Origin of the sequence: Kluyvera genomosp. 2 (assembly GCF_036759865.1) — a bacterium.
Classification (GTDB): domain Bacteria; phylum Pseudomonadota; class Gammaproteobacteria; order Enterobacterales; family Enterobacteriaceae; genus Kluyvera; species Kluyvera ascorbata_B.
This window is the reverse complement of record NZ_JAPKIA010000012.1, coordinates 1-57,671: the sequence shown is the minus strand read 5'-3', so window position 1 is coordinate 57,671 and position 57,671 is coordinate 1. Positions and strand designations below refer to the sequence as shown.

Here is a 57,671-nt window from a genome sequence, read left to right as displayed (position 1 = left end):
CTCGACGAACCGACTTCGGCGCTGGATATTGCCCATCAGGTAGATGTGCTGGCGCTGGTGCATCGCCTGAGCCAGCAGCGCGGTCTGACGGTCGTTGCTGTTCTGCACGATATTAATATGGCGGCGCGCTACTGTGATTATCTGGTGGCGCTTCGCGGCGGTGAAATGATTGCTCAGGGCACGCCGGATGAACTGATGCGCAGCGACACGCTGGAGCAGATTTACGGCATTCCAATGGGCATTCTGCCGCATCCAGCCGGTGCTGCACCGGTAAGTTTTGTCTATTGATGGCTGATTCGAATGTGATAAACCGCCGCCGTTTTCTGGCGGCGATGGCGCTCTCGCCGCTGCTCTGGCAGATGCAAAAAGCGCAGGCTGCGCCGGTGAATGCCGAACGTATCGTGGCGCTGGAGTGGCTGCCCGTCGAGCTGATGCTGGCGCTGGGCGTAACGCCCTACGGCGTGGCGGATATCCCCAACTACCGCATGTGGGTCAACGAACCGGTGCTGCCGGACTCGGTGATTGACGTCGGGCTGCGTACCGAACCTAATCTTGAACTGCTGACCCAGATGAAGCCCTCTATGCTGGTCTGGTCCGCAGGTTATGGCCCTTCACCGAAGATCCTCGCGCGAATTGCACCGGGCCGAAGCTTTGCCTTCAGCGACGGCAAACAGCCGCTGGAGCAGGCGCGCCGCTCGCTGCTGGAAATGGCAGAGCTGCTCAACAAGCAGGAGGTGGCCCATCGTCATCTGGCGGCGTTTGATGCCTATATCGATAGCCTGAAACCACGTTTTGCACAGCGCGGCGAACGCCCTCTGCTGATGATGTCGCTGCTCGATTCTCGCCATATGCTGGTGTTTGGCCCGAACTGCCTGTTCCAGGAGATTCTTGACCGTTTGGGTGTCAAAAACGCCTGGCAGGGCGAAACTAATTTCTGGGGCAGCACGGTAGTCGGTATCGACAGGCTGGCGGCCTACAAAGACGTGGACGTTCTCTGCTTTGATCACGGCAATGAGGCCGATATGCGCCGCCTGGCCGCCACGCCGTTATGGCAGGCGATGCCGTTTGTGCGCGCCAACCGCGTGCAGAACGTCCCGGCGGTGTGGTTCTACGGTGCGACGCTGTCGGCGATGAACTTCGCTCGTATCCTCGACAATGCATTAGGGGGCCAAGCGTGAAAACGACCCGCTCTCCTTTTGCCTCCATGTTGCTGCTGGCGCTATTTATCCTCGCGCTGGCGCTGACCTGGTTTAACTTCAACCTGGCACTGCCCAACGCGCTTTGGTTCCAGGCGATGCGCCAGCCGGATATCAACGCCATTGACCAGATGCTGTTCCACTACAGCCTATTGCCTCGTCTGGCCATCTCCCTGTTGGTGGGGGCGGGTCTGGGGCTGGTGGGCGTTCTGTTCCAGCAGGTGCTGCGTAATCCGTTGGCTGAGCCAACGACGCTTGGCGTGGCAACCGGTGCCCAACTGGGGATGACGATAACCACGCTGTGGGCGATACCGGGCGTGCTGACTTCGCAGTTTGCCGCCCTGGCGGGCGCCTGTATTGTGGGGGCGCTGGTGTTTGGCGTGGCGTGGGGTAAACGTCTCTCGCCGGTGACGCTGATTCTGGCCGGGCTGGTGGTGAGCCTGTACTGCGGCGCAATCAACCAACTGATGGTGATTTTCCACCACGACCAGCTGCAAAGCATGTTCCTGTGGAGCACCGGGACGCTGACGCAGACCGACTGGAGCGTGGTACAGCGTCTGTGGCCGCAGCTGCTGGGCGGCGTGATGCTGACGCTGCTGTTGCTGCGCCCGTTAACGTTGATGGGCCTTGATGACGGCGTGGCGCGCAACCTAGGGCTGGCGCTGTCGCTGGCTCGTCTGGGCGCGCTGACGCTGGCTATCGTTATCAGTGCGTTCCTCGTCAATGCGGTGGGGATTATTGGCTTTATCGGCCTGTTTGCGCCGCTGCTGGCGAAGATGCTCGGCGCACGTCGTTTGCTTTCCCGACTGATGCTGGCACCGCTGATTGGCGCGCTGATTCTGTGGCTTTCTGACCAACTTATTCTCTGGCTCACCCGCGTGTGGATGGAAGTCTCTACCGGCTCCGTGACCGCACTGATTGGTGCACCGCTGTTGCTTTGGCTGTTACCGCGACTGCGTAGCATGAGCGCGCCGTCGATGAACGCCAGCGATAGCGTGGCAAATGAACGTCAGAACGTGCAGTGGTTTGCGCTGGGCGGTCTGGTGATTCTGCTGGCGGCGATGTTCGTTGCCCTGTCGCTGGGGCGCGATGCGCACAGTTGGCACTGGGCGAGCGGTACGCTGCTTGACGAACTGGCGCAGTGGCGCTGGCCGCGTATTGCGTCGGCGCTGATTGCGGGCGTGATGCTGGCGGTGGCGGGCTGTATTATTCAGCGTTTAACGGGTAACCCGATGGCGAGCCCGGAAGTGCTGGGGATAAGCTCCGGTGCGGCGTTCGGCGTGGTCTTGATGCTGTTTGTGGTGCCGGGCAACGCGTTTGGTTGGTTGCTACCCGCGGGGAGTCTGGGGGCGGCGGTGACGCTGCTGATTATCCTGATTGCCGCCGGGCGCGGTGGATTTTCGCCGCACCGCATGCTGCTGGCGGGGATGGCGCTCAGTACCGCATTCACCATGCTGCTGATGATGCTGCAAGCGAGCGGTGACCCACGTATGGCGCAGATCCTGACGTGGATCTCCGGTTCAACCTATAACGCGACCGGTGAGCAGGTGGTGCAGTCGGCTATCGCGATGGTGATTTTACTGCTGCTGGTGCCGCTGTGCCGTCGCTGGTTAACCATTCTGCCGCTGGGCGGTGAGACGGCGCGGTCTATCGGGATGGCGCTCTCTCCGGCACGTATTGGTCTGCTACTACTGGCGGCGTGCCTGACGGCGGCGGCTACGCTGACCATCGGGCCGCTAAGCTTTGTCGGGCTGATGGCACCGCATATTGCGCGCATGATGGGCTTCCGTCGAACGATGCCGCATATTGTGATTTCCGCGCTAATCGGGGGGCTGATGCTGGTGTTTGCCGACTGGTGTGGACGCATGCTGATGTTCCCGTATCAGGTGCCAGCGGGGCTGCTGTCGACCTTTATCGGTGCGCCGTACTTTATCTATCTGTTGAGAAAGCAGAGCCGTTAAAAAGCCGGATGACGCATGCGCTTATCCGGCCTACAGATTGTGCGATTCACGTAGGCCGGGTAAGGCGAAGCCGCCACCCGGCATGTGTCGCTAAATTACAGCTTCGCAAACACCCGACGCGCCGCGTCAATGGTGTTATCAATATCTTCTTCGCTGTGGGCGATGGACATAAAGCCTGCCTCAAACGCCGACGGCGCCAGATACACGCCTTCGTCCAGCATCAGATGGAAGAAACGCTTAAAGCGCTCAACGTCGCATTTCAGTACGTCCTGATAGCAGGTCACTTCTTTGGCATCGGTGAAGAAAATGCCGAACATGCCGCCGACGTTATTCACCACCAGCGGAATACCAGTATCCTGTGCGGCATCCAGCAGGCCCTGTGCCAGTTGGTTGGTCAGCTCGGTCAGCGTCTCGTGTACGCCCGGCAGCGCCACTTCGGTCAGACAGGCAAAGCCTGCCGCCATCGCGATTGGGTTACCGGAAAGCGTACCCGCTTGATACACCGGGCCGGTTGGCGCCAGGGCGTCCATTACGTCGCGACGGCCACCAAACGCCCCGACCGGCATCCCGCCGCCGATGATTTTGCCCAGGCAGGTCAGGTCCGGCACGACGTCGTAGTAGGACTGCGCGCCAGCCAGCGCTACGCGGAAACCGGTCATCACTTCGTCAATAATCAGCAGTGCGCCAAATTCATCGCACAGCGCGCGCAGGCCCGGCAGGAATTCCGGCTGCGGTGGAATGCAGTTCATGTTGCCGGCAACCGGTTCAACGATGATGCAGGCAATTTCCTGCGGGAACTGCTCGAACGCGGCGCGCACGGAAGCGAGGTCGTTGTAGGTGCAGGTCAGCGTATGTTTGGCGAAATCAGCCGGTACGCCAGGTGAGTTTGGCTGGCCGAGGGTCAGCGCGCCGGAGCCCGCTTTCACCAGCAGGCAATCGGCGTGACCGTGGTAGCAGCCTTCGAATTTGATGATTTTGTCACGGCCGGTAAAACCGCGCGCCAGACGAATGGCGCTCATGGTGGCTTCGGTACCGGAGTTCACCATACGTACCATGTCCATGGTGGGCACCAGTTCAGTCACCAGCTTCGCCATGGTCACTTCCATTTCGGTCGGCGCGCCGAAGCTCAGCCCGCGCGAGGCGGCTTCAATAACCGCATTACGGATAGCCGGGTGATTATGACCCAGCACCATCGGCCCCCAGGAACCGACGTAATCGATATAGGCTTTGCCGTCGACGTCATACAGATAGGCGCCGTCCGCACGTTCGATAAACAGCGGTGTACCGCCGACGCCGGTGAAGGCGCGGACCGGTGAGTTGACGCCGCCGGGGATAAGTTCACGCGCTGCGCTATAGAGATGTTCAGATTTGCTCATGGCCAGGATCCTGGTTCGTGAAAAATGTTTTGTTGGCTATTCTAAATTATTCCGTAGAGGTTATGAAATTTTTGCCCATTGTGGCGTGAATGTTGAGCAAGAGAAATGATATAGGCTGTTTTTTTATCAGCCGTGATGAGGGTGAGGTAGAGCTGAAAATGACCCGCCTTATGAGCGGGTTGAGTTTTGTCTCAGTGGAAAAATACGCGTGTTGATGATGGCAATATTGACTTCGCAAGGGGTGCCGTCATCCAGGTAAACGGTCTCATCAAGCTCCAGAACGGAGTCATTCTCTTTGAGATTCAATAAATTAAGGATGTCTTCGTCAACCAGGTTGATAGCCGTTAAATTTTGATCGCGGCGCTGGACCTTTTTACCTGTGATGCTTTCGATATAACTATATTTTGATATTTCGAGCTGGCTTAATTCCATGCTGGTAAACATATTAACCGGCAGATGGATATGCTCAAGGGCGACGGGAATATCGTCAAAACACATCAGGCGTAAAATTTTATAGATCTGATCGCTATTTTTTATCCGTAATGATTGGGCGATTTCCGGTGAAGGTACTTTCATTATGCTGAATTTAATGACTTTTCTGACGCCTTTATGGCCGCTCTTCTGCGCCTGAAAATCAAAAGGCGACAGGGCGTGGAATCTGCCGGAATGGTTGCTTTTACCAATGGCGCCAACGAATAAACCGGAGCCTTTCACGCGATAAATCCGCTGCTGCTCGATCAACAGGCGCGTGGCCTCGCGCACCGTGGCGCGCGTGATGCCGATATTTTTAGCAATAGCAATCTCTGTGTCCAGTTTATCCCCTGGCAAAAGGCCATCGGTCTTTATCTTTCTGAGAATGTAATCGACTACCTCTTTTTGCTTCTCTGTAATGCCATCAACCATCGACTTTTTCCTAACCAATGTGGGCGATAACGCCGCTGGATCCTGTTTACATGTATGCCTGACTTTGTTTTCGGTCGACCAGACAGTTAACGTCATATTGTGAGCAAGTTAACGAATTTGAGTGAACAAACGCCACATCTCAATAAAATGCATTTTTGCATATTGTATCTGGACACGTCTATGTGCATCATCAAGATGACTAGACAAGTAAAACATGTATAGACTTATGTTGAAAGGCGTAAAGATGCAGTAATAATGAGTTTTTTTAAATTAATGCATTGTATTTTAATGTTTATTTTGTTTCTGATTGCCGAAGGAGATTTCAAACCGCGTTGAACCTTATGGCGGAGTGATACAACGATAAAATCTAAGGTTTCTTTCGACATGTCTATTCATGCTGGCGTGGGGAAAACCCCAAAAGCGTTATTGTTGAACGTAAAATCCAGGTAAAAAGAGAGACGTATGAGCAACAGAAAATTAGCGAATGCCATTCGAATTCTGAGCGTTGATGCGATTCAGAAAGCCAACTCCGGCCATCCGGGCGCACCGATGGGTATGGCTGATATTGCCGAGGTCGTATGGCGTCATCACCTTCGCCATAACCCAAAAAACCCGCAGTGGTTTAACCGCGATCGCTATGTGCAGTCGAATGGTCATGGCTCCATGCTGATTTATTCTCTGCTGCACCTCACAGGCTATGACCTGAGCATGAATGACATCCGTGAATTCCGTCAGCTTCACTCTCGTACGCCTGGACACCCGGAGTATGGCTACACGCCTGGCATTGAAACCACCACCGGCCCGTTGGGGCAAGGGGTAGCAAACGCCGTCGGAATGGCCATTGCCGAAAAAGCGCTGGCTGCCGAATTCAATAAGCCTGGGTTTGAGATCGTCGATCACTACACCTGGCTGTTCATGGGTGATGGCTGCCTAATGGAGGGGATCTCCCATGAAGTATGTAGCCTGGCCGGAACGTTAGGGTTGGGTAATCTGATTGCCGTCTGGGACGATAATGGCATCTCTATCGACGGGCACGTTGAAGGCTGGTTCGCTGAAGATACCGCAGCCCGCTTCCGCGCCTATGGCTGGCACGTGATTGAAGGTATTGATGGTCACGACCCGCAGGCGATTGACGCTGCCGTTCGTGAAGCCAAACAGGTCAGCGATAAACCGAGCCTGCTGTGCTGTAAAACCATCATTGGTTTCGGCTCGCCGAATAAAGCAGACAGTCATGAATGCCATGGTTCAGCGCTGGGGGCCGATGAAGTCGCCCTGGTGCGTGAGCGCCTCGAGTGGCCGTATCCGCCGTTTGAAATTCCTGACGATGTGTATGCTGCCTGGGATGCGACCGAAAAAGGGGCTCAGGATGAGCAAGCATGGGACGCGCTGTTTGCTGATTATGCACTGCAATGGCCTGAGCTGGCGGCCGAGTTTTTGCGCCGTATGAAGGGCGAACTGCCTACGCAGTGGGCCGAAAAAATGCAGTTGTACATCGATGAGCTACAGGCTAATCCGGCGTCGCTGGCAACGCGACAGGTGAGTCAGAACTGCTTAAATTTTTTCGCCGGTATGATGCCTGAGTTGATGGGCGGGTCTGCGGATCTTTCGCCGTCTAACCTGACCAGGCATCAGAAGTCTATCGATTTTACCGCCGAGCATGGAGCGGGGAATTATCTCTCTTATGGCGTTCGTGAATTTGGCATGTCAGCCATCATGAATGGCCTGGCGCTGCACGGTGGGTTTATCCCTTACGGCGGTACTTTCCTGATGTTTATGGAATATGCCCGCAATGCGCTGCGTATGGCGGCGCTGATGAAGATTCGCTCCATCTTTGTTTATACCCACGACACCATTGGCTTGGGTGAAGATGGTCCGACGCACCAGCCGGTTGAGCAGTTGGCTTCGCTGCGCCTGACGCCGAATATGGAAACCTGGCGCGGGTGCGATCAGGTGGAAGTGGCGGTCTCCTGGCAGCAGGCGATTGAACGTCAGGACGGCCCATCGGCCTTAGTGCTGACTCGCCAACCGCTTGAACAGCAGGCTCGCAGCACTGAACAACTTAACAATATTGCTCGTGGCGGCTATGTGCTGGTCGAGTGCGATGGCGAACCTGAGCTGATCCTGATATCTGCAGGTTCAGAGGTCGCTTTGGCGGTTGCCGCCGCCCGTACGTTGCAGCAGGAAGGCCACCAGATTCGCGTGGTTTCTATGCCGTGTACTGAACGCTTTGATAAGCAAGATGAAGCCTACAGAGAGTCCGTATTGCCGAAGCACGTGCGTAACCGTCTGGCGATAGAGGCCAGCATTGAAGGGTTCTGGCAGCGCTACACCGGGCTGGATGGGAAGGTTATCGGCATGGACTCCTTTGGTGAATCTGCGCCAGCGAGCGTCCTGTTTAAATACTTTGGCTTTACGAAAGAGAATGTGACTGAAACTGCCCGTCGCATGCTCTAGTCACCCATTTTTATCATCAAGAACGATAGGTAATATCCATGCCAACATTATCCAACTGGCTGAATAAAAACAAAGTTCAGTATGTTCAATCGGTAAGTGACTGGAAAGAGGCGATCCAGATTGCGGGTCGCCCGCTGCTGGATGAAGGGGCGATTTCACCGGTCTATATCGATTCGATTATCAAACAAAAAGAAGAGATCGGCCCCTACTTCGTGATTGCTCCGCGCATCGCGATGCCGCATACGCGGCCAGAGCTGGGCGCGATGGCGCTGGGGCTCTCCATCGTCAAACTGGGGCAGGCGGTTGAGTTCAATTCAGAAGAGAACGATCCGGTGGACGCGATTTTTATGTTCTCCGCTCCGGACAGCAATAGCCACATTGAAATGATTTCGCAGCTCGCCGAAGTGCTGTCAGATGATGAGGTGATGCAGCAGATTTTTAATACGCAAACTACAGAAGAATTGCAGGCGATTTTACTCGGTGAAACGTCGTCTTCTTGTTAATGACACCCCAATCGTAAAAATATGAGGTCTACTATGAAAATTATGGCGGTATGTGGTTCAGGTCTGGGTAGCAGTTTTATGATGGAAATGAACATCAAAAAGGTTCTCAAAAAAATCAATATCACTGCGGACGTTGAACACTCTGATTTAGGTTCCGTAACGCCTGACGTGGCCGATGTTTTCGTTATGGCGAAAGATATTGCCTTCAGCGCTAACTTACCGGCAGATAAAGTTATTGTGATTAATAACATTATCGACCTGAACGAAATTGAACAAAAAATAAAAGACTATTTTGATCAGCAATAATTAAGTCGGGCAAGAAAAATACCCTGCGACAGAGGTTAATATGTTTGTTCAAAACGTTTTACAGCTTATTGTTGATATCCTGAAGGTGCCATCAATCCTTGTCGGGCTGGTGGCGCTGTTCGGCTTGGTTGCACAAAAAAAATCCTTCCCTGATGTCATTAAAGGGACCGTCAAAACGATACTGGGATTCCTGGTATTATCCGGAGGCGCTTTAGTTCTGGTCGGCTCGCTATCGCCGTTAGGTGATATCTTCAAGCAGGCCTTTGATGTGCAGGGTATTATTCCGAACAATGAGGCGATGGTCTCTATTGCGCTGGAAAAATATGGCGCGCCAACCACGCTTATTATGGCGTTCGGTATGGTCGCGAACATTGTGGTCGCCAGATTCACCCGTTTAAAATATATCTATCTGTCCGGGCATGTGACCTTCTACATGGCCTGTATGGTGGCCATTATTCTGTCGGTAGCCGGCTTCGAAGGCGTTCAGCTTATTTATACGGGTTCGCTGGCACTCGGCATGTTAATGGGCTTCTTCCCGGCCATTGCTCAACCTTATATGCGTAAAATTATTGGTAATGACCAGGTTGCTCTGGCGCATACCGGTACGGTTGGCTACGTGCTTTCTGGGTGGATCGGTTCTGTCGTCGGTAAAGGTTCTAAATCTACCGAAGAGATGAACATGCCTAAGAACCTGAGCTTTTTGCGCGATAGCACGATCTCTATCTCTCTGACGATGATGATCATTTATCTGGTCCTGTCGATTTCTGCGGGTAAAGAGTACGTCGAAAGCAACTTTAGCCACGGTCAGAACTACCTGGTGTACTCCTTTATTCAGGCAATCACCTTTGCAGCTGGGGTATTTATTATCCTGCAGGGTGTGCGTTTAATTCTGGCGGAGATCGTTCCGGCATTTACCGGTTTCTCCGAGCGTCTGGTGCCTAACGCACGTCCGGCGCTGGACTGTCCAATCGTCTTCCCGTATGCGCCGAACGCGGTGTTAGTCGGCTTTATCTCAAGTTTTGTCGGTGGTCTGGTGGGGCTGTTCATCCTTGGGCAGCTCAAGTGGGTACTGATTCTGCCGGGCGTCGTCCCTCACTTCTTCTGTGGGGCAACGGCTGGGGTATTCGGTAATGCGACCGGCGGTAAACGCGGCGCGATTCTCGGTGCTTTCGCCCACGGTATTCTGATTACCTTCTTACCGGTTGCGCTGATTCCAGTGCTGGGGGCGCTGGGTTTAACCAACACAACCTTCTCCGATACCGACTTCGGCGTGGTGGGGATTATTCTTGGCAACATGGCGCGCTTTATGACGCCAGGCACCATCACCATGACAATTACCGGTATTTTCGCTCTGCTGGTGGCTTACAATTTCCTCGTGAAAAAGAAGCCTGAACCTGTAGAAGAGTAAGGTACTACACAACATAAAACATGCCTCCGCCGGGAGGCATGTTGACGATACCCCCTTCTTACCAGACGCAGAGATCCCGACACCAGGGACGTCACCGGTCAGGTCCGTTCAAACGATCTTCTGCGCCACTTTCTCTCTATTCGTACTAACCTGTGATGAACTAAGTTTTTACCCTGTTGCAACAAAGCATTCGTAGCGCAATTTTTTCGCGACGTAGCGCACAGGTCTGGTTAAAATGCTCTCCCTTCCTATTTGTATTACCAATTAGTGATGACGGTATGAAAGCAGAAATACCCCCTTTAGAGGCACAGCGGATAGTGCATAAACGTCGCCGCGATGTGGTGCGTAAATTACTGAACCGCGATAAAACACCGCTGATGGTGCTGCTGATGTCCGCCGTAGTCGGCACGCTTGTTGGGTTGGTTGGCGTGGCGTTCGAACATGCGGTCAGTTGGGTGCAGAACGTGCGCATTGGCACGCTGGCACAGGTGGCCGATCGCTGGTTTATCGTCTGGCCGCTGGCGTTTATTCTTTCGGCACTGCTGGCGATGCTGGGCTATTGGCTGGTGCGTCGCTTTGCCCAGGAAGCCGGTGGTTCCGGTATTCCGGAAATAGAGGGCGCGCTGGAAGAATTGCGCCCGGTGCGCTGGTGGCGCGTGCTGCCGGTAAAATTTGTCGGCGGCATGGGCACGCTCGGCGCTGGCATGGTGCTGGGGCGTGAAGGGCCAACGGTGCAGATTGGCGGCAATCTGGGGCGCATGGTGGGGGATATCTTCCGCCAGCGCGGTGAAGAAGCGCGCCATACATTATTGGCAACCGGCGCAGCGGCGGGGCTCTCGGCGGCGTTTAACGCGCCGCTGGCGGGCATTTTGTTCATTATTGAAGAGATGCGCCCGCAGTTTCGCTACAGCCTGATCTCGATTAAAGCCGTGTTTACCGGCGTGATTATGTCGAGCATCGTATTCCGCATCTTCAACGGTGAAACGCCGGTGATTGAGGTGGGCAAGCTGACCAATGCGCCGGTTAACACCCTGTGGCTGTATATGGTGCTAGGGATCGTCTTTGGCTGCTTCGGGCCGCTGTTTAATACCCTGGTGCTGAAAACTCAGGACATGTTCTTCCGCATTCACGGTGGGAATATTAAAAAGTGGGTGCTGATTGGCGGTCTGATCGGCGGCGGCTGCGGCGTGCTGGGGCTGATGCAACCGGCGGCGGCGGGGGGCGGATTTAACCTGATCCCGATTGCCGCGGCGGGCAACTATACCATCGGCGCGCTGTTGTTTCTGTTTATCGCCCGCGTGGTGACCACATTGCTGTGTTTCTCCTCCGGCGCTCCGGGCGGGATTTTTGCGCCCATGCTGGCGCTGGGCACGCTATTGGGCACGGCGTTCGGTACGGCGGCAGCGAGTCTGTTCCCGGCCTATCATCTGGATGCGGGCACTTTTGCGATTGCCGGCATGGGGGCGCTTCTGGCGGCCTCGGTACGCGCGCCGTTAACCGGTATTGTGCTGGTGCTGGAGATGACCGATAACTATCAGCTCATTTTGCCAATGATTATTACCGGACTCGGTGCCACGCTATTAGCCCAGTTCCTCGGCGGGCAGCCGCTGTATGCGACCATTCTGGCGCGTACGCTGGCAAAACAAGAAGCAGAGCAAGAGGCGAAAGCTCGGCAGGCGGCCCCGGAGAATACTTGAACGATTTACCAGGGTATTAGATAATGACCCAAAGAGTCGGGTTAATAATTGCCCAGACTAGCTGTAGTAATGGGAGCATAAAATGAGTGATGACGTAGCGCTGCCGCTGGAGTTTACCGACGCCGCAGCCAAAAAAGTAAAAGTCCTGATTGCGGATGAAGAGAATCCAAACCTGAAGCTGCGCGTGTATATCACGGGCGGCGGCTGCAGCGGCTTCCAGTATGGCTTTACCTTTGACGATCAGATCAACGAAGGCGACATGACCATCGAAAAACAGGGCGTAGGCCTGGTGGTTGATCCGATGAGCCTGCAGTATCTGGTGGGCGGTTCCGTCGACTACACCGAAGGGCTGGAAGGTTCACGCTTTATCGTGACCAACCCGAACGCAACCAGCACCTGCGGCTGCGGTTCTTCCTTCAGCATCTGATGAGTCTCTGGTGCAATGCCGGTCACGTTGTCGGCCGAATAAGCAAAGCGCCATCCGGCAGATTCTGCGCAGGTTGCCGGATGGCGGCGTAAACGCCTTATCCGGCCTACCGTGATAGCCTACCTTGCGGTAGGCTATTTTGTTTTATGCATCTGGGGTTAGCGCCCGTTATCGTCCAGTGCGAAGGTCGGCAGCTTCAGGTGCCAGCGAATGGCCGCCAGGCGAATGGCCAGCGTGACCACCATCCCCATCATACTGGCGTTCTCCAGCGGCACGTCGAAGGTGTAGTAGGCCGTCGCGTGGACAATCCCGCCAATAATGCACGCCGTGGCGTAGATCTCGGTGCGCAGGATCATCGGCACTTCGCGCGCCAGCACGTCACGGATGATCCCCCCGCCGACGCCGGTCACCACGCCCATGCAGATGGCAACCAGCGGCCCGGAGTGGGCGAGGAAGGCTTTATTCACGCCGATACCGACGAACACCGCCAGCCCGACGGCGTCGAGCACCGGCAGCACCCATTTCGGCAGACGGCGCGGCTGGCGCACCAGTACGATGGTTAACATACAGGTGACCATTGCCACGACCAGGTCGGTGGGATCTTTTACCCAAAACACCGGGCCGTTAGCGAGCGCCATATCGCGAATGGTGCCGCCGCCGACGGCGGTGACCACGCCGAGCACCAGTACGCCGAACGGGTCCATGCGCAGCTTTCCTGCCAGTAATACGCCAGAAACGGCGAAAACCATGGTGCCAACAATATCCAGCCAGTAAACAAGCATGACCAATTATCCCGTTAATGAACCTGCTCCAGCGCAGTACAGAGTTGTTTTGCGGCAAGGATAATACGTGGGCTCGCGCGTTCAAACCAGTCACTATTCAGCGGAATGACCGGGACTGTGAGCTGGCTAGCCCAGTACTGCTGAATTTTCGGAATTTGACTCTCGTCTCCGGCGGCAACAATCGCCTGCGGCTGACGGGTCAACACCTGCTCGCGGCTGACCTGTGGCCAGGCGACGCGGCTGTCGGCAAAAACGTTCTGCCCACCGCAAATTTCCAGTACCTGGTTTTGAATCGCATTTTTATTACTGGTGAAAATCGGGTTAAAGCCGAACTGCATAAACACGCGTTTTTTCGGCGCGCTGGCGTATTGAGCCTTCAGCTGCGCGTAGTCGTGTAATAAGTCGGCGGCAGCCTGTTCGGCTTTTTGCGGCTGCGGGCTCCACTTTGCCAGCGCGCGCAGCGCGTCGGCAATATCTTCAATACGGTGTGAATCAATCCACAGTACGGTGATGCCCAGCGAGCGCAGCTGATTGACCTGTCGCTCGGCGTTGCCTTCCTTCCACGCCAGCACGACGTCGGGGTGCAGTGCAACGATACGCTCAAGGTTGATACCCTGCCACGAGGCGACCTGTTCAATCTGCTTGGCGGCCGCGGGATAGTCTGACCAGGCGCTGACGCCAACGGGGACGATCCCAGCGGCGAAGGCCAGTTCGGTATTGGCTGGGGAGAGAGAGATAACCCGCGGCGCGGCAGTTAGCCACGCCGGGGCGCTAAACAGCAGGGCCAGCAGCCCGGTGAGAAGCCGCTTAGCCACGCGCCAGCTTCTGCACCAGCGCTTCAACCATCAGGGTTGACTGCTTAGCCGCGACGGCCAGGAACTCGTCAAAGCTGAGGTGAGACTCTTTGTCTGCCACGTCGGAGATGGCGCGCACCACCACGAACGGCACGGCAAAGCTGTGACACACGTGGGCAATTGCGGTCGCTTCCATTTCAACGGCAATCGCTTGTGGGAAGTTGCGGCGGATTTTTGCCAGCCCTTCGGCACCGTTAATGAAGGCATCGCCGCTGACAATCAGGCCGCGAACGGCGTTCAGATCCAGCGCCTTAATGCAGGATTGCGCCGCGGTAATCAGTTTTTCGTCGGCTTTAAACGCTGCCGGGCAACCGGCCATTTGCCCAATTTCGTAGCCGAATGCGGTGACGTCGGCATCATGGTAGCGCGCTTCGTCGGAGACCACGATATCGCCCACTTTCAGCGTCGGCGCCAGGCCACCCGCAGAACCGGTGTTGATCACCACGTCCGGCTGGCAGCGCTCCAGCAGCAGGGCGGCACCCATCGCGGCAGCCACTTTACCAATGCCTGACTTCAGTAGCGCAACGTCAACGCCGTTCAACTGACCGGTGTAGATTTCGCTACCGCCGAGGGTGATAGTTTGACGATTTTCGATTTTGTCACGCAGCAGCGTCACTTCTTCTTCCATTGCGCCAATAATGCCGATTTTCATAGATTTACTCGCGATATGCCATGTTTAAAGGCATAGTTTATCATGCGGTTCGACGGAAGCGCATGTCTTGTAATGAGTGGCTCGCGATGGAGAGGCTATGGCTAAGATTGATTTTCGCAACAAAATTAACTGGCGTCGGCGCTATCGCTCACCGCAGGGCGCGGGCTCGGAGCATGAAATTCTGCGCATTTTTGAAAGCGACCGTGGGCGCATTATTAACTCGCCCGCCATTCGCCGCCTGCAGCAGAAAACCCAGGTGTTCCCGCTGGAACGCAACGCTGCCGTCCGCACGCGCCTGACCCACTCGATGGAGGTGCAGCAGGTGGGGCGCTATATCGCCAAAGAGATCCTCAGCCGCCTGAAAGAGAAAAAGCTGCTGGCTGCCTACGGGCTCGACGAGCTGACCGGGCCGTTTGAGAGCGTGGTTGAAATGGCCTGTCTGATGCACGATATCGGCAACCCGCCGTTCGGCCACTTTGGCGAAGCGGCGATCAACGATTGGTTCAGCCAGCGTCTGGCGCCGAAAGACGCGCTGGGCCAGCCGCTCAGCCACGACCGCTGTGAGGTGGTCAGCCTGCGGCTGCGCGAGGGAGAAGAGGCGCTGAACGGGCTGCGCCGTAAGGTGCGCCAGGATTTATGTCACTTCGAGGGCAACGCGCAGGGCATTCGCCTGGTACACACCTTAATGCGCATGAATCTGACCTGGGCGCAGGTGGGGTGCATTTTGAAATACACCCGCCCGGCCTGGTGGGCGGGCGAGACGCCGGCGACCCACAGTTATTTAATGAAAAAACCGGGCTACTACCTGGCCGAAGAACAGTATATTGCGCGCTTACGTAAAGAACTTGATTTAGCGCCTTACAATCGCTTCCCATTAACCTGGATTATGGAAGCGGCCGATGATATTTCTTATTGTGTCGCTGACCTTGAAGATGCGGTAGAAAAACGCATCTTTAGCGTTGAGCAGCTGTATCAGCATTTATACGATGCCTGGTCGGATCATGCCAAAGGCTCACTGTTCGCACAGGTGGTGGAAAATGCCTGGGATAAATCGCGCGCCAATTCATTAAGCCGCAGTGCTGAAGATCAGTTCTTTATGTATTTACGGGTCAATACGCTAAATAAATTGGTGCCCTATGCGGCACAGCGGTTTATTGATAATTTGTCGCAGATTTATACCGGTGATTTTAATCACGCGCTGCTGGAAGATGAAAGTAGCTATAGTAAATTGCTGGATGTTTATAAAAATGTTGCGAGAAAACATGTCTTTAGTCATCCTGAGGTCGAGCAGCTTGAATTACAGGGCTACCGCGTTATTGGCGGGTTACTGGATATCTATGGGCCGTTGCTTAAATTATCCTTAAGCGATTTCAGCGAGCTGGTAGAACAGGAAAGAGTCCGTCACTTGCCGATTGAGTCACGGCTTTTCTGCAAACTTTCAACCCGCCATCGTTTAGCCTATGTTGAGGCGGTAAACAAAATTCCGCGCGAGAGCGTGGAGTTCCCGGTGATGGAATATTATTATCGCTGTCGCCTGTTGCAGGATTATATCAGCGGTATGACCGATCTCTACGCATGGGATGAATATCGACGGCTGATGGCGGTAGAATAATCAGAAGTTTTGTAAAGACGCTCAATAAATTTTTACTTTTCCAACGCACCGTAAAACGGAACTTAGTGCCATAAAGTGAATCTGATAGTCACGACACAGCAATTTTGCGTAATCTGATATTGAGATTGAAACACATGAAAAAAACCACGTTAGCAATGAGTGCACTGGCTCTTAGTTTAAGTCTGGCTCTGTCTCCGTTGTCCGCTAGCGCGGCCGAGACGGCATCTTCCACCGCATCCGCTGCCCAGCCTATGCCTAGCCTGGCACCGATGCTGGAAAAGGTAATGCCGTCAGTCGTCAGCATTAATGTTGAGGGCAGCACAACGGTAAACACGCCGCGCATGGGCCGTAATTTCCAGCAGTTCTTCGGCGACAACTCGCCGTTCTGCCAGGACGGTTCACCGTTCCAGAGCTCGCCGTTCTGTCAGGGCGCGGGCCCGAGCGCTGGCGGCCAGCCGCAGCAGCAGCAGAAATTTATGGCGCTGGGTTCCGGGGTGGTGATTGACGCGGCCAAAGGCTACGTCGTGACCAACAACCACGTGGTCGATAACGCCAACGTGATTAAGGTTCAACTGAGCGATGGGCGCAAGTTCGATGCCAAAGTGGTCGGTAAGGACCCGCGTTCCGACATCGCGCTGATTCAGATTCAGGACCCGAAAAACCTGACCGCGATTAAGCTGGCGGATTCCGACGCACTGCGCGTAGGTGACTATACCGTCGCCATCGGTAACCCGTTCGGCCTGGGCGAAACCGTGACTTCAGGTATCGTCTCGGCGCTGGGGCGTAGCGGTCTGAACGTCGAAAACTACGAAAACTTTATCCAGACCGATGCGGCGATCAACCGCGGTAACTCCGGCGGCGCGCTGGTTAACCTGAACGGCGAACTGATCGGGATTAACACCGCAATCCTCGCGCCGGACGGCGGCAACATCGGTATCGGTTTTGCTATCCCGAGTAACATGGTGAAAAACCTGACCGACCAGATGGTGAAATTTGGTCAGGTGAAACGCGGTGAGCTGGGCATTATGGGTACTGAGCTGAACTCCGAGCTGGCGAAAGCGATGAAAGTCGACGCTCAGCGCGGCGCCTTCGTCAGCCAGGTGATGCCGAACTCTTCCGCCGCGAAAGCGGGCATCAAAGCGGGCGACGTTATTACCGAGCTGAACGGCAAGCCGATCAGCAGCTTCGCAGCCCTGCGTGCGCAGGTAGGCACCATGCCGGTGGGCAGCAAAATCACCCTCGGCCTGCTGCGCGACGGTAAGCCGGTAACGGTTAACCTTGAACTGCAGCAGAGCAGCCAGAATCAGGTTGAGTCCAGCAGCATCTTCAACGGGATTGAAGGCGCAGAGATGAGCAACAAAGGCCAGGACAAAGGCGTGGTGGTGAATTCGGTGAAAGCCGGCACCCCGGCCGCACAGATTGGCCTGAAGAAAGGTGACGTTATCGTGGGAGCAAACCAGCAGGCGGTGAAAAATATCGCCGAGCTGCGCAAAATCCTCGACAGCAAACCGTCCGTACTGGCGCTGAATATTCAGCGTGGCGATAGCACTATCTACCTGCTGATGCAGTAATCCTCACCCCAACCCTTTCCCCGCCCGGGGAAAGGGTTTCTTTCTGCGTAATGTGAAGCTTCCCACAACTCCATAGATCTCAACCGTGCTTTGTGCATTTGCACAGTGCAGGGGATTCTCATCTTTCTTATCATGTAACCTGCTCACAGGAGGGGTTCATGGCTAGCTGGCATCTTGATACAAAAATGGCGCAGGATATTGTGGCGCGAACCATGCGCATCATTGATACCAATATCAACGTAATGGATGCTCGTGGGCGCATTATCGGCAGCGGCGATCGCGAGCGTATTGGTGAATTGCACGAAGGCGCGCTGTTGGTACTGTCTCAGGGCAGGGTGGTGGATATTGACGATGCGGTGGCGCGCCATCTGCACGGCGTCCGGCAAGGCATCAATCTACCGCTGCGTCTGGAGGGGGAAATCGTCGGCGTTATTGGCCTGACCGGTGAACCGGAGACGCTGCGCAAATACGGTGAGCTGGTGTGCATGACGGCGGAGATGATGCTTGAGCAGTCTCGGTTGATGCACCTGCTGGCGCAGGATAGCCGTTTGCGTGAAGAGCTGGTGATGAACCTGATCCAGGCCGAAGAGAACACGCCCGCGCTGACCGAATGGGCACAGCGTCTGGGCATTGACCTCAATCAGCCGCGCGTGGCGGCGGTGGTGGAAGTGGACAGCGGCCAGCTGGGTGTCGATAGCGCGATGGCGGAACTGCAGCAGCTGCAAAACGCGCTGACCACCCCGGAGCGCAATAACCTGATTGCCATTGTCTCGCTGACCGAAATGGTGGTACTGAAGCCGGCGCTCAACCCCTTTGGCCGCTGGGATGCCGAAGATCACCAGAAGCGCGTTGAGCAGCTGATTGCGCGGATGAAAGAAAACGGCCATCTGCGTTTTCGCGTGGCGCTCGGCAACTATTTTACCGGGCCGGGCAGCATTGCCCGCTCGTATCGCACCGCGCGCACCACCATGATGGTGGGTAAGCAGCGGATGCCGGAAAGCCGCAGCTATTTCTATCAGGATTTAATGTTGCCGGTACTGCTCGATAGCCTGCGCGGCGGCTGGCAGGCGAATGAACTGTCGCGTCCGCTAATGCGCCTGAAGGCAATGGACAACAACGGCCTGCTGCGCCGTACGCTAGCCGCGTGGTTTCGCCATAACGTGCAGCCGCTGGCCACGTCAAAAGCGCTGTTTATTCACCGTAATACGCTGGAGTATCGCCTGAACCGTATCTCTGAACTGACGGGATTGGATTTGGGGAATTTCGATGACAGGCTGCTGTTGTATATTGCGCTACAGCTGGATGAGCAGCGGTGATAAAACCCGGTTGTGATATTGATGCACACTTTGTGGTTTGCGTAGACCTGATAAGCGTAGCGCCATCAGGCATGGCACTTGCACATTGCCGGGTGGCGGCTTCGCCTTACCCGGCCTACGAATACATTCACCCGCAGCTACTTACGCGTTAGCTTTTCCAGATCGGCTTCAATTTCGCTGATCTTGTTGGTCACAACGCTTTCGAGGTGACGCAGATCGTCCAGGATCTTACGCTTCAGATCGACTTCTGTGCGATCTCGCTGGCAGAGCTGATCCAGCTCGTCGATCACGTAGCGCAGATTTGGGCTGATTTCCTGCACTTCTTTGAAGCCCTGTCCCACGCCGTCACCGGCGATGGTTTTACGCTGACGCGGATACTTGAACTTGACGCTCTTGGCAAAAAACTCGCCTTTATCCTTCTGGAAATAGATTTTCAGGATATCGTTGTTGGCTTCCTGCCGGAGGCTGTAACGATCGATTTCATCGGGATTGGTAATCCCTAAACTTTTCAGATTATCGTACATAGCGGCACCCCTGATCTAAATTAACTATTGAATAATTAACGAAAAAATCTATTTCCGCCAGCTTACGAATAAAAAAAAGCGGGGTAGCCCCCGCTTTTTCGCATCTTATTAATCGATAGTACGCAGCAGCTCGTTGATACCCACTTTACCGCGGGTCTTCGCATCGACCTTCTTCACGATGACCGCGCAGTACAGGCTGTACTTGCCGTCTTTAGAAGGCAGATTGCCGGAAACGACAACGGAGCCTGCCGGTACGCGACCATAGAAGACTTCGCCGGTTTCGCGATCGTAGATTTTGGTGCTCTGACCGAGGTACACGCCCATGGAGATCACGGAACCTTCTTCAACGATCACGCCTTCAACCACTTCAGAACGCGCGCCGATGAAGCAGTTGTCTTCGATGATGGTTGGGTTCGCCTGCAGCGGTTCCAGTACGCCACCGATGCCGACGCCGCCGGACAGGTGAACGTTTTTACCGATTTGCGCGCAGGAGCCAACGGTTGCCCAGGTATCGACCATGGAGCCTTCGTCAACGTAAGCGCCGATGTTCACATAGGATGGCATCAGTACGGTGTTACGCGCGATATAAGCGCCCTGGCGAACGGCTGCCGGTGGCACGACGCGGAAACCTTCTTTCTGGAAACGCGCTTCATCGTAGTCGGCGAATTTCATCGGTACTTTATCGAAGTAGCGGCTTTCCGCACCGTCGATAACCTGGTTATCGTTAATACGGAAAGAGAGCAGAACCGCTTTCTTCAGCCACTGGTGAGTGACCCACTGGCCGTCAATCTTTTCAGCGACACGCAGCGCGCCGGAATCCAGCAGGGAAATCACCTGGTTAACCGCTTCGCGGGTTACGGTATCCACATTTGCCGGCGTGATGTCGGCGCGACGCTCAAAAGCGGACTCAATAACGTTCTGTAATTGCTGCATTGTTTCTCTTTCCATTTACTTAAAAAAAATACGTTACCCTTTATCGTTTGGATTGAGGGCTGCTGTCAACCGTTGTTGCACTTCTTGTTGCAGCTCATTATTAAGGGCACGCCGGTCGGCGGTGGCGATTATAAATAAATCTTCTACTCGTTCACCAATTGTCGTAATTCTGGCCCCGTGGAGCGAAATGCCGAGGTCGGCAAACACCTGACCGACGCGGGCGAGCAGCCCAGGTTGGTCGAGCGCGATCAGCTCAAGGAATGAGCGGCGGTCGGTATGGGTCGGCAGGAAATTGACTTCGGTATCCACCGAAAAGTGGCGCAGCTTGGCCGCCTGACGACGCGGCTGCGGCGGCTGCCAGCTGCGCTGGGTAATTGCCTGCTCGAGCCCTAAGCGGATTGCTTCATGACGATCGCTGGACAGCGGGCTGCCGTCCGGTTCGAGCACGATGAATGAGTCCATCGCCATGCCGTCGCGGGTGGTGAAAATCTGCGCGTCGTGCACGCTCAGGTTGCGGCGATCCAGTTCGGCGCACACGGCGGCGAACAGGTACGGCCGATCGGGGCTCCAGATAAAGATCTCGGTGCCGCCACGGGTGGCCTGTGGGCTGAGCAGGATCATCGGCTGGGTCAGGTCGTGTTTGAGCAGATGACGGGCGTGCCAGGCCAGCTGGTTTGGCGTATGGCGCACAAAGTAGTTGGCGCGACAGCGGTTCCAGATTTGATGCAGCGCCTCTTCGTCGATGTTGTCCATGCGCAGCAGCGCCAGCGCCTGCATCTGGTGATGACGGACGCGTTCGCGCATATCCGGCGTGTTTTGCATCCCGCGGCGCAGCTGTTTTTCAGTGGCGAAGTACAGCTCGCGCAGCAGGCTCTGCTTCCAGCTGTTCCACAGCGTTTCGTTGGTGGCACAGATATCGGCCACCGTCAGGCACACCAGGAAGCGCAGGCGGTGCTCGGTCTGTACTTCTTCAGCAAACTGCTTGATGACTTCCGGGTCCTGGATATCGCGGCGCTGGGCGGTGACGGACATCAGCAGATGCTGGCGCACCAGCCAGGCGACCAGCTGGGTTTCGCGCGAGTTCAGCCCGTGCAGTTCGGCAAACTTCAGCACGTCCTGCGCGCCGAGGATGGAATGGTCGCCGCCGCGGCCTTTTGCAATATCGTGGAACAGGGCGGCAATCAGAATCAGCTCCGGGTGGTTCAGGCGCGGCCACAGGTCGACGCACAGCGGATGGCGCGAGCGGGTTTCTTCGTGAGCGAAACTTTCGAGCTTTAGCAGCACGCGGATGGTGTGTTCATCAACGGTATAGGCGTGGAACAGGTCGAACTGCATCTGGCCGACAATATACGACCACTGCGGCATATAGGCCCACAGCACGCTGTGGCGATGCATTGGCAGCAGACCGCGGCTGACCGCACCAGGGTGGCGCAGCATGTTCAGGAACAGCGAACGCGCCTCGGGGATATAGCACAGCGGCTCGGTAAGATGACGCCGCGCGTGGCGTAGGTGGCGCAACGTAGTGGAATAGATGCCAGTGATATTGCTGTTACGCACCATCATATAGAACATGCGCAGGATCGCCTGCGGCTCGCGAATAAACAGCGTGTCGTCGCGCAAATCGATCAGCGTACCGCGCAGCTGGAAGTCGTCGTCGATGGCGCGTGGCTTTTCGTCTTCGGTCAGCGCCAGGATTGCCTCATCAAACAGCTGCAGCAGCATGTGGTTCAGCTCGCCGACGCGGCGGGTAACGCGATAGAAGTCCTTCATCATGTGTTCGATCGGCTGATTGCCTTCACCGGCATACTTCAGGCGTTGGGCGACGCTAAGCTGACGGTCGAACAGCAGGCGGTTGTCGTAGCGGGTTAGTTCCAGATGCAGGGCAAAGCGAATGCGCCACAGCAGATGCAGACACTCATTGAGTTCGTTACGCTCTGCTTCGGTCAGGAAGCCAAAGCTGACCATTTCGTCAAGCGAGGTGGCGCCGAAGTGGCGGCGGGCGACCCACTGAATGGTGTGGATGTCGCGCAGGCCTCCCGGGCTGCTTTTAATGTCCGGCTCCAGATTGTAGCTGGTGCCGTGGTAGCGCTGGTGGCGCGCCTCCTGTTCGGCCACTTTGGCCGGGAAGAACGTTTCTGACGGCCAGAAGCCTTCGCTGAAAATATGCTTTTGCAGTTCGAGGAACAGCGCGACGTCGCCAATCAGCAGCCGCGACTCAATCAGGTTGGTCGCGACGGTTAAGTCAGATAAGCCTTCCAGCAGACACTCTTCCAGCGTGCGAACGCTGTGGCCCACTTCCAGCTTGAGATCCCACAGCAGCGTCAGCAGTTCGCCGATTTTCTGCGCCTGTTCGTCGGGCAGTTTTTTACGGCTGAGGATCAGCAGGTCGACGTCCGAAAGCGGATGTAGCTCGCCGCGGCCGTAGCCGCCGACGGCAACCAGCGCGGCGTCTTCCACGGCACCAAAACCGTACAGTAGCCATAGCCGCTGTAACAATTGGTCGATGAATTCGGTGCGGGCTTCAATCAGCTGCTCGGCGCTGACGCCATCGTCGAAAGCGACGCCCAGCCAGCGCTGGAAATCGTCCAGCCGGCTTTTAATATCGGTGCAGTTGAGGCTGCTTTCTGGCCACTCAACCGGATTTTCCGGTTGGCCGGGCAGGGCGGGAAGGGGGGTACAAGCCAGTTCAGGTAAGGAGTTACTCATTGCGCCACCCATAAGAAAAAACGATTACCCATAAAAAAGCCGGCGTGCGCCGGCTTTTCGTTAGTCGTTGTGCGAGATTATCGCCGGGATGGTGTCATCCGAGCGTAACGTCAGTATTTCGCAGCCGTTGTCCGTCACCACAATAGTATGCTCGTACTGTGCAGACAAGCTTCGGTCTTTGGTTTTTACCGTCCAGCCGTCTTTCATTGTGCGGATTTCTTTCTTACCGGCGTTGACCATCGGTTCAATGGTGAAGGTCATGCCCTGTTTCAGCACCACGTCGGTTTCGCGAGAATCGTAGTGCAGCACCTGCGGCTCTTCGTGGAAGCCGCGGCCGATGCCGTGACCGCAGTATTCACGCACCACCGAGAAGCCTTCAGCTTCAACGAACTTCTGAATCGCCGCACCGATTTCGCGCAGGTTGATGCCCGGCTTCACCATTTTGAGCGCCAGGTACAGGCTCTCCTGAGTGACGCGGCACAGACGCTCGCCGAGAATGGTCGGTTTGCCGACGATAAACATTTTGGAGGTGTCGCCGTGGAACTCATCCTTAATGACCGTCACGTCGATGTTAACGATGTCGCCGTCTTTCAGGTGCTTTTCGTCATCGGGGATACCGTGGCACACCACTTCATTAATAGAAATGCAGACCGATTTCGGATAGCCGTGGTAGCCAAGGCAGGCAGAGATCGCTTTTTGTTCGTTAACGATATAGTCGTTGCAAATGCGATCCAGCTCGCCGGTGGTCACGCCAGGCTTCACGTGCGGGGCAATCATTTCGAGCACTTCGGCAGCCAGACGGCCGGCAACGCGCATTTTTTCAATGTCTTCTGGGGTCTTAATAGAAATAGCCATGGAATATGTCCATCAGTGTCGATTTTTTCGACAATAATTGAGTATTAGTGATGTCAATGTTAACAGCCAGGAGCACTGCCTGCCAAATTGAGAATCATTCTGAACTTCGCCTTTCGTGCCCTGCGGGGCAGATAACAACTGTTGGTGTCTTCACCAATTTTATGGTATAAAGCGCGCCGAACTTCCGTTCATTGTTTTGTCCGGAAGCGACAAATCTCACTTTGTGTAAATAACACACACGTATCGACACATATTCCGGGGTGCCCTTTGGGGTCGGTAATATGGGATACGTGGAGGCATAACCCCAACTTTATCTATAGAGGTTTTAACCATGGCAACTGTTTCCATGCGCGACATGCTCAAGGCTGGTGTTCACTTCGGTCACCAGACCCGTTACTGGAACCCGAAAATGAAGCCTTTCATCTTCGGCGCGCGTAACAAAGTTCACATCATCAACCTTGAGAAAACTGTACCGATGTTCAACGAAGCTCTGGCTGAACTGAACAAGATCTCTTCTCGTAAAGGCAAAATCCTTTTCGTTGGTACTAAACGCGCTGCAAGCGAAGCTGTGAAAGAAGCTGCTCTGAGCTGCGACCAGTTCTTCGTGAACCATCGCTGGCTGGGCGGTATGCTGACTAACTGGAAAACCGTTCGTCAGTCCATCAAACGTCTGAAAGATCTGGAAACTCAGTCTCAGGACGGTACTTTCGACAAGCTGACCAAGAAAGAAGCGCTGATGCGTACTCGTGAGCTTGAGAAACTGGAAAACAGCCTGGGCGGTATCAAAGACATGGGCGGCCTGCCGGACGCACTGTTCGTTATCGATGCTGACCACGAACACATTGCTATCAAAGAAGCGAACAACCTGGGTATCCCGGTATTCTCTATCGTTGATACCAACTCTGATCCAGATGGCGTTGATTTCGTTATCCCGGGTAACGACGATGCAATCCGTGCTGTGACCCTGTACCTGAGCGCTGTCGCTGCTACCGTTCGTGAAGGCCGTTCTTCCGATCTGGCTTCCCAGGCGGAAGAAAGCTTCGTAGAAGCTGAGTAATAAGGCACGCTCGTTAGAGCCCTTATAAACCAGGTAGTAACACGTTTGGTTAGGGGGCCTGTTTATGGCCCCCTTTTTCACTTTTAAATCTGTGCGGTTTCAGGCCGGGCAGATCAAATCTTCCGAGGATTTTAGAATGGCTGAAATTACCGCTTCCCTGGTAAAAGAGCTGCGTGAACGTACTGGCGCAGGCATGATGGATTGCAAAAAAGCCCTGACTGAAGCTAATGGCGACATCGAGCTGGCAATCGAAAACATGCGTAAATCTGGCGCGATCAAAGCGGCTAAAAAAGCAGGCAACGTTGCTGCTGACGGCGTGATCAAAACCAAAATCAACGGCCACGTTGCTTTCATTCTGGAAGTTAACTGCCAGACTGACTTCGTTGCTAAAGATGCTGGTTTCCAGGCATTTGCAGACAAAGTTCTGGACGCTGCTGTTGCGGGTAACATCACCGACGTTGAAGTTCTGAAAGCACAGTTCGAAGAAGAACGTGTTGCGCTGGTTGCTAAAATCGGTGAGAACATCAACATCCGTCGCGTAGCTTCCCTGGAAGGTGACGTTCTGGGCAACTACCAGCACGGTGCGCGCATCGGTGTTCTGGTTGCAGCTAAAGGCGCTGACGAAGAGCTGGTTAAACAGCTGGCAATGCACGTTGCTGCAAGCAAACCAGAATTCGTTAAGCCGGAAGACGTATCCGCTGAAGTGGTAGAGAAAGAATACCAGGTACAGCTGGATATCGCGATGCAGTCTGGTAAGCCGAAAGAAATCGCAGAGAAAATGGTTGAAGGCCGCATGAAGAAATTCACCGGCGAAGTTTCTCTGACCGGTCAGCCGTTCGTTATGGATCCGAGCAAGTCTGTTGGCCAGCTGCTGAAAGAGCACAACGCTGACGTGACTGGCTTCATCCGCTTCGAAGTGGGCGAAGGCATCGAGAAAGTTGAGACTGACTTCGCAGCAGAAGTTGCTGCCATGTCCAAGCAGTCTTAATTGCAGTAAAGGAGCCGCCTGAGGGCGGCTCTCTTTTGTGTCGTAAAGAATCGCAGTACAGAAAGAACATCGTCATGTGGAAATCAGCCAGCTCCTATAGGGGCTAAGTGGCAAGGAACGCATGATGTCACTCGAATTTAACCATCCCATTCGTGACACTCTCAGGAAAGAAAATGGCTACCAACGCAAAACCTGTCTACAAACGTATTCTGCTTAAGCTTAGCGGTGAAGCATTGCAGGGGACTGAAGGCTTCGGTATTGACGCAAGTATTCTTGACCGCATGGCGCAAGAGATTAAAGAACTTGTCGAGCTGGGCATCCAGGTGGGTGTCGTCATTGGTGGTGGCAACCTGTTCCGCGGTGCGGGTCTGGCGAAAGCCGGTATGAACCGCGTTGTGGGCGACCACATGGGCATGCTGGCTACGGTAATGAACGGTCTGGCAATGCGTGACGCACTGCATCGCGCCTATGTGAACGCCCGCCTGATGTCGGCAATCCCGCTGAATGGCGTTTGCGACAACTACAGCTGGGCAGAGGCGATCAGCCTGCTGCGTAACAACCGCGTCGTGATTCTGTCCGCCGGTACCGGCAACCCGTTCTTCACCACCGACTCCGCAGCCTGCCTGCGCGGCATCGAAATTGAAGCCGACGTGGTGCTGAAAGCAACCAAAGTTGACGGCGTATTCACCGCTGACCCGGCGAAAGACCCGTCAGCCACCATGTACGAACAGCTGACCTACAGCGAAGTACTGGATAAAGAACTGAAAGTCATGGATCTGGCTGCCTTCACGCTGGCCCGTGACCACAAACTGCCAATTCGCGTATTCAACATGAACAAACCGGGCGCTCTGCGTCGCGTGGTCATGGGCGAAAAAGAAGGCACTTTAATTACGGAATAATTTCCGTTACTGCCATTTCCGGGTAAGATTCGCTTTTATCTGGCAGAATTCAGATATTCTGTGGCTTGATTTAAACGAGACTATACTTAAGCACATTCTCTGTACTGTGTGGCCGTTTGGTCGACTGAGACTAGTTTTCAAGGATTCGTAACGTGATTAGCGATATCAGAAAAGATGCTGAAGTACGCATGGACAAATGCGTTGAAGCGTTCAAAAACCAAATCAGCAAAATTCGCACGGGTCGTGCTTCTCCCAGCCTGCTGGATGGCATTGTCGTTGAGTATTACGGCACAGCAACCCCGCTGCGTCAGCTGGCGAGCGTCACCGTAGAAGATACCCGTACGCTGAAAATCAACGTGTTCGACCGCTCTATGGGCCCGGCCGTTGAGAAAGCGATCATGGCGTCTGACCTCGGTCTGAACCCAAGCTCTGCGGGTACCGATATCCGCGTTCCGCTGCCTCCGCTGACGGAAGAACGTCGTAAAGACCTGACCAAAATCGTTCGTGGCGAAGCCGAACAGGCGCGCGTTTCCGTGCGTAACGTTCGTCGTGATGCGAACGACAAAGTGAAGGCGCTGCTGAAAGACAAAGAGATCAGCGAAGACGACGATCGCCGTTCTCAGGAAGAAGTACAAAAACTGACTGATGCTGCTATCAAGAAAGTTGAAGCCGCACTGGCAGAGAAAGAAGCCGAGCTGATGCAGTTCTAAGCTGTGTAAGTGGTGCGATGAACGCCGTACAGGAAGCATAAGCGCTTCGCTGGCGGCGTTTTGCATTTTATCAATCCTGGATCTCTCATGAAGCGATTAACTGTTCTGGGCTCAACAGGCTCTATCGGCTGCAACACGCTGGACGTGGTGCGTCATAACCCCGAGAGTTTTGCCGTCACGGCGCTGGTAGCGGGCAAAAATGTCGACCGGATGGTCGAACAATGTCTGGAATTTGCTCCGCGCTATGCGGTGATGGACGATGCCAGAAGTGCCGATGCCCTGAAGCTGGCGCTGCACGAGCGCGGCAGCCGCACCGAGGTGCTGAGCGGTCAGCAGGCGGCGTGTGAGGTTGCGGCGCTTGATGAGGTCGATCAGGTGATGGCGGCAATCGTCGGCGCGGCGGGCTTGCTTCCGACCCTGGCGGCGATTCGCGCGGGTAAAACGATTCTGCTGGCGAACAAAGAGTCGCTGGTGACCTGCGGGCGGCTGTTCCTCGAGGCGGTAAAACAGTCTGGCGCGCGGCTGCTGCCGGTCGACAGTGAACATAACGCTATCTTTCAGAGTTTGCCGCAAAGTTTTCAGTGCGACTTAGGTTACGCTGACCTGACGCAGCATGGGGTGTCGTCCATTCTGCTCACCGGGTCAGGTGGCCCGTTCCGGGAGACGCCTATCGCCGATCTGAGCGCCATGACGCCAGATCAGGCCTGTCGTCACCCGAACTGGTCGATGGGGCGCAAAATCTCCGTCGACTCGGCCACCATGATGAATAAAGGTCTGGAATACATCGAAGCCCGCTGGCTGTTCAATGCATCAGCCCAGCAAATGGAAGTATTGATTCACCCTCAGTCGGTGATCCACTCGATGGTACGTTACCAGGACGGTAGCGTGCTGGCGCAGTTGGGTGAGCCCGATATGCGGACGCCGATTGCTAATACCATGGCCTGGCCGCACCGCGTCGTGTCCGGGGCGAAAGCGCTGGATTTCTGTAAGCTGGGCGCGCTGAGCTTTTCCGAACCGGATTATGCCCGCTACCCTTGCCTGAAGCTGGCGATGGATGCTTTCGAACAGGGGCAGGCTGCGACTACCGCGCTGAATGCGGCTAACGAGATTTCGGTCGCGGCATTCCTCGACGGTCAGATTCGCTTTACCGACATCGCCGCCCTCAATCTGGCGGTGCTGGAGCAGCGCGATCTGCGCGAACCTCAGAGCGTGGATGAGGTGCTGGCGATTGATGCGTGGGCGCGTGAAGCGGCGGTGATGCAGACGAAATATTTCGTCAGGTAATGAGAGCGGAATCAGCATACATGCCGTTATGGCATTTGTGAGCATCTGGCTTCAGTGATATAGTCTGCGCCACCCGATCGCTGCGCGTTTTGGCTGGGCGACGGAGAGAGCCGTGATTTAACACGGCTTTTTTGCGAGACAAAGAGACGTAAAATCAATCAGGCTCGCCTGTGCGACAAAGTGTACAGCTGTATTCCGGGGTACCGCTCATCCCTTTTTATGGATTAAAAACGCGTTATGTTGTCTGCTAACCAACCAACCAGTGAGAATCTGCCAGCCCACGGTTGCCGTCATGTGGCAATCATTATGGATGGCAACGGCCGCTGGGCGAAAAAGCAAGGTAAAATCCGAGCCTTTGGGCACAAAGCCGGGGCGAAATCCGTGCGTCGTGCCGTCGCCTATGCCGCGAATCATGGTATTGAAGCACTCACGCTTTACGCGTTCAGCAGTGAAAACTGGAATCGCCCCGAACAAGAGGTGAGCGCTCTGATGGAGCTGTTCGTCTGGGCGCTGGATAGCGAAGTAAAAAGTCTGCACCGTCATAACGTTCGGCTGCGGATCATTGGCGATACCCGTCGCTTTAACTCCCGCCTGCAAGAGCGGATTCGGAAAGCGGAAGCGCTGACGGAACATAATACGGGGTTAACATTGAACATCGCCGCCAACTACGGTGGCCGATGGGATATTGTTCAGGGAGTTCAGCGCTTAGCCGAACAGGTTCAGGAAGGGGAACTCCGCCCCGATCAAATCAGTGAAGAACTGCTGAATCAGCAGGTCTGCATGCATGAACTGGCTCCCGTAGATTTAGTAATTAGGACCGGGGGAGAGCATCGAATCAGTAACTTTCTTATCTGGCAAATTGCCTATGCTGAACTTTACTTTACAGATGTTCTTTGGCCCGATTTCGATGAACAAGACTTTGAGGGTGCACTGCATGCGTTTGCCAATCGTGAACGTCGTTTCGGCGGCACCGAGCCTGGTGGCGACAAGGCCTGATGGGGGTAGCTTTTGCTGAAGTATCGCCTGATTTCTGCATTAATTCTAATACCGGTTGTCATTGCAGCCCTGTTTCTGCTGCCGCCCGGCGGCTTTGCTATTGTGACGCTGGTTGTCTGTATGCTGGCGGCCTGGGAATGGGGACAATTAAGCGGTTTCACCTCGCGCACTCAACGCGTGTGGCTGGCGGTGCTATGTGGCCTGTTGCTGGCGGTGATGCTCTTTATGATTCCGGAATATCACCACAATATTCATCAACCGGTGGTGGAAACATCGCTGTGGGCCTCGATGGTCTGGTGGGTGATTGCGCTGGTATTGGTGCTCTCTTATCCCGCGTCCGCCGCCTTCTGGCGTCAGTCAAAGGTTCTGCGCCTGATTTTCGGTATCGTCACGATTATACCGTTCTTCTGGGGAATGCTGGCGCTGCGCGCGTGGCACTATGATGAAAACCACTACAGCGGCGCGCTGTGGCTGCTTTATGTCATGATCCTGGTCTGGGGCGCAGACTCCGGAGCCTATATGTTTGGTAAGCTGTTCGGCAAGCACAAGCTGGCGCCGAAGGTTTCGCCGGGCAAAACCTGGCAGGGGTTTATCGGCGGCCTGATCACGGCGGCAATTATCTCCTGGGCTTACGGCCTGTGGGCAAATCTGGACGTTGCACCGTCCATACTGTTAACCTGTTCCATCGTGGCAGCGCTGGCTTCCGTTTTGGGTGATCTCACCGAAAGTATGTTCAAACGTGAAGCCGGCATTAAAGACAGCGGTCATTTGATTCCTGGCCACGGCGGGATCCTTGACCGAATCGACAGCCTGACGGCGGCGGTACCGGTCTTTGCCTGCCTGCTGCTGCTGGTTTTCAGGACGATTTAACGGATGGACTTATGCTGAGCATTCTCTGGAACCTGGCTGCGTTTATTGTCGCGTTAGGGGTATTGATCACCGTACACGAATTTGGTCATTTCTGGGTTGCTCGGCGCTGTGGCATCCGCGTAGAACGCTTTTCTATCGGTTTTGGTAAAGCGCTGTGGCGTCGCGTAGATAAGCGCGGCACCGAATTTGTGGTCGCCCTGATTCCGCTGGGTGGCTACGTCAAAATGCTCGACGAGCGCGTTGACGCGGTGGTGCCTGAAATGCGCCACATGGCGTTTAACAATAAAACGGTTGGCCAGCGCGCTGCCGTTATCGCCGCCGGCCCCATCGCTAACTTCCTCTTCGCTATCTTCGCCTACTGGCTGGTGTTTATCATTGGCGTCCCTGGTATTCGTCCGGTTGTTGGTGAAATAACCGCCAATTCCATCGCGGCGGAAGCACAAATTGCACCAGGCACGGAACTAAAAGCCGTCGATGGTATCGAAACGCCTGACTGGGATGCTGTGCGCATGGCGCTGGTGGCGAAAATTGGTGACGAAAGCACCACTCTCACCGTGGCCCCTTTCGGCAGCGAGCAGCGTCAGGATAAAATCCTCAACCTGCGGCACTGGGCGTTCGAGCCGGATAAAGAAGATCCGGTGACCTCGCTCGGTATTCGTCCGCGTGGTGCGCAAATTGAACCGGTGCTGGCAGAGGTGCAGTCTGACTCTGCGGCGCGTAAAGCCGGTTTACAAGCGGGGGATCGGATCGTTACAGTCAACGGTCAGCCGCTGACGCAATGGATGACGTTTGTTACGCTGGTGCGTGATAACCCCGGCAAAGCGTTACAGCTGGAGATCGAAAGGCAGGGCAGTCTCTTGTCTTTAAGTCTGATACCAGATACAAAACACGGTAGCGGAAAAGCGGAAGGGTTTGCAGGGGTAGTACCAAAGATTATCCCGCTGCCTGAGGAATATAAAACAGTGCGCCAGTATGGGCCATTCAGCGCCATCGTCGAAGCCACGGAAAAAACCGGGCAGTTGATGAAGCTGACGGTCAGTATGCTGGGAAAATTGATCACCGGTGACGTCAAACTGAACAACCTCAGTGGGCCGATTTCTATCGCCCAGGGGGCTGGGATGTCTGCGGAGTATGGGCTGATTTACTACCTGATGTTTCTTGCACTCATCAGCGTGAATTTAGGCATAATCAACCTGTTCCCGCTCCCCGTATTAGATGGGGGACATTTGCTGTTTTTGGCGATTGAGAAGCTGAAAGGCGGCCCGGTATCCGAGCGAGTTCAAGACTTTAGTTATCGCATTGGCTCTGTTCTGCTGATGTTGTTAATGGGGCTTGCACTTTTCAATGATTTCTCTCGGTTGTAAGAGAGTTAGTTAGGAAGAACGCATAATAACGATGGCGATGAAAAAGTTGCTTATAGCGTCGCTGCTGTTTAGCAGCGCGACCGTATACGGTGCTGACGGGTTCGTGGTGAAGGACATTCATTTCGAAGGCTTGCAGCGTGTCGCTGTTGGTGCGGCCCTTCTCAGTATGCCAGTACGTCCTGGCGATACCGTCACTGATGACGACATCAGTAACACCATTCGCGCCCTGTTTGCGACGGGCAACTTTGAGGATGTTCGTGTCCTGAGAGACGGCGATGTGTTGCTGGTGCAGGTCAAAGAGCGTCCAACGATTGCAAGCATCACCTTCTCCGGCAATAAGTCGGTGAAAGATGACATGCTCAAGCAAAACCTGGAAGCCTCTGGCGTTCGCGTCGGTGAATCTCTCGACCGCACCACGCTTTCCGATATCGAGAAAGGGCTGGAAGATTTCTACTACAGCGTCGGTAAGTACAGCGCGAGCGTGAAGGCGGTTGTCACTCCGCTGCCGCGTAACCGTGTCGATCTGAAGCTGGTGTTCCAGGAAGGCGTTTCCGCCCAGATCCAACAGATCAACATCGTCGGTAACCATGCGTTCAAAACCGAAGATCTGATCTCCACGTTCCAGCTGCGCGATGAAGTGCCGTGGTGGAACGTGGTCGGCGATCGTAAATATCAGAAACAGAAGCTGTCGGGTGACCTTGAAACCCTGCGCAGCTACTATCTGGATCGCGGCTACGCCCGTTTCAACATCGATTCCACTCAGGTGAGCCTGACGCCGGATAAAAAAGGCATCTACATCACCGTGAACATCACCGAAGGCGACCAGTACAAACTGTCTGGCGTACAGGTGACCGGGAATCTGGCAGGGCACTCGGCGGAAATTGAGAGCCTGACCAAAATCGAGCCGGGCGAGCTGTATAACGGCGCGAAAGTGACCAAAATGGAAGATAACATTAAGAAACTTCTTGGTCGCTACGGCTACGCGTACCCGCGCGTACAGTCCCAGCCAGAAATCAACGACACGGATAAAACCGTTAAGCTGCACATCAACGTTGATGCCGGCAACCGTTTCTACGTGCGTAACATTCGCTTCGTCGGCAACGACACCTCGAAAGATGCCGTCCTGCGTCGCGAAATGCGTCAGATGGAAGGGGCATGGCTCGGCGGCGACCTGGTTGACCAGGGTAAAGACCGTCTGAACCGTCTGGGCTTCTTCGAAACCGTCGATACCGAAACCCAGCGCGTGCCGGGTAGCCCGGACCAGGTAGACGTCGTCTACAAGGTGAAAGAACGTAACACCGGTAGCTTCAACTTCGGTATCGGCTACGGTACGGAAAGCGGCGTGAGCTTCCAGGCGGGCGTTCAGCAGGATAACTGGTTAGGTACCGGTTACTCTGTGGGTATCAACGGTACCAAGAACGACTACCAGACCTACACCGAGCTTTCTGTGACCAACCCGTACTTTACGGTTGATGGCGTTAGCCTTGGCGGTCGCGTCTTCTACAATGACTTTAAAGCAGATGATGCTGACCTGTCGTCCTATACCAACAAAAGCTATGGTGTCGACGGTACGCTGGGCTTCCCGATTAACGAATACAACTCACTGCGTGCGGGTCTGGGCTACGTCCACAACGACCTGTCCAATATGGAACCGCAGGTGGCGATGTGGCGTTATCTGGACTCCATCGGCCAGACGGCCGGTACGACCAGCGATAATAACGGCTTCTCGGCGAACGACTTCACCTTCAACTACGGTTGGACATATAACAAACTCGACCGCGGCTACTTCCCGACGGACGGTTCACGTGTCAACCTGAACGGTAAAGTGACTATCCCGGGCTCCGATAACGAGTTCTACAAGGTTACGCTGGATACGGCGTCCTACTTCCCGATTGATGACGATCATCAGTGGGTCGTGCTGGGCCGTACCAAGTGGGGTTACGGTGACGGTCTGGGCGGCAAAGAGCTGCCGTTCTATGAGAACTTCTATGCCGGTGGTTCAAGCACCGTGCGTGGCTTCCAGTCCAACACCATCGGCCCGAAAGCGGTTTACTACGGCGCGTCTGGCCTGGATAACTGCGATCAGTCCGGCGGCTACTGTAAGTCTGATGACGCCGTCGGCGGTAACGCCATGGGCGTGGCCAGCCTGGAGCTGATCGTACCAACGCCGTTTATCAGCGATAAGTACGCGAACTCGGTACGTACGTCGTTCTTCTGGGATATGGGTACCGTTTGGGATACCAACTGGCAGAATACGGCGACGATGAAGGCTGCTGGCGTTCCTGACTACAGCGACCCGAGCAATATCCGTATGTCCGCGGGCATCGCATTACAATGGATGTCGCCATTGGGGCCGTTGGTCTTCTCCTACGCCCAACCGTATAAAAAATACGATGGAGACAAATCGGAGCAGTTCCAGTTTAACATTGGTAAAACCTGGTAATTGCTCTTTGCAAAGGAATGCGGGTTCAGTGTAGTTTGCTGGCATAAGGCGATAGCGTCAGGTGGCTTCGGCCACCAAAAGAACAGTACCTTCGGGTACGTATGGGATGGTAAGGAGTATTATTGTGAAAAAGTGGTTAGTCGCAGCAGGTCTGGGTTTAGCAATGGCCGCATCTGCTCAGGCAGCAGACAAAATTGCAATTGTTAATATGGGTAGCCTGTTCCAGCAAGTTGCACAGAAAACCGGCGTTTCCAGCACCCTGGAAAACGAATTCAAAGGCCGCGCTGGCGAACTTCAGCGTATGGAAGGTGACCTGCAGTCTAAAATGCAGCGTCTGCAGTCTATGAAAGCTGGCGCCGATCGCACCAAGCTGGAAAAAGACATCTCTTCCCAGCGTCAGACTTTCTCCCAGAAAGCACAGTCCTTTGAACAGGACCGTCAGCGTCGTACCAACGAAGAACGTGGCAAACTGGTTACTCGTATCCAGACTGCTGTGAAATCCGTTGCTGCTAGCCAGAGCATCGACCTGGTGGTTGACGCTAACGCCGTTGCATTCAACAGCAGCGATGTTAAAGACATCACCGCTGATGTACTGAAACAGGTTAAATAAGTAATGCCTTCAATTCGACTGGCTGACTTAGCTCAGCAGTTGGATGCGGAATTACACGGTGATGGCGATATCGTCATCACCGCTGTCGCGTCCATGCAATCCGCTAAGGCGGGTCATATCACGTTCCTGGTTAACCCCAAGTACCGTGAACACCTGTCCGCTTGTGAAGCGTCGGCGATTGTCCTGACGCAAGATTTACTGCCTTTTGCCAAAGGCGCTGCGCTGGTAGTGAAGAACCCCTACCTGACCTACGCACGCATGGCTCAGATTTTAGATACCACGCCGCAGCCGGCGCAGGATATCGCCCCGAGCGCGGTTGTCAGTCCGTCGGCCACGCTCGGTCATAACGTCTCTATCGGCGCGAACGCGGTGATTGAGTCAGACGTTGTGCTGGGCGATAACGTCGTGATTGGGGCGGGGTGTTTCGTCGGTAAAAAAACAAAAATTGGTGCGGGCTCTCGCCTGTGGGCGAACGTGACCATTTACCACGAAGTCGAGATCGGCGAGAATTGTCTGATCCAATCCAGCACCGTCATCGGTTCTGATGGCTTCGGCTATGCCAACGATCGCGGCAACTGGGTGAAGATCCCGCAGCTTGGCCGCGTGATCATTGGCGATCGCGTGGAGATCGGCGCCTGTACGACGATCGACCGCGGCGCGCTTGACGACACGCAGATCGGCAACGGTGTTATCATTGATAACCAGTGCCAGATTGCGCACAACGTGGTGATTGGTGACAATACCGCGGTCGCAGGCGGCGTGATTATGGCCGGTAGCCTGAAAATTGGTCGTTACTGCATGATTGGCGGCGCCAGCGTGATTAACGGCCATATGGAAATTTGCGACAAGGTTACCGTAACCGGTATGGGCATGGTTATGCGTCCCATTTCCGAGCCTGGCGTATACTCGTCCGGTATCCCGCTCCAGCCGAATAAGGCATGGCGCAAAACGGCCGCACTGGTGATGAATATTGATGAAATGAGCAAGCGTCTCAAAGCCGTTGAACGCAAGCTTGATAATCAAGACTAATTTTCATCCGTATCGCATGATACTTTCCGGCCTGTCGGCATTCTTGTAATCCGGCAGGCCGTGTTATTATTGCCCCTTAGTATATTTTGACAGGAAGAGTATTTTGACAACTGACACTCATACTCTGCACATTGAAGAGATTTTAGAACTTCTGCCGCACCGTTACCCGTTCTTACTGGTAGACCGCGTGCTGGATTTTGAAGAAGGTCGTTTTCTGCGCGCAGTGAAAAATGTTTCCGTAAATGAGCCGTTTTTCCAGGGCCACTTCCCTGGCAAACCGATTTTACCGGGCGTGCTGATTCTGGAAGCGATGGCGCAGGCAACCGGCATTCTGGCGTTTAAAAGCGTTGGTAAACTGGAGCCAGGCGAACTGTACTATTTTGCAGGCATTGATGAAGCGCGCTTCAAGCGTCCTGTCGTGCCAGGCGATCAAATGATTATGGAAGTCACCTTCGAGAAAACCCGCCGTGCCCTGACTCGCTTTAAAGGCGTTGCGCTGGTCGACGGTAAAGTGGTTTGCGAAGCAACAATGATGTGTGCGCGTAGCCGGGAGTCCTAATCTGTGATTGATAAAACCGCCTTTATCCATCCTACCGCCATTGTGGAAGAGGGCGCCGTTATTGGCGCTAACGTTCACATTGGCCCGTTTTGTATTGTGGGTCCTGACGTCGAAATCGGCGAAGGTACCGTACTGAAGTCTCACGTTGTGGTTAACGGTCATACCAAAATTGGTCGTGATAACGAGATCTATCAGTTCGCTTCTATCGGGGAAGTTAACCAGGATCTGAAATACGCTGGTGAACCGACTCGCGTGGAAATTGGCGATCGCAACCGCATTCGCGAAAGCGTCACCATTCATCGCGGCACAGTACAGGGCGGTGGATTGACGAAGGTGGGCAGTGATAACCTGCTGATGATCAACGCCCACGTGGCGCACGATTGTACGGTCGGCGATCGCTGTATTCTGGCCAATAACGCCACCCTCGCGGGCCACGTTTCGCTGGATGATTTCGTGATCATCGGCGGCATGACCGCGGTGCACCAGTTCTGCATTATCGGTGCGCACGTGATGGTTGGCGGCTGTTCTGGCGTTGCTCAGGACGTTCCGCCGTACGTTATTGCCCAGGGCAACCACGCGACGCCGTTTGGCGTCAACATCGAAGGCCTGAAGCGTCGTGGCTTCAGCCGCGAAGCGATCACCGCGATCCGCAATGCCTATAAAGCCTTGTACCGCAGTGGTAAAACGCTGGACGAAGTGAAGCCGGAAATCGCCGAGCTGGCGAAGCAGTACCCGGAAGTTCAGCCGTTTAGCGATTTCTTCGCCCGCTCTACGCGCGGCCTGATTCGTTAATGACTGAACAGCGTCCCCTGACGATTGCCCTGGTCGCCGGAGAAACCTCCGGCGATATTCTTGGTGCAGGCCTCATTCGCGCCCTCAAAGCGCGCGTTCCTGACGCGCGCTTTGTCGGCGTGGCCGGTCCGCGTATGCAGGCCGAAGGCTGTGAAGCCTGGTACGAAATGGAAGAGCTGGCGGTGATGGGTATCGTCGAAGTGCTGGGGCGACTGCGTCGTTTGCTGCACATTCGTGCCGATCTGACTCAGCGCTTTACCGACCTCAGGCCCGACGTCTTTGTCGGCATTGATGCCCCCGATTTCAACATCACGCTTGAAGGTAACCTCAAGAAGCAGGGGATCAAAACGATCCACTACGTCAGCCCGTCCGTATGGGCCTGGCGCCAGAAACGCGTCTTCAAAATTGGCAGAGCCACCGATCTGGTGCTCGCATTTCTGCCTTTTGAAAAAGCGTTTTACGACAAATTTAACGTCCCGTGCCGCTTTATCGGCCACACCATGGCCGACGCCATGCCGCTGGATCCGGATAAAAATGCCGCGCGGGATACGCTGGGGATCGCCCACGACGTTCACTGTCTGGCCATGCTGCCGGGTAGTCGCGGTGCCGAAGTGGAGATGCTCAGCGCAGATTTCTTAAAGACCGCGCAGCTGCTGCGTCAGCAGTATCCCGACCTTGAAGTCGTCGTACCGTTGGTTAACGCGAAGCGTCGCGAACAATTCGAGCGAATCAAAGCGGAAGTGGCCCCCGATCTCGCGGTGCGCATGCTCGACGGCATGGCGCGTGAGGCGATGATCGCCAGCGATGCGGCGCTGCTGGCCTCTGGCACGGCGGCGCTTGAATGCATGCTGGCAAAATGCCCGATGGTGGTGGGCTATCGGATGAAACCGTTCACCTTCTGGCTGGCTAAACGGCTGGTGAAGACCGACTATGTCTCGCTGCCTAACCTGCTGGCGGGGCGTGAGCTGGTTAAAGAACTGCTGCAGGATGAGTGTCAGCCAACGCTGTTAGCCGAAGCGCTACAGCCGCTGCTGGCCAACGGCAAAACCAGCCACGCGATGCACGATACGTTCCGTGAACTGCATCTGCAAATTCGCTGCAACGCGGACGAACAGGCGGCAGACGCGGTGCTGGAGTTAGCACGATGATTGAATTTGAATATCCCCATACCCATCTCGTGGCGGGTGTGGATGAAGTCGGGCGCGGCCCGCTGGTCGGCGCGGTAGTGACGGCGGCGGTCATCCTCGATCCGTCTCGTCCGATTGAGGGTCTCAACGACTCGAAAAAACTTAGTGAAAAGCGCCGTCTGGCGCTGTTCGATGAAATCAAAGAGAAGGCGCTGTGCTGGAGCCTTGGCCGCGCAGAGCCGCACGAAATTGACGAGCTTAATATTCTGCATGCCACCATGTTGGCTATGCAGCGTGCGGTCGCCGGGCTGTCGATTGTGCCGGAATACGTACTTATCGACGGCAACCGCTGTCCGGCGTTGCCGATGCCCTCCATGGCGGTGGTGAAGGGCGATAGCAGGGTGGCGGAAATTAGCGCAGCGTCTATCCTCGCTAAAGTGACGCGTGACGCCGAAATGGCCGAGCTGGACACGGTGTTCCCGCAGTACGGCTTTGCCCAGCACAAGGGTTACCCAACCGCTTTTCATCTGGAAAAGCTTGCGCAATATGGCGCGACCGAGCATCACCGACGCAGCTTTGCTCCCGTCAAACGCGCGCTGGGACTCGTGTCCTGATTCGTGCGTCGAGAATAAGTAAACCGGAATCTAAAGATGGCTGAACCACGTTTCGTGCACCTGCGGGTGCATAGCGACTACTCCATGATCGATGGGCTGGCAAAAACCGGGCCGCTGGTGAAAAAGGCGGCCTCGTTAGGCATGCCTGCGCTGGCGATTACCGATTTTACCAACCTCTGCGGCCTGGTGAAGTTCTACGGAGCGGGCCACGGCGCGGGAATCAAACCGATTGTCGGCGCCGATTTTAACGTGCAGAGCGAACTGTTCGGCGATGAGCTGACCCATTTAACGGTGCTGGCGGCCAATAATACCGGCTACCAGAACCTGACGCTGCTGATTTCCAAAGCCTACCAGCGCGGATACGGCGCGGCTGGCCCGATCATCGATCGTGACTGGCTACTTGAGCTGAAAGAGGGGCTCATTTTGCTGTCCGGCGGTCGTATGGGTGACGTCGGGCGTGCCCTGCTGCGCGGTAATATGGCGCTGGTGGAGCAGTGCGTTGGTTTTTATGAAGAACATTTCCCTGACTGTTATTTCCTCGAGCTGATTCGTACCGGTCGCCAGGATGAAGAGTCATACCTGCATGCGGCGGTGGAGCTGGCGGAAACGCGTGGCCTGCCGGTCGTGGCGACCAACGATGTGCGGTTCCTGGAACCCGGTGATTTTGACGCGCACGAGATTCGCGTTGCAATCCACGATGGCTTTACCCTCGACGATCCTAAGCGCCCGCGCAACTACTCCGCGCAGCAGTATATGCGCAGCGAAGAAGAGATGTGCGAGCTGTTCTCGGACATTCCGGAAGCGCTGGAAAACACCGTTGAGATTGCCAAACGTTGTAACGTGACGGTGCGTCTCGGCGAGTACTTCTTGCCGCAGTTCCCGACCGGCGATATGACCACCGAAGACTTTCTCGTCGCGAAGTCAAAAGAGGGGCTGGAAGAACGCCTGGCGTTCCTGTTCCCGGATCCGGAAGTACGCGCCAAGCGCCGTCCGGAATACGACGAGCGTCTGGATATTGAGCTCCAGGTGATCAACCAGATGGGCTTCCCGGGTTACTTCCTGATCGTGATGGAGTTCATCCAGTGGTCGAAGGATAACGGCGTGCCGGTAGGGCCGGGCCGTGGTTCCGGTGCAGGCTCACTGGTGGCTTATGCCCTGAAAATTACCGATCTCGACCCGCTGGAGCTTGACCTGCTGTTCGAACGCTTCCTTAACCCGGAACGTGTCTCGATGCCCGACTTCGACGTCGACTTCTGCATGGAGAAGCGCGATCAGGTGATCGAGCACGTGGCCGAAATGTACGGCCGCGATGCGGTATCGCAGATTATTACCTTCGGTACCATGGCGGCGAAAGCGGTGATTCGCGATGTGGGCCGCGTTCTGGGCCACCCGTACGGTTTCGTCGACCGCATCTCTAAGCTGGTGCCGCCCGATCCGGGTATGACGCTGGCGAAAGCCTTCGAAGCCGAACCGCAGTTGCCGGAAATCTACGAAGCGGATGAAGAGGTGCGCGCGCTCATCGACATGGCGCGTAAGCTTGAAGGGGTCACCCGTAACGCCGGTAAACACGCCGGTGGCGTGGTGATTGCGCCGACCAAAATTACCGACTTTGCGCCGCTATACTGCGATGAGCAAGGTCTGCATCCGGTTACCCAGTTTGATAAGAACGACGTGGAATACGCCGGGCTGGTGAAGTTCGACTTCCTCGGCCTGCGTACGCTTACCATCATCAACTGGGCGCTGGAAATGATTAACGCCCGCCGCGAGCGCAACGGCGAGCCGCCGCTGGATATCGCGGCTATTCCGCTCGACGATAAGAAAAGCTTCGACATGCTGCAACGCTCGGAAACCACGGCGGTCTTCCAGCTTGAATCGCGCGGCATGAAGGATCTGATTAAGCGCCTGCAGCCTGACTGCTTCGAAGATATGATCGCGCTGGTGGCCCTGTTCCGTCCGGGCCCGCTGCAGTCGGGGATGGTTGATAACTTTATCGACCGTAAACACGGCCGCGAAGAGATCTCTTATCCGGACGTGCAGTGGCAGCACGAAAGCCTGAAGCCGGTACTGGAGCCAACCTACGGCATTATCCTGTACCAGGAACAGGTGATGCAGATTGCCCAGGTGCTTTCCGGCTATACCCTCGGCGGCGCGGACATGCTGCGTCGTGCGATGGGTAAGAAAAAGCCGGAAGAGATGGCCAAGCAGCGCGGTGCCTTTGAAGAAGGGGCGAAAAAGAACGGCGTTGATGGCGAACTGGCGATGAAAATCTTTGACCTGGTGGAGAAATTCGCCGGTTACGGGTTTAACAAATCGCACTCTGCGGCTTATGCGCTGGTGTCTTACCAGACGCTATGGCTGAAGGCGCACTATCCGGCCGAGTTTATGGCGGCGGTAATGACTGCCGATATGGACAACACCGAGAAGGTGGTCGGCCTGGTCGACGAATGCTGGCGCATGGGGCTGAAAATATTGCCGCCAGATATCAATTCAGGTTTATATCATTTCCACGTGAATCATGACGGGGAAATCGTGTATGGTATCGGCGCCATTAAGGGCGTCGGTGAAGGCCCGATTGAAGCCATCATCGAAGCGCGTAACAACGGCGGCTATTTCCGCGAGCTTTTCGACCTTTGCGCACGTACCGACACCAAAAAGCTCAACCGCCGGGTGCTGGAAAAGCTGATTATGTCCGGCGCGTTCGATAGGCTTGGTCCGCATCGCGCCGCGCTGATGAATTCGCTCGCCGACGCGTTAAAGGCGGCGGATCAGCACGCGAAAGCGGAAGCGATTGGCCAGGCTGATATGTTCGGCGTGCTGGCGGAAGAGCCGGAGCAGGTCGAGCAATCCTACGCCAACTGCCAGCCATGGCCAGAGCAGGTCGTTTTAGACGGTGAGCGCGAAACGTTAGGTCTGTACCTGACGGGGCATCCGATCAACCAGTATTTAAAAGAAATTGAGCGCTATGTCGGCGGGTATCGACTCAAAGACATGCATCCGACGGAACGTGGGAAAGTGACCACGGCCGCGGGGCTCGTGATTGCCGCGAGGGTTATGGTCACCAAGCGCGGCAATCGTATCGGCATCTGTACGCTGGATGACCGTTCCGGACGCCTGGAGGTCATGCTGTTCTCCGAGGCGCTGGAAAAATACCAGCACCTGCTGGAAAAAGACCGCATACTTATCGTCAGCGGACAGGTCAGCTTTGATGACTTCAGCGGCGGCCTTAAAATGATGGCCCGCGAAGTGATGGACATTGACGAAGCCCGGGAAAAATACGCTCGCGGGCTTGCTATCTCGCTGACGGACAGGCAAATTGATGACCAGCTTTTAAACCGACTCCGTCAGTCTCTGGAACCCCATCGTTCGGGAACCATTCCAGTACATCTCTACTATCAGAGGGCGGATGCACGTGCGCGGTTGCGTTTCGGTGCAACCTGGCGTGTCTCTCCGAGCGATCGTTTACTCAACGATCTGCGTGGCCTCATCGGTTCGGAGCAGGTGGAACTGGAGTTTGACTAATACAGGAATACTATGAGTCTGAATTTCCTTGATTTTGAACAGCCGATTGCAGAGCTGGAAGCGAAAATCGATTCTTTGACTGCGGTTAGCCGTCAGGATGAGAAACTGGATATTAATATCGACGAAGAAGTGCATCGTCTGCGTGAAAAAAGCGTAGAGCTGACGCGCAAAATCTTTGCCGATCTCGGCGCATGGCAGGTAGCCCAACTGGCGCGCCATCCGCAGCGCCCGTACACCCTGGATTATGTCCGTCTGGCGTTTGATGAGTTTGACGAACTGGCCGGCGATCGCGCCTATGCTGACGATAAAGCTATCGTTGGTGGTATCGCACGCCTGGACGGTCGCCCGGTGATGATCATTGGTCATCAGAAAGGCCGTGAAACTAAAGAAAAAATCCGTCGTAACTTCGGCATGCCGGCACCGGAAGGCTACCGTAAAGCGCTGCGCCTGATGGAAATGGCGGAACGCTTCAACATGCCGATTGTGACCTTCATCGACACTCCAGGGGCTTACCCGGGCGTCGGCGCAGAAGAGCGCGGCCAGTCTGAAGCGATTGCCCGCAACCTGCGCGAAATGTCACGCCTGAGCGTGCCGGTTATCTGTACCGTTATCGGTGAGGGTGGCTCCGGCGGCGCGCTGGCAATTGGTGTGGGCGATAAAGTGAATATGCTGCAGTACAGCACCTATTCCGTTATCTCTCCGGAAGGCTGCGCCTCTATTCTGTGGAAAAGCGCCGACAAAGCGCCGCTGGCCGCAGAAGCGATGGGCATCATCGCCCCGCGTCTGAAAGAGCTGAAGCTGATTGACTCCATCATCCCGGAACCGCTGGGTGGCGCCCATCGTAACCCGGAAGTGATGGCGGCCTCGCTGAAAGCACAGCTGCTGGCTGACCTGGCCGATCTCGATGTGCTGAGCAAAGAAGATCTGCTGAACCGTCGCTATCAGCGCCTGATGAGCTACGGTTACGCGTAAGCCATTCGTAAGACGTTCCTGAAAAGGGCCACAGTTTGTGGCCCTTTTTTATTCCCCTCGTTCTAGCTGCGCTATGATAGGTACAGAATTTCCAGGAGGAACGCATGAATATTATCGCCATTATGGGGCCGCACGGCGTCTACTACAAAGATGAGCCCATCAAGGAGCTGGAACAGGCGCTGTTGGCGCAAGGCTTCAAAATTATCTGGCCGCAAAATAGTGCCGACCTGCTGAAGTTTATCGAGCACAACCCGCGTATCTGTGGGGTGATTTTTGACTGGGATGAATACAGCGTCGATCTGTGCGGTGAGATTAATCAGCTCAATGAATATCTACCGCTTTATGCCTTTATCAATAACCATTCGACGATGGACGTCAGCGCACACGACATGCGCATGGCGCTGTGGTTCTTTGAGTATGCGCTGGGTCAGGCTGACGATATCGCGACGCGTATTCGCCAGTACACCAACGAATACCTGGATAACATTACGCCGCCGTTTACCAAAGCGCTGTTCACCTATGTGACAGAAGGCAAGTACACTTTCTGTACGCCGGGGCACATGGCGGGAACGGCCTATCAAAAAAGCCCGGTAGGCTGCCTGTTTTATGATTTCTTCGGTGCCAATACGCTGAAAGCCGACGTGTCGATTTCGGTGACGGAGCTGGGTTCCCTGTTGGATCACACCGGCCCGCACCTCGAGGCGGAGGAGTACATTGCCCGCACCTTTGGCGCCGAGCAAAGCTATATGGTGACGAACGGTACCTCAACGTCGAACAAAATCGTTGGGATGTATGCGGCGCCGAGCGGCAGTACGCTGTTGATTGACCGTAATTGTCACAAGTCGTTAGCGCACCTGCTGATGATGAGCGACGTGGTGCCGCTGTGGCTGAAACCGACGCGTAACGCGCTGGGTATCCTTGGCGGTATCCCCAAGCGTGAGTTTACTCGCGATAGCCTGCAGCAAAAGGTCAATACGACCGACGGCGCGCAGTGGCCGGTGCACGCCGTGATCACCAACTCGACCTATGACGGGCTGCTGTATAACACCAATTGGATCAAACAGACGCTCGACGTGCCGTCGATTCACTTTGACTCGGCCTGGGTACCGTACACCCACTTTCATCCCATTTACCAGGGGAAAAGCGGCATGAGCGGCGATCGCGTGCCGGGGAAAGTGTTCTTCGAAACCCAGTCGACCCACAAGATGCTGGCGGCGCTATCGCAGGCGTCGTTAATTCACATCAAGGGCGACTACGACGAAGACACCTTTAACGAAGCCTTTATGATGCATACCTCTACCTCGCCAAGTTACCCGATCGTCGCTTCGATCGAGACGGCTGCGGCGATGCTGCGCGGCAACCCGGGTAAAAGGCTGATTAACCGCTCGGTAGAGCGCGCGCTGCATTTCCGTAAAGAGGTACAGCGGCTGCGTGAAGAGTCCGACAGCTGGTTCTTTGATATCTGGCAGCCCGAGCAGATAGATCAGGCCGAGTGCTGGCCGGTATCGCCAGGGGAAGACTGGCACGGTTTCAGCGATGCGGATGCCGACCATATGTTCCTCGATCCGGTAAAAGTCACGATTCTGACGCCGGGGATGGATGAACAGGGCAATATGAGCGATGAGGGGATCCCGGCGGCGCTGGTGGCGAAATACCTTGATGAGCACGGCGTGGTGGTCGAGAAAACGGGGCCGTATAACCTGCTGTTCTTGTTCAGCATTGGGATTGATAAAACCCGGGCAATGGGGCTGCTGCGCGGGCTGACGGAGTTTAAACGCGCTTACGATCTCAATCTGCGGGTGAAGAATATGCTGCCGGATCTTTATGCTGAAGATCCTGATTTTTATCGCAATATGCGTATTCAGGATCTGGCTCAGGGGATCCACCGTCTGATTCGTCAGCACGACCTGCCGCGCCTGATGCTGCGCGCCTTTGACGTGCTGCCGGAAATGAAGCTCACGCCGCACCGCGCGTGGCAGCGGCAAATCAAAGGCGACGTCGAAACCGTTGCGCTGGAAGATCTGGTGGGGCGTATCTCGGCCAATATGATCCTGCCGTACCCGCCGGGCGTGCCGTTGCTGATGCCGGGTGAGATGATCACCGAACAGAGCCGATCGGTGCTCGATTTCCTGCTGATGCTCTGTTCGATCGGGCGACATTATCCGGGCTTTGAAACCGATATCCACGGAGCAAAACGCGATGAAAACGGGGTCTACCGGGTGAGAGTCCTAAAAGAGAGTCAGGGGCTTGCGCGATAACGCCCGGCGCGGGTAACGTGCTGAGAAACGGTTAACGGAGAGACAGGATGCTGGGACTAAAACAGATTCATCACATTGCGATTATTGGCACCGACTACGCGAAAAGTAAGGCTTTCTACTGCAATATTCTCGGCTTTACCCTGCAAAGCGAGGTGTATCGAGAAGCGCGCGATTCGTGGAAGGGTGATCTCGCGCTAAACGGCCAGTACGTGATTGAGCTGTTTTCTTTCCCGTTCCCGCCCGCGCGGCCCAGCCGCCCGGAGGCCTGCGGGCTGCGCCATCTGGCCTTTAGCGTTGCGGATATCGACGCTTCGGTGGCGCATCTGGAGGCGCACGGGGTTGCCTGTGAGGCGATTCGCGTCGATCCGTACACCGGCAAGCGCTTTACCTTTTTCACCGATCCTGACGGCCTGCCGCTGGAACTCTACCAGCAGTAAGGCTTGCCAGCGACCGTCCGGCCCGGTAACGTGCCGGGCGAGACTTTTCACGACACGATAACGATGACGCCATCTTCTCTCGAACAGCAGCTTTCCCCCCATCGCCAGTTTCTGGTGGCATTTAGCGGCGGGCTGGACTCAACGGTTTTGTTACATCAGTTGGTGTGCTGGCAACGACAGAACCCAGGCGTTACCCTGCGCGCCATTCATATTCACCACGGCATCAGCCCGCACGCCGATAGCTGGGTCGCACACTGTCAACGGGTGTGCGACGAGTGGCAGGTGCCTCTGGCGGTTACCCGCGTCACGCTGACCGGGCAAGGGGCAGGGCTCGAGGCCGAAGCCAGAGAGGCACGCTACCGGGCGTTTCGTGAGGCATTGCGGCCCGGAGAAGTGTTGCTGACGGCGCAGCATCTGGACGATCAGAGTGAAACGCTGCTGCTGGCGCTTAAGCGCGGCAGCGGGCCTGCCGGGCTGTCGGCCATGCCGCGGCGCGCGGCCTTTGCCGGTACTCAACTTATTCGTCCTTTGCTGAATGAAAGCCGCGCTGCGCTGCTAGGCTGGGCGCAGCAGCACGGGCTGTGTTGGATTGAGGACGAGAGCAATCAGGATGATGCCTACGATCGGAACTTCCTGCGTCTGCGCGTTTTACCGCTGCTGAATGCCCGCTGGCCGCACTTTGCCGACGCGGCGGCGCGGAGTGCGGCGCTGTGCGGTGAGCAGGAGCAACTGCTGGATGAACTGTTGGCCGACGAGCTTGCTCACCTGCTTTCAGAAACGGGCGCGCTGGCGATTAATCCGCTATACGACATGAGCGGGCCAAAGCGTGCGGCATTACTGCGGCGCTGGCTTTCCCACCATGGTGCCGCGATGCCGTCGCGCGAGATGCTGGCGCGGCTGTGGCAGGAGGTCGCGTTAGCGCGTGAAGATGCCGCACCGCGTCTACGTCTGGGGAACTTTGAGGTGCGCCGCTTTCAGCAGCAGCTGTGGTGGGTGCAAGCGCATGAGGGGCAGAGTGGAACGACGTTAGCCTGGGTCAGCCCCGATAAGCCGCTGGATTTGCCGGACGGCCTTGGGCGAGTGAGCCTGATCCCGGGGGGCGAGATTCGACCTCCGCGCGCCGACGAGCCGGTTTCTATTCGCTTTAAAGCCCTCGGAATGCTGCATATTGTTGGTCGTCACGGCGGGCGCAAGCTGAAAAAAATCTGGCAAGAGCTCGAGGTACCGCCATGGCAGCGCGATACCACGCCGCTGCTGTTTTATGGTGACACATTGATTGCGGCTGCGGGGCGGTTTGTTACGCTGGATGGGAAGCGTGAAAGCGGAGAAGGGCTACAGTTTTGCTGGCAAAAAACGGGCAGCTGAGCTGCCCGTTTCGCTATTATGACTCGCTGACAACCACGGTGCCAATCTGAGGGTGGCTGAAGCTGGCAATCCGATCGAGACGGAGTTCGCGCTGTTCTCCCGCGTTGTCGACGACCAGATACTCCACGTTCTTACGCGAGAGCAGATCGTGGGCTTTGGCTTGCAGTACTTCGCCATCTTTCAGTTGCAGAGAGAGGACGAGGTGGTGCTGGCAGGCAAGCTCAAGGTTGTCATAGTCATCACAGTTGATGGGTTGATAAGTATCATTCATTGACATAATCGCTCACCAGTAAGTTTGCCGCCGCGTACGCGGCTTTTTCCCTGACTGACTCCGACACGGCGTCATCCGCCGCAACGTCGTTCAAAACTTTCAGTACACAGCCTAGCGCATCCGGGATATACCCTAAATCACCGCTCGCAATTTCGGCGTAGCGTTGGCGAATCAACTCACAATAGTTGCCCACATGCCCTCCTGTCAGCGCTTCAATTAAGCCTATGAAGATAATCTCTGTTTAGCAAGGTGACTATATCACACTCATTTAAGCAATATCAGCGGGATGAGCGGCGGCAGGCGCGCCTTTTGGCGTTGATTTCGTTACAATGACCACCATTTTTTGCAGGAGTTTAGCCATGGCGCTGAAAGCAACGATTTATAAAGCAGTGGTCAACGTCGCAGATATCGACCGTAGCCAGTTCCTGGACGCGTCCTTAACCCTCGCGCGCCACCCGTCCGAAACCCAGGAGCGTATGATGATGCGCCTGCTGGCGTGGATTAAGTATGCCGATGAACGGCTGCAGTTTACCCGCGGGCTCTCTTCTGACGATGAACCGGAGGTCTGGCTGCGTAACGATCATTTGGGCATCGATCTGTGGATTGAACTGGGGCTGCCGGACGAACGGCGGATCAAAAAAGCCTGTAGCCTGGCGCAAGAGGTGGCGTTGTTCACCTATAATAGTCGTGCCGCAGAGATTTGGTGGCAGCAGAATCAGAGCAAAATGGCAGGCTTTAAAAACCTCAGTATCTGGTATCTCGACGATGAACAACTGGCGAAGCTTAGCGCATTTGCCGAGCGTACGATGACGCTGCAAGCGACCCTTCAGGAAGGCGCAATCTGGCTATCTGATGCTCAGAATAATCTGGAAATTCATCTGACGCCGTGGCAAATCACGGCATGATTACGCTTTCCCGGCAGGTGAGCATTCCGGAGGATGAGCTGACAATCACCGCTATCCGGGCGCAGGGCGCGGGCGGACAGCATGTGAATAAGACCTCAACGGCTATTCACCTGCGTTTTGACATCCGTGCCTCAAGCCTGCCAGAGTATTACAAAACGCGTTTGCTTGAGGCCAGCCATCACTTAATTTCTGCTGATGGTGTGATTATCATTAAGGCGCAGGAGCACCGTAGCCAGGAGATGAATCGCGAAGCAGCGATCGCCAGGCTGGTGGCGGTGATCCAGACGTTAACCGCAGAACAAAAAAGCCGACGCCCCACGCGCCCGACCCGCGCGTCAAAAGAGCGGCGGCTGAATTCAAAAGCGCAGAAATCTTCGGTGAAGTCCTTGCGCGGGAAAGTTCGCTACTAAGCCGGACGTGGATGTAATAACAATAAGGAATTGAGGGTGAAAAAAGCGATATTAGCCATTGCGGCGACGGGAATGCTGTTCGGCCTGTTCGGGTGTAACCATTCGGAAGTGACTGCCCTCAAGCCGACGCAGCAGGCGGAGTTAACGCCGATGCAGCAGAGCTGGCGCGGCGTATTGCCATGCGCTGATTGCGAAGGCATTGAGACCTCGCTGTTCCTCGAGAAGGACGGTACCTGGGTCATGAATGAACGCTATCAGGGCGTGCGCCGCGAACCGTCGTCATTTGGTTCTTACGGTACCTGGGCGCGTACTGCCGACAAGCTGGTCCTGACCGACAGCCAGGGCGAAAAATCGTACTATCGGGTGAAAGGCGAAAAGCTGGAGATGCTTGACCGTCAAGGTAACCCGATCCAATCGAAGCTGAACTATACGCTGGAGCCCGCGAAGGCCAGCCTGCCGACCACGCCGATAGCGATGCGCGGCATGTACTTCTATATGGCGGACGCGGCGACGTTCACCGACTGTGCAACAGGCCAGCGCCTGGCGGTTGCCAACAATGCCCAGCTGGAACGTGATTATGCCGCGGCGCAGGGCAGCAGCAGCCAGCCGATTCTGCTGGTGGTGGAGGGGCACTTTACCCTTGAGCCCAACCCGGATACCGGCGCGATGGTCAAAACGCTAGCGACCGATAAAGCCGGGACATTCTCGCCGGGTAAAGACTGTACCAGCGTGAAATAACGGTATCTGTAGGCCTGATAAGCGTAGCGCCATCAGGCAATTTGGTTCCGCTTGCCGGATGGCGGCGTAAACGCTTTATCCGGCCAGCTATCATAAAAAAGCCTCGCAAATGCGAGGCTTTTTTTGTCGCCCGAACCAGGCGTTAACGCCCGGTTCGGGAGGGCACTGAGCGGATTAGCCCTTAATCGCTTTCAGCAGATAATCGACGATGTCGCCGGTTTTAATCAGCTGTTTCTCGCCGTTACGACGGTATTTGTATTCGATATCGTCGTTGTCGAGGTTACGGTCGCCCAGCACGATGGTGTGCGGAATACCGATCAGTTCCATATCGGCGAACATCACGCCCGGACGCTCTTTACGGTCGTCCATCAACACGTCAATTCCGTGCGCGCGCAGCTCTGCGTACAGTTTCTCCGCCAGCTCTTGTACACGGTAGGATTTGTGCATGTTCATTGGCAGAATGGCGACCTGGAACGGGGCGATGGCGTCAGGCCATACGATGCCGCGATCGTCAAAGTTCTGCTCAATAGCGGCCGCCACCACGCGAGTCACCCCGATACCGTAGCAGCCCATGGTCAGCGTCTGGTTACGCCCGTCTTCGCCCTGTACCGAGGCCTTCATGGCTTCAGAGTACTTGGTACCCAGCTGGAAGATGTGACCGACTTCGATGCCGCGTTTGATCATCAGCGTGCCTTTGCCATCCGGGCTCGGGTCACCGGCGACCACGTTACGGATGTCTGCCACTTCCGGCGTCGCCACGTCGCGATCCCAGTTGATGCCAAAGTAGTGCTTACCGTCGATGTTCGCACCGGCGGCAAAGTCGCTCATTGCGGCAACGGTACGGTCGATGATAACCGGAATCGGCAGATTGACCGGGCCCAGAGAGCCCGGACCTGCGTTGACCAGCGCACGAATTTCTTCTTCGGTCGCGAAGGTCAGCGGGCTGGCAACCTGCGGCAGTTTTTCCGCTTTGACTTCGTTCAGCTCGTGATCGCCGCGAACCAGCAGGGCAATCAGCGGAGACTTGCTGTCTTCTACCGCTTTCACCAGCAGGGTTTTCACGGTTTTTTCGATTGGCAGGTTGAACTGCTCAACCAGCTCGGCGATGGTTTTTGCGTTTGGCGTATCAACCAGGCTCATTTCCTGGGTCGCCGCCGCGCGCGGTTCTTTCGGTGCAAGCGCTTCGGCAAATTCAATGTTGGCCGCGTAGTCGGAGGAGTCAGAGAAGATCACGTCATCTTCGCCGCTCTGCGCCAGCACCTGGAATTCATGAGAGGCATTGCCGCCGATGGAGCCGGTGTCAGCCTGTACCGCACGGAAATCCAGACCCATACGGCTGAAGATTTTGCTGTACGCGGCGTACATGGCGTCGTAGGTTTCCTGCAGCGATTCCTGAGAGGTATGGAAAGAGTAGGCATCTTTCATCAGGAATTCGCGCGAACGCATCACGCCAAAGCGCGGGCGTACTTCGTCACGGAATTTAGTCTGGATCTGATAGAAGTTCAGCGGCAGCTGTTTGTAAGAGCTCAGCTCGTTACGAATCAGGTCGGTGATGACTTCTTCGTGCGTTGGGCCGAGAACGAAAGAACGGTCACCGCGGTCAGCAATGCGCAGCAGCTCCGGGCCATACTGTTCCCAACGGCCGCTCTCTTCCCACAGTTCGGAAGGCTGAACCACCGGCATTAACACCTCGATCGCACCGGCGTTGTTCATCTCTTCACGCACGATGTTTTCGACTTTTTTCAGGACGCGCACGCCGGTCGGCAGCCAGGTATATAACCCGGAGGCCAGCTTGCGGATCATCCCGGCGCGCAGCATCAGCTGGTGGCTGATGACTTCGGCGTCGGCAGGCGTCTCCTTCAGAGTGGAGAGCAGGTATTGGCTAGTACGCATGTTGTTACGGTTCCAGTTGGACGACAGAACAGGCTCCAGATGAGCCTGGTACAAAACAAAAGTGGTTTAGTTTACCAGCGAGAAAGGGATGTCAAAAGAGTACGCGACGCAAATTAGCGGGCTTCCAGCGCAAAGACCTCAAATCCTGACGGCGTGACGCGCCAGCGGACGTTAAAGTCCAGCAGCCAGACGGCGTAGGTTTTGCCTTCTTCCTCATTTTTACGATAGGCAGGACGCGGGTCCTGCGCCAGCACTTCGGCAATAAACTGGCGAAGGCGCGGGTAGCGCGTTTCCAGCCCGAGCAACTGCTGGGTAATGTCTTCGCTGAAGCTGACGTTTACGCCGGCCTGAGGCGCATCCTGTGCATAGCTGGCACGCGCGTCGGGTAGCGCCTCGGCAAACGGCAGATACGGTTTGATATCAACGACCGGCGTACCGTCGACGAGATCCAGCCCGCCCAGTTCGAGAATCACATGCTCTTTATGGCAGCGAATGCCCCGCAGTTCGACCAGCGACATCCCGATGGGGTTGGGACGGAAGGTGGAGCGGGTTGCAAACACGCCCATTCGTGCGTTGCCGCCGAGACGGGGAGGACGCACCGTCGGGCGCCAGCCGCCTTCCATCGTTTGATGAAAGACAAACAGCACCCACAGGTGACTGAAGTCTTCCAGGCCGCGTACGGCATCGGCCTGGTTGTAAGGGGCAAGCAGGTGCAGCTCGCCGCTACAGCTTTTGACCAGGCCCGGTTGACGCGGCACGGCAAACTTCTCTTTATAAGGAGAGCGGATAACGCCTATTTGCTCGAAGGAGAAGTGGCTCATTTCGCGCTAACGTTGAGGGCCGACCCGATGCAAACCGCCTGACGATAGCAGCCCGGAGCACCGCTGGTCACTTCGCAGCTGTGCAGCAGTACCGCGTTTGCCTTCATTTTAGAGGCATTGATCTGCATACGCTTGCGCGCCGTTGGGATGTTCGGCGGTGAATCCTGGTTAGTTGCCTGGCAAGAGTCACCGGACACTTCGCCTAAGTCGCGGAACGGTTTACCGACCAGATCCTCGGCGTTGGTAATAATGCGTACCGGCGTCGCGCGCGGCGCTTTGGGTTTCGCGGTCTCCGTTTTGACGGGGGTCGCTGTGCTTTGAACGGGTTCAACAGGAGATCTGTTTAGCATGGAGCAGCCACCTAACAGGAGTGCTAATAAACAGACCGGTAAAGCACGCATAGTAATTCCTCTATAAAGGGTAGACCAGGGGGCTATTGAATCAGGTGCTTGCATAAATGACAAGACGGGCTTGTGCCCGTCTTGAAAGATACTGCGGAGGGGGAAGGCGATTACCAGCCTTTAACCGCACCGCCGTTAAAGATTTTGTTCGCCGCTTCGTACACTTCGTCAGACTGGTAAGCCTGAACGAATTTCTTCACGTTTTCCGCGTCTTTGTTGTCTTCGCGAGTCACGATCATGTTGACGTACGGAGAGTCTTTACCTTCAACGAAAATACCGTCTTTTGCCGGGGTCAGGTTGATCTGGCTAGCGTAGGTGGTGTTGATGACGGCCAGCGCAATCTGCGCATCGTCCAGGGAACGCGGCAGCTGCGGCGCTTCCAGTTCAACAATCTTCAGGTTTTTCGGGTTCTCTACGATGTCCAGAGAGGTCGGCAGCAGGCCAACGCCGTCTTTCAGTTTGATCAGACCTTCTTTTTGCAGCAGCAGCAGGGAACGGCCGAGGTTAGTCGGGTCGTTAGGCACTGCAATCTGGGAGCCCGGCTGCAGCTCGTCCAGGGATTTGATTTTTTTAGAGTAGCCAGCAATCGGATACACGAAGGTGTTACCCACGGAAACCAGCTTGTAGCCACGGTCTTTGATCTGCTGATCGAGGTACGGTTTATGCTGGAAGGCGTTGGCGTCAATATCGCCTTTGCTCAGCGCTTCGTTCGGCAGCACGTAGTCGTTGAAGGTCACCAGTTCAACGTCCAGGCCGTATTTTTCTTTCGCGACTTTCTGTGCGACTTCAGCAACCTGCTGTTCCGCACCGACGATCACGCCGACTTTAATATGGTTTGGATCTTTCTCGTCCTGGCCGCAACCAACAAGTGCCAGAGAACCAATCAGGGCTCCAACTGCCGCAAAGGTTTTAAAATTGAACGCCATGCTTATTTCCTTAAACTTTTAAGTTGTGTTGTGTGTAACGCTATTTATGAGTGACTGCCCGGACGATACGATCGCCAGATAGTTGAATTAAATAAACCAGAACGACCAGCAATACCAGAACTGTATTCATTACGACCGCATTATAGCCAATGTAGCCGTACTGATAGCCAATCTGCCCCAGACCGCCGGCACCAACGGCACCGCCCATCGCTGAGTAGCCGACCAGGGTAATCAGGGTAATGGTTGCCGCGTTCACCAGGCCCGGCAGCGCTTCCGGCAGCAGGACTTTACGCACGATCTGCATCGGCGTCGCGCCCATTGCGCGGGAGGCTTCAATCAGCCCGGTGGGGATTTCCAGCAGGGCGTTCTCGACCATGCGGGCGATAAACGGCGCAGCGCCGACCGTCAGAGGGACAATTGCCGCCTGCAGACCGATGGATGTGCCCACGATCACGCGGGTAAACGGGATCATCCATACCAACAGGATAATAAACGGAATAGAACGGAAGATATTCACCAGCGCAGAGAGGACGCGGTAGAGCTTGCCATTCTCAATGATTTGCCCTGGACGCGTGGTATAAAGAAGCACGCCGACCGGCAGACCAATCACAAAGCCGAAAAAGCCCGACACAAACGTCATGGCCAGCGTTTCCCAGACGCCGCGCGCCAGTAACCACATCATGGCCTCAGACATAACCCAATACCTCTACTTTTACATGGTGTTGCTGCAGCCAGGCGATGGCTGCCTGCGTATCTTCTGGCGCGCCGTGCATTTCAGTCAGCATAATGCCGAACTTCACGCCGCCCGCGTAATCCATCTGCGCGCTAATAATGTTGTTGTTTACGTTAAAGCGGCGTGCGGTTTCCGACAGCAGCGGAGCGTCGACCGAATGGCCGGTAAACTCCATCCGCAGCATCGGTACGCTGTCGGTGAACGGCTCCGCCTTAAGACGCGCCTGATAATCTTCCGGAATATCGAGGTGCAGCGTGGACTGAATAAACTGCTGCGCCAGCGGCGTTTTCGGATGAGAAAAGACTTCGCTCACCGTATCCTGCTCGATAAGCTCGCCGTTGCTGATGACTGCCACGCAGTCACAGATGCGCTTCACCACGTCCATTTCATGAGTGATGAGCAGAATCGTCAGACCCAGGCGGCGGTTAATGTCTTTCAGCAGTTCGAGGATGGCGCGAGTGGTCGCCGGATCCAGCGCGCTGGTGGCTTCATCGCACAGCAGCACTTTTGGGTTACTGGCTAACGCACGGGCAATCGCCACGCGCTGCTTCTGACCACCGGACAGGTTTGCCGGGTAGCTATCGTGCTTATCGCTCAGACCAACGAGGTCCAGCAGCTCAGTGACGCGACGCTTCACTTCATCTTTAGGGGTGTTGTCGAGCTCGAGCGGCAGCGCAACGTTGCCAAATACCGTGCGTGAAGAGAGCAGGTTAAAGTGCTGGAAAATCATGCCAATCTGGCGACGAGCTTTTGTCAGCGCCGATTCGGACAGCGCCGTCAGTTCCTGGCCGTCAACCTGCACACTGCCATCAGTAGGACGTTCGAGCAGGTTAACGCAGCGAATCAGCGTACTTTTACCGGCACCGGATGCGCCAATGACGCCATAAATTTGTCCCGCAGGCACGTGCAGGCTAACGTTGTTTAGCGCCTGAATAGTGCGGTGGCCCTGCTGGAACACTTTGGTGATATTCGAAAGTTTAATCATTAGATTATTTATTATCGGTTAGGAGTTATCCGCGGCATTTTGTTCTGCCCTGGACGGGCGATGACCGTCAACAAAACGGATGTTAAGGCATCTAGACGTCTAAATCAATCTGATTTATGCGATCGACGCTTTCTTGCCTGTCGAAACATGCGATACTAAGCACACATGCCTTATTCAGGAGCAACACGGTGGCAAAGTCCGTACCCGCTATTTTTCTCGATCGTGATGGCACGATTAATGTCGATCATGGCTACGTTCATGAAATAGATGCGTTTGAGTTTATTGATGGCGTCATTGACGCGATGCGTGAATTAAAAGAGATGGGCTACGCCCTGGTTCTGGTGACCAACCAGTCGGGTATTGCTCGCGGGAAATTTACCGAAGCGCAGTTTGAAACGCTGACGGAATGGATGGACTGGTCGCTTGCCGACCGCGGTGTCGATCTGGACGGTATCTATTATTGCCCGCATCATCCGCAGGGAACAGTAGAAGAGTATCGTCAGGTGTGTGATTGCCGTAAACCGCATCCGGGTATGCTGAAGTCGGCACAGGACTATCTGCACATTGATATGGCTTCTTCTTATATGGTTGGCGATAAAGTTGAAGATATGCAGGCAGCCGCTGCGGCGGGCGTAGGCACGAAAGTATTGGTGCGCACCGGTAAGCCGGTCACCGAAGACGCCGAAAAAGCCGCAGATTGGGTGATTAATAGTCTGGCGGACCTGCCTGCAGCCATCAAAAAGCGGAAATAATCGACAAAAAGGTGAAAAGGTGAGCGGTTGAAAGAAAAATGCATTTTCCCTCTTGTCAGCCAGAATAAACTCCCTATAATGCGCCTCCACTGACACGGAACAACGGATTACAAGCCGCCGGGTCAGCGAGGTTCTCCTGAGAATCTCGGCAGAGAAAAGCGAAATTAAACGCTTGACTCTGAAAGAGGAAAGCGTAATATACGCCACCTCGCAACAGTGAGCGAAAGCCGTGTTGCACTGCTCTTTAACAATTTATCAGACAATCTGTGTGGGCACTCGAAGATACGGATTCTTAACGTCGCAAGACGAAAAATGAATACCAAGTCTCTGAGTGAACACGTAATTCATTACGAAGTTTAATTCACGAGCATCAAACTTAAATTGAAGAGTTTGATCATGGCTCAGATTGAACGCTGGCGGCAGGCCTAACACATGCAAGTCGAACGGTAGCACAGAGAGCTTGCTCTCGGGTGACGAGTGGCGGACGGGTGAGTAATGTCTGGGAAACTGCCCGATGGAGGGGGATAACTACTGGAAACGGTAGCTAATACCGCATAACGTCGCAAGACCAAAGTGGGGGACCTTCGGGCCTCACACCATCGGATGTGCCCAGATGGGATTAGCTAGTAGGTGGGGTAACGGCTCACCTAGGCGACGATCCCTAGCTGGTCTGAGAGGATGACCAGCCACACTGGAACTGAGACACGGTCCAGACTCCTACGGGAGGCAGCAGTGGGGAATATTGCACAATGGGCGCAAGCCTGATGCAGCCATGCCGCGTGTATGAAGAAGGCCTTCGGGTTGTAAAGTACTTTCAGCGAGGAGGAAGGCATTAAGGTTAATAACCTTAGTGATTGACGTTACTCGCAGAAGAAGCACCGGCTAACTCCGTGCCAGCAGCCGCGGT

53 protein-coding genes and 1 rRNA gene (1 of these 54 running past the window's edge) are annotated in these 57,671 nt (G+C 55.4%); 37 read left to right on the top strand and 17 right to left on the bottom strand.

Annotated elements, in window-relative coordinates:
- The 3 genes in view from fhuC to fhuB are tightly spaced (each overlapping or abutting the next) and all read left to right on the top strand, a layout consistent with a single transcriptional unit that may run on beyond the window.
- On the top strand, window positions 1–288 hold the 3' portion of the coding sequence (fhuC, locus tag V6942_RS14335) for a Fe3+-hydroxamate ABC transporter ATP-binding protein FhuC (RefSeq protein WP_333501387.1). The gene continues 510 nt to the left of window position 1, outside the view; the window shows 288 of its 798 coding nt (coding positions 511–798); the start codon falls outside the window, past its left edge; its stop codon occupies window positions 286–288.
- Window positions 288–1,178, top strand: coding sequence for a Fe(3+)-hydroxamate ABC transporter substrate-binding protein FhuD (gene fhuD / locus V6942_RS14330; RefSeq protein ID WP_106925525.1), 891 nt, complete (start codon window positions 288–290; stop codon window positions 1,176–1,178). The genes fhuC and fhuD overlap by 1 nt, the downstream gene beginning before the upstream one ends.
- Window positions 1,175–3,157, top strand: a complete 1,983-nt coding sequence (gene fhuB, locus V6942_RS14325; RefSeq protein WP_106925527.1) for a Fe(3+)-hydroxamate ABC transporter permease FhuB — start codon at window positions 1,175–1,177, stop codon at window positions 3,155–3,157. The genes fhuD and fhuB overlap by 4 nt, the downstream gene beginning before the upstream one ends.
- 95 nt (window positions 3,158–3,252) lie before the next feature.
- On the opposite strand, the gene hemL is transcribed toward fhuB, so the two are convergent.
- Window positions 3,253–4,533, bottom strand: a complete 1,281-nt coding sequence (gene hemL / locus V6942_RS14320; protein WP_333501386.1) for a glutamate-1-semialdehyde 2,1-aminomutase — start codon at window positions 4,531–4,533, stop codon at window positions 3,253–3,255.
- A gap of 168 nt (window positions 4,534–4,701) precedes the next feature.
- Window positions 4,702–5,436, bottom strand: a complete 735-nt coding sequence (locus V6942_RS14315; protein ID WP_106925532.1) for a GntR family transcriptional regulator — start codon at window positions 5,434–5,436, stop codon at window positions 4,702–4,704.
- A 462-nt stretch (window positions 5,437–5,898) separates the two neighbouring features.
- On the opposite strand from V6942_RS14315, the gene tkt reads away from it, so the two are divergent.
- The 6 genes from tkt to erpA all read left to right on the top strand — a co-directional run bounded on the left by tkt (window position 5,899) and on the right by erpA (window position 12,231).
- Window positions 5,899–7,890, top strand: a complete 1,992-nt coding sequence (gene tkt / locus V6942_RS14310) for a transketolase (protein ID WP_333501385.1) — start codon at window positions 5,899–5,901, stop codon at window positions 7,888–7,890.
- A gap of 38 nt (window positions 7,891–7,928) precedes the next feature.
- Entirely contained in the window at window positions 7,929–8,393 is a 465-nt protein-coding gene (locus V6942_RS14305; protein WP_333501384.1) for a PTS sugar transporter subunit IIA, read from the top strand.
- Window positions 8,394–8,426: 33 nt separating this feature from the next.
- A complete protein-coding gene (locus V6942_RS14300; RefSeq protein WP_106925538.1) occupies window positions 8,427–8,699 on the top strand; it encodes a PTS sugar transporter subunit IIB in 273 nt (90 codons plus the stop codon).
- A 40-nt stretch (window positions 8,700–8,739) separates the two neighbouring features.
- Window positions 8,740–10,107 (top strand): PTS ascorbate transporter subunit IIC, encoded by a 1,368-nt coding sequence (locus V6942_RS14295; protein WP_106925540.1) that lies wholly within the window; start codon window positions 8,740–8,742, stop codon window positions 10,105–10,107.
- Between the two features lie 278 nt (window positions 10,108–10,385).
- Window positions 10,386–11,804 carry a H(+)/Cl(-) exchange transporter ClcA gene (clcA, locus tag V6942_RS14290; RefSeq protein ID WP_106925542.1) on the top strand — a complete coding sequence of 473 codons (1,419 nt, stop codon included), beginning with the start codon at window positions 10,386–10,388 and terminating at the stop codon, window positions 11,802–11,804.
- An 82-nt stretch (window positions 11,805–11,886) separates the two neighbouring features.
- A complete protein-coding gene (gene erpA / locus V6942_RS14285) occupies window positions 11,887–12,231 on the top strand; it encodes an iron-sulfur cluster insertion protein ErpA (protein WP_106925544.1) in 345 nt (114 codons plus the stop codon).
- Window positions 12,232–12,389: 158 nt separating this feature from the next.
- On the opposite strand, the gene V6942_RS14280 is transcribed toward erpA, so the two are convergent.
- The 3 genes from V6942_RS14280 to mtnN are packed head-to-tail and all read right to left on the bottom strand — an operon-like array spanning window position 12,390 to window position 14,519.
- Entirely contained in the window at window positions 12,390–13,013 is a 624-nt protein-coding gene (locus V6942_RS14280; RefSeq protein WP_106925546.1) for a TRIC cation channel family protein, read from the bottom strand.
- 14 nt (window positions 13,014–13,027) lie between these two features.
- The gene (btuF, locus tag V6942_RS14275) at window positions 13,028–13,828 is read right to left on the bottom strand and encodes a vitamin B12 ABC transporter substrate-binding protein BtuF (RefSeq protein ID WP_333501383.1); all 801 of its coding nucleotides are present in this window, start codon (window positions 13,826–13,828) and stop codon (window positions 13,028–13,030) included.
- On the bottom strand, window positions 13,821–14,519 hold the full coding sequence (gene mtnN / locus V6942_RS14270) for a 5'-methylthioadenosine/S-adenosylhomocysteine nucleosidase (RefSeq protein ID WP_182929434.1): 699 nt from the start codon (window positions 14,517–14,519) through the stop codon (window positions 13,821–13,823). Before mtnN ends, btuF begins: the two co-directional genes overlap by 8 nt.
- Before the next feature lie 97 nt (window positions 14,520–14,616).
- Between mtnN and dgt the strand changes: the two genes are divergently transcribed.
- The 3 genes from dgt (at window position 14,617) to cdaR (ending at window position 19,018) form a co-directional block, all read left to right on the top strand.
- Window positions 14,617–16,131, top strand: a complete 1,515-nt coding sequence (dgt, locus tag V6942_RS14265) for a dGTPase (protein WP_182929433.1) — start codon at window positions 14,617–14,619, stop codon at window positions 16,129–16,131.
- A gap of 134 nt (window positions 16,132–16,265) precedes the next feature.
- A complete protein-coding gene (degP, locus tag V6942_RS14260; protein WP_106925554.1) occupies window positions 16,266–17,702 on the top strand; it encodes a serine endoprotease DegP in 1,437 nt (478 codons plus the stop codon).
- Window positions 17,703–17,860: 158 nt separating this feature from the next.
- Window positions 17,861–19,018: a DNA-binding transcriptional regulator CdaR gene (gene cdaR / locus V6942_RS14255; RefSeq protein ID WP_106925556.1), complete on the top strand. Its 1,158-nt coding sequence runs from the start codon at window positions 17,861–17,863 to the stop codon at window positions 19,016–19,018.
- Between the two features lie 137 nt (window positions 19,019–19,155).
- On the opposite strand, the gene V6942_RS14250 is transcribed toward cdaR, so the two are convergent.
- The 4 genes from V6942_RS14250 to map form a co-directional block, all read right to left on the bottom strand.
- On the bottom strand, window positions 19,156–19,542 hold the full coding sequence (locus V6942_RS14250) for a DUF3461 family protein (RefSeq protein WP_106925558.1): 387 nt from the start codon (window positions 19,540–19,542) through the stop codon (window positions 19,156–19,158).
- A 108-nt stretch (window positions 19,543–19,650) separates the two neighbouring features.
- A complete protein-coding gene (gene dapD / locus V6942_RS14245; protein WP_052285401.1) occupies window positions 19,651–20,475 on the bottom strand; it encodes a 2,3,4,5-tetrahydropyridine-2,6-dicarboxylate N-succinyltransferase in 825 nt (274 codons plus the stop codon).
- 33 nt (window positions 20,476–20,508) lie between these two features.
- The gene (gene glnD, locus V6942_RS14240) at window positions 20,509–23,181 is read right to left on the bottom strand and encodes a bifunctional uridylyltransferase/uridylyl-removing protein GlnD (RefSeq protein WP_106925560.1); all 2,673 of its coding nucleotides are present in this window, start codon (window positions 23,179–23,181) and stop codon (window positions 20,509–20,511) included.
- Window positions 23,182–23,241: 60 nt separating this feature from the next.
- Complete coding sequence (gene map / locus V6942_RS14235; RefSeq protein WP_106925562.1) at window positions 23,242–24,036, bottom strand: type I methionyl aminopeptidase; 795 nt, start codon at window positions 24,034–24,036, stop codon at window positions 23,242–23,244.
- Window positions 24,037–24,367: 331 nt separating this feature from the next.
- On the opposite strand from map, the gene rpsB reads away from it, so the two are divergent.
- From rpsB to tilS, 20 genes are all read left to right on the top strand, one after another.
- Window positions 24,368–25,093 (top strand): 30S ribosomal protein S2, encoded by a 726-nt coding sequence (gene rpsB / locus V6942_RS14230; RefSeq protein ID WP_064547569.1) that lies wholly within the window; start codon window positions 24,368–24,370, stop codon window positions 25,091–25,093.
- A 136-nt stretch (window positions 25,094–25,229) separates the two neighbouring features.
- Window positions 25,230–26,081, top strand: coding sequence for a translation elongation factor Ts (gene tsf / locus V6942_RS14225; protein WP_106925564.1), 852 nt, complete (start codon window positions 25,230–25,232; stop codon window positions 26,079–26,081).
- A 173-nt stretch (window positions 26,082–26,254) separates the two neighbouring features.
- The gene (gene pyrH, locus V6942_RS14220) at window positions 26,255–26,980 is read left to right on the top strand and encodes a UMP kinase (protein ID WP_001748944.1); all 726 of its coding nucleotides are present in this window, start codon (window positions 26,255–26,257) and stop codon (window positions 26,978–26,980) included.
- A gap of 152 nt (window positions 26,981–27,132) precedes the next feature.
- On the top strand, window positions 27,133–27,690 hold the full coding sequence (gene frr, locus V6942_RS14215) for a ribosome recycling factor (protein ID WP_106925566.1): 558 nt from the start codon (window positions 27,133–27,135) through the stop codon (window positions 27,688–27,690).
- Between the two features lie 87 nt (window positions 27,691–27,777).
- Window positions 27,778–28,974 carry a 1-deoxy-D-xylulose-5-phosphate reductoisomerase gene (gene ispC, locus V6942_RS14210; RefSeq protein ID WP_333501382.1) on the top strand — a complete coding sequence of 399 codons (1,197 nt, stop codon included), beginning with the start codon at window positions 27,778–27,780 and terminating at the stop codon, window positions 28,972–28,974.
- 237 nt (window positions 28,975–29,211) lie between these two features.
- The gene (gene ispU / locus V6942_RS14205; RefSeq protein WP_106925570.1) at window positions 29,212–29,970 is read left to right on the top strand and encodes a (2E,6E)-farnesyl-diphosphate-specific ditrans,polycis-undecaprenyl-diphosphate synthase; all 759 of its coding nucleotides are present in this window, start codon (window positions 29,212–29,214) and stop codon (window positions 29,968–29,970) included.
- A 12-nt stretch (window positions 29,971–29,982) separates the two neighbouring features.
- On the top strand, window positions 29,983–30,840 hold the full coding sequence (gene cdsA, locus V6942_RS14200; RefSeq protein ID WP_106925572.1) for a phosphatidate cytidylyltransferase: 858 nt from the start codon (window positions 29,983–29,985) through the stop codon (window positions 30,838–30,840).
- Between the two features lie 11 nt (window positions 30,841–30,851).
- Window positions 30,852–32,204 carry a sigma E protease regulator RseP gene (gene rseP, locus V6942_RS14195; protein WP_106925574.1) on the top strand — a complete coding sequence of 451 codons (1,353 nt, stop codon included), beginning with the start codon at window positions 30,852–30,854 and terminating at the stop codon, window positions 32,202–32,204.
- A 31-nt stretch (window positions 32,205–32,235) separates the two neighbouring features.
- On the top strand, window positions 32,236–34,647 hold the full coding sequence (bamA, locus tag V6942_RS14190; RefSeq protein ID WP_106925576.1) for an outer membrane protein assembly factor BamA: 2,412 nt from the start codon (window positions 32,236–32,238) through the stop codon (window positions 34,645–34,647).
- A 124-nt stretch (window positions 34,648–34,771) separates the two neighbouring features.
- Window positions 34,772–35,257, top strand: a complete 486-nt coding sequence (gene skp, locus V6942_RS14185) for a molecular chaperone Skp (RefSeq protein WP_106925578.1) — start codon at window positions 34,772–34,774, stop codon at window positions 35,255–35,257.
- Window positions 35,258–35,260: 3 nt separating this feature from the next.
- On the top strand, window positions 35,261–36,286 hold the full coding sequence (gene lpxD, locus V6942_RS14180; protein WP_106925580.1) for a UDP-3-O-(3-hydroxymyristoyl)glucosamine N-acyltransferase: 1,026 nt from the start codon (window positions 35,261–35,263) through the stop codon (window positions 36,284–36,286).
- A gap of 103 nt (window positions 36,287–36,389) precedes the next feature.
- On the top strand, window positions 36,390–36,845 hold the full coding sequence (fabZ, locus tag V6942_RS14175; RefSeq protein WP_333501381.1) for a 3-hydroxyacyl-ACP dehydratase FabZ: 456 nt from the start codon (window positions 36,390–36,392) through the stop codon (window positions 36,843–36,845).
- A gap of 3 nt (window positions 36,846–36,848) precedes the next feature.
- The gene (gene lpxA, locus V6942_RS14170) at window positions 36,849–37,637 is read left to right on the top strand and encodes an acyl-ACP--UDP-N-acetylglucosamine O-acyltransferase (protein ID WP_106925582.1); all 789 of its coding nucleotides are present in this window, start codon (window positions 36,849–36,851) and stop codon (window positions 37,635–37,637) included.
- Entirely contained in the window at window positions 37,637–38,785 is a 1,149-nt protein-coding gene (gene lpxB, locus V6942_RS14165) for a lipid-A-disaccharide synthase (protein WP_182929431.1), read from the top strand. Before lpxA ends, lpxB begins: the two co-directional genes overlap by 1 nt.
- Window positions 38,782–39,378 carry a ribonuclease HII gene (rnhB, locus tag V6942_RS14160; protein ID WP_182966153.1) on the top strand — a complete coding sequence of 199 codons (597 nt, stop codon included), beginning with the start codon at window positions 38,782–38,784 and terminating at the stop codon, window positions 39,376–39,378. The genes lpxB and rnhB overlap by 4 nt, the downstream gene beginning before the upstream one ends.
- A 36-nt stretch (window positions 39,379–39,414) precedes the next feature.
- Window positions 39,415–42,897 (top strand): DNA polymerase III subunit alpha, encoded by a 3,483-nt coding sequence (gene dnaE, locus V6942_RS14155; protein WP_182929429.1) that lies wholly within the window; start codon window positions 39,415–39,417, stop codon window positions 42,895–42,897.
- Window positions 42,898–42,909: 12 nt separating this feature from the next.
- Window positions 42,910–43,869, top strand: a complete 960-nt coding sequence (gene accA, locus V6942_RS14150) for an acetyl-CoA carboxylase carboxyl transferase subunit alpha (protein ID WP_106925590.1) — start codon at window positions 42,910–42,912, stop codon at window positions 43,867–43,869.
- A 104-nt stretch (window positions 43,870–43,973) separates the two neighbouring features.
- Complete coding sequence (locus tag V6942_RS14145) at window positions 43,974–46,127, top strand: lysine decarboxylase LdcC (RefSeq protein ID WP_182929428.1); 2,154 nt, start codon at window positions 43,974–43,976, stop codon at window positions 46,125–46,127.
- 47 nt (window positions 46,128–46,174) lie between these two features.
- On the top strand, window positions 46,175–46,564 hold the full coding sequence (locus tag V6942_RS14140) for a VOC family protein (RefSeq protein WP_106925594.1): 390 nt from the start codon (window positions 46,175–46,177) through the stop codon (window positions 46,562–46,564).
- Window positions 46,565–46,627: 63 nt separating this feature from the next.
- Window positions 46,628–47,929, top strand: a complete 1,302-nt coding sequence (gene tilS, locus V6942_RS14135) for a tRNA lysidine(34) synthetase TilS (protein WP_182968041.1) — start codon at window positions 46,628–46,630, stop codon at window positions 47,927–47,929.
- Window positions 47,930–47,945: 16 nt separating this feature from the next.
- Here tilS and rof read toward each other — a convergent pair whose 3' ends face one another.
- Together rof and V6942_RS14125 are read right to left on the bottom strand one after the other, a co-directional pair.
- On the bottom strand, window positions 47,946–48,206 hold the full coding sequence (gene rof / locus V6942_RS14130) for a Rho-binding antiterminator (RefSeq protein WP_106925596.1): 261 nt from the start codon (window positions 48,204–48,206) through the stop codon (window positions 47,946–47,948).
- On the bottom strand, window positions 48,193–48,393 hold the full coding sequence (locus V6942_RS14125) for a YaeP family protein (RefSeq protein WP_106925598.1): 201 nt from the start codon (window positions 48,391–48,393) through the stop codon (window positions 48,193–48,195). The genes rof and V6942_RS14125 overlap by 14 nt, the downstream gene beginning before the upstream one ends.
- Before the next feature lie 166 nt (window positions 48,394–48,559).
- Between V6942_RS14125 and V6942_RS14120 the strand changes: the two genes are divergently transcribed.
- From V6942_RS14120 to nlpE, 3 genes are read left to right on the top strand one after another with little or no spacing between them, the layout of a single operon-like run.
- Entirely contained in the window at window positions 48,560–49,105 is a 546-nt protein-coding gene (locus V6942_RS14120) for a YaeQ family protein (RefSeq protein ID WP_333501380.1), read from the top strand.
- The gene (arfB, locus tag V6942_RS14115; protein WP_182929425.1) at window positions 49,102–49,515 is read left to right on the top strand and encodes an alternative ribosome rescue aminoacyl-tRNA hydrolase ArfB; all 414 of its coding nucleotides are present in this window, start codon (window positions 49,102–49,104) and stop codon (window positions 49,513–49,515) included. Before V6942_RS14120 ends, arfB begins: the two co-directional genes overlap by 4 nt.
- 36 nt (window positions 49,516–49,551) lie before the next feature.
- The gene (gene nlpE, locus V6942_RS14110) at window positions 49,552–50,253 is read left to right on the top strand and encodes an envelope stress response activation lipoprotein NlpE (protein WP_106925604.1); all 702 of its coding nucleotides are present in this window, start codon (window positions 49,552–49,554) and stop codon (window positions 50,251–50,253) included.
- Window positions 50,254–50,427: 174 nt separating this feature from the next.
- On the opposite strand, the gene proS is transcribed toward nlpE, so the two are convergent.
- The 6 genes from proS to metN form a co-directional block, all read right to left on the bottom strand.
- Window positions 50,428–52,146, bottom strand: coding sequence for a proline--tRNA ligase (gene proS / locus V6942_RS14105; protein WP_106925606.1), 1,719 nt, complete (start codon window positions 52,144–52,146; stop codon window positions 50,428–50,430).
- A 113-nt stretch (window positions 52,147–52,259) separates the two neighbouring features.
- Entirely contained in the window at window positions 52,260–52,967 is a 708-nt protein-coding gene (gene tsaA / locus V6942_RS14100; protein ID WP_106925608.1) for a tRNA (N6-threonylcarbamoyladenosine(37)-N6)-methyltransferase TrmO, read from the bottom strand.
- Complete coding sequence (gene rcsF, locus V6942_RS14095; RefSeq protein WP_106925610.1) at window positions 52,964–53,368, bottom strand: Rcs stress response system protein RcsF; 405 nt, start codon at window positions 53,366–53,368, stop codon at window positions 52,964–52,966. Before rcsF ends, tsaA begins: the two co-directional genes overlap by 4 nt.
- Before the next feature lie 110 nt (window positions 53,369–53,478).
- Window positions 53,479–54,294 carry a methionine ABC transporter substrate-binding lipoprotein MetQ gene (metQ, locus tag V6942_RS14090; RefSeq protein ID WP_106925613.1) on the bottom strand — a complete coding sequence of 272 codons (816 nt, stop codon included), beginning with the start codon at window positions 54,292–54,294 and terminating at the stop codon, window positions 53,479–53,481.
- Window positions 54,295–54,334: 40 nt separating this feature from the next.
- Window positions 54,335–54,988, bottom strand: a complete 654-nt coding sequence (locus V6942_RS14085) for a methionine ABC transporter permease MetI (protein ID WP_106925615.1) — start codon at window positions 54,986–54,988, stop codon at window positions 54,335–54,337.
- The gene (gene metN / locus V6942_RS14080) at window positions 54,981–56,012 is read right to left on the bottom strand and encodes a methionine ABC transporter ATP-binding protein MetN (RefSeq protein WP_106925617.1); all 1,032 of its coding nucleotides are present in this window, start codon (window positions 56,010–56,012) and stop codon (window positions 54,981–54,983) included. Before metN ends, V6942_RS14085 begins: the two co-directional genes overlap by 8 nt.
- 188 nt (window positions 56,013–56,200) lie before the next feature.
- Here metN and gmhB point away from each other — a divergent pair, with 188 nt between their 5' ends.
- Together gmhB and V6942_RS14070 are read left to right on the top strand one after the other, a co-directional pair.
- Window positions 56,201–56,764 carry a D-glycero-beta-D-manno-heptose 1,7-bisphosphate 7-phosphatase gene (gene gmhB, locus V6942_RS14075; RefSeq protein WP_106925619.1) on the top strand — a complete coding sequence of 188 codons (564 nt, stop codon included), beginning with the start codon at window positions 56,201–56,203 and terminating at the stop codon, window positions 56,762–56,764.
- Window positions 56,765–57,142: 378 nt separating this feature from the next.
- A 16S ribosomal RNA gene (locus V6942_RS14070) occupies window positions 57,143–57,671 on the top strand; the annotation flags it as partial.

Excerpts from the sequence above, each read along its gene's own strand:
- fhuD (WP_106925525.1), top strand. The coding sequence starts at position 288 with ATGGCTGATTCGAATGTGATAAACCGCCGCCGTTTTCTGGCGGCGATG.
- metN (WP_106925617.1), bottom strand. The coding sequence starts at position 56,012 with ATGATTAAACTTTCGAATATCACCAAAGTGTTCCAGCAGGGCCACCGC.
- dgt (WP_182929433.1), top strand. The coding sequence starts at position 14,617 with ATGGCTAAGATTGATTTTCGCAACAAAATTAACTGGCGTCGGCGCTAT.
- V6942_RS14300 (WP_106925538.1), top strand. The coding sequence starts at position 8,427 with ATGAAAATTATGGCGGTATGTGGTTCAGGTCTGGGTAGCAGTTTTATG.
- rof (WP_106925596.1), bottom strand. The coding sequence starts at position 48,206 with ATGTCAATGAATGATACTTATCAACCCATCAACTGTGATGACTATGAC.
- tkt (WP_333501385.1), top strand. The coding sequence starts at position 5,899 with ATGAGCAACAGAAAATTAGCGAATGCCATTCGAATTCTGAGCGTTGAT.
- tsf (WP_106925564.1), top strand. The coding sequence starts at position 25,230 with ATGGCTGAAATTACCGCTTCCCTGGTAAAAGAGCTGCGTGAACGTACT.
- tilS (WP_182968041.1), top strand. The coding sequence starts at position 46,628 with ATGACGCCATCTTCTCTCGAACAGCAGCTTTCCCCCCATCGCCAGTTT.
- map (WP_106925562.1), bottom strand. The coding sequence starts at position 24,036 with ATGGCTATTTCTATTAAGACCCCAGAAGACATTGAAAAAATGCGCGTT.
- V6942_RS14140 (WP_106925594.1), top strand. The coding sequence starts at position 46,175 with ATGCTGGGACTAAAACAGATTCATCACATTGCGATTATTGGCACCGAC.
- accA (WP_106925590.1), top strand. The coding sequence starts at position 42,910 with ATGAGTCTGAATTTCCTTGATTTTGAACAGCCGATTGCAGAGCTGGAA.
- rcsF (WP_106925610.1), bottom strand. The coding sequence starts at position 53,368 with ATGCGTGCTTTACCGGTCTGTTTATTAGCACTCCTGTTAGGTGGCTGC.
- V6942_RS14120 (WP_333501380.1), top strand. The coding sequence starts at position 48,560 with ATGGCGCTGAAAGCAACGATTTATAAAGCAGTGGTCAACGTCGCAGAT.
- V6942_RS14250 (WP_106925558.1), bottom strand. The coding sequence starts at position 19,542 with ATGTACGATAATCTGAAAAGTTTAGGGATTACCAATCCCGATGAAATC.
- lpxD (WP_106925580.1), top strand. The coding sequence starts at position 35,261 with ATGCCTTCAATTCGACTGGCTGACTTAGCTCAGCAGTTGGATGCGGAA.
- V6942_RS14295 (WP_106925540.1), top strand. The coding sequence starts at position 8,740 with ATGTTTGTTCAAAACGTTTTACAGCTTATTGTTGATATCCTGAAGGTG.
- cdaR (WP_106925556.1), top strand. The coding sequence starts at position 17,861 with ATGGCTAGCTGGCATCTTGATACAAAAATGGCGCAGGATATTGTGGCG.
- rseP (WP_106925574.1), top strand. The coding sequence starts at position 30,852 with ATGCTGAGCATTCTCTGGAACCTGGCTGCGTTTATTGTCGCGTTAGGG.
- rnhB (WP_182966153.1), top strand. The coding sequence starts at position 38,782 with ATGATTGAATTTGAATATCCCCATACCCATCTCGTGGCGGGTGTGGAT.
- dapD (WP_052285401.1), bottom strand. The coding sequence starts at position 20,475 with ATGCAGCAATTACAGAACGTTATTGAGTCCGCTTTTGAGCGTCGCGCC.
- glnD (WP_106925560.1), bottom strand. The coding sequence starts at position 23,181 with ATGAGTAACTCCTTACCTGAACTGGCTTGTACCCCCCTTCCCGCCCTG.
- V6942_RS14305 (WP_333501384.1), top strand. The coding sequence starts at position 7,929 with ATGCCAACATTATCCAACTGGCTGAATAAAAACAAAGTTCAGTATGTT.
- mtnN (WP_182929434.1), bottom strand. The coding sequence starts at position 14,519 with ATGAAAATCGGCATTATTGGCGCAATGGAAGAAGAAGTGACGCTGCTG.
- dnaE (WP_182929429.1), top strand. The coding sequence starts at position 39,415 with ATGGCTGAACCACGTTTCGTGCACCTGCGGGTGCATAGCGACTACTCC.
- V6942_RS14085 (WP_106925615.1), bottom strand. The coding sequence starts at position 54,988 with ATGTCTGAGGCCATGATGTGGTTACTGGCGCGCGGCGTCTGGGAAACG.
- metQ (WP_106925613.1), bottom strand. The coding sequence starts at position 54,294 with ATGGCGTTCAATTTTAAAACCTTTGCGGCAGTTGGAGCCCTGATTGGT.
- V6942_RS14145 (WP_182929428.1), top strand. The coding sequence starts at position 43,974 with ATGAATATTATCGCCATTATGGGGCCGCACGGCGTCTACTACAAAGAT.
- clcA (WP_106925542.1), top strand. The coding sequence starts at position 10,386 with ATGAAAGCAGAAATACCCCCTTTAGAGGCACAGCGGATAGTGCATAAA.
- lpxB (WP_182929431.1), top strand. The coding sequence starts at position 37,637 with ATGACTGAACAGCGTCCCCTGACGATTGCCCTGGTCGCCGGAGAAACC.
- ispC (WP_333501382.1), top strand. The coding sequence starts at position 27,778 with ATGAAGCGATTAACTGTTCTGGGCTCAACAGGCTCTATCGGCTGCAAC.
- V6942_RS14280 (WP_106925546.1), bottom strand. The coding sequence starts at position 13,013 with ATGCTTGTTTACTGGCTGGATATTGTTGGCACCATGGTTTTCGCCGTT.
- degP (WP_106925554.1), top strand. The coding sequence starts at position 16,266 with ATGAAAAAAACCACGTTAGCAATGAGTGCACTGGCTCTTAGTTTAAGT.
- arfB (WP_182929425.1), top strand. The coding sequence starts at position 49,102 with ATGATTACGCTTTCCCGGCAGGTGAGCATTCCGGAGGATGAGCTGACA.
- erpA (WP_106925544.1), top strand. The coding sequence starts at position 11,887 with ATGAGTGATGACGTAGCGCTGCCGCTGGAGTTTACCGACGCCGCAGCC.
- ispU (WP_106925570.1), top strand. The coding sequence starts at position 29,212 with ATGTTGTCTGCTAACCAACCAACCAGTGAGAATCTGCCAGCCCACGGT.
- V6942_RS14315 (WP_106925532.1), bottom strand. The coding sequence starts at position 5,436 with ATGGTTGATGGCATTACAGAGAAGCAAAAAGAGGTAGTCGATTACATT.
- bamA (WP_106925576.1), top strand. The coding sequence starts at position 32,236 with ATGGCGATGAAAAAGTTGCTTATAGCGTCGCTGCTGTTTAGCAGCGCG.
- rpsB (WP_064547569.1), top strand. The coding sequence starts at position 24,368 with ATGGCAACTGTTTCCATGCGCGACATGCTCAAGGCTGGTGTTCACTTC.
- pyrH (WP_001748944.1), top strand. The coding sequence starts at position 26,255 with ATGGCTACCAACGCAAAACCTGTCTACAAACGTATTCTGCTTAAGCTT.
- tsaA (WP_106925608.1), bottom strand. The coding sequence starts at position 52,967 with ATGAGCCACTTCTCCTTCGAGCAAATAGGCGTTATCCGCTCTCCTTAT.
- hemL (WP_333501386.1), bottom strand. The coding sequence starts at position 4,533 with ATGAGCAAATCTGAACATCTCTATAGCGCAGCGCGTGAACTTATCCCC.
- proS (WP_106925606.1), bottom strand. The coding sequence starts at position 52,146 with ATGCGTACTAGCCAATACCTGCTCTCCACTCTGAAGGAGACGCCTGCC.